This is a genomic window from Rothia sp. HMSC067H10 (assembly GCF_001810635.1).
Lineage (GTDB): Bacteria > Actinomycetota > Actinomycetes > Actinomycetales > Micrococcaceae > Rothia > Rothia dentocariosa.
In genome coordinates this window covers 1-57,671 of record NZ_KV802313.1, presented here as the reverse complement: position 1 = coordinate 57,671, position 57,671 = coordinate 1, and the positions used below count along the sequence as shown (strand labels likewise).

General features: G+C 55.7%; 41 protein-coding genes, 1 tRNA gene, 1 other RNA gene and 1 pseudogene (1 of these 44 running past the window's edge). 21 read left to right on the top strand and 23 right to left on the bottom strand.

What is annotated here, in order from left to right; all coding sequences use genetic code 11:
* Positions 1–194, top strand: partial view of a dihydroxy-acid dehydratase gene (ilvD, locus tag HMPREF2756_RS06080; protein ID WP_070619340.1) — the 3' end only. It extends 1,651 nt beyond the left edge of the window; the window shows 194 of its 1,845 coding nt (coding positions 1,652–1,845); its start codon lies beyond the left edge, outside the window; it ends in the stop codon at positions 192–194.
* Positions 195–303: 109 nt separating this feature from the next.
* On the opposite strand, the gene HMPREF2756_RS06075 is transcribed toward ilvD, so the two are convergent.
* Entirely contained in the window at positions 304–600 is a 297-nt protein-coding gene (locus tag HMPREF2756_RS06075) for a putative quinol monooxygenase (protein WP_070619337.1), read from the bottom strand.
* A gap of 269 nt (positions 601–869) precedes the next feature.
* Here HMPREF2756_RS06075 and HMPREF2756_RS06070 point away from each other — a divergent pair, with 269 nt between their 5' ends.
* The gene (locus HMPREF2756_RS06070) at positions 870–2,066 is read left to right on the top strand and encodes an RNase H family protein (RefSeq protein WP_070619334.1); all 1,197 of its coding nucleotides are present in this window, start codon (positions 870–872) and stop codon (positions 2,064–2,066) included.
* Between the two features lie 317 nt (positions 2,067–2,383).
* On the opposite strand, the gene cls is transcribed toward HMPREF2756_RS06070, so the two are convergent.
* Positions 2,384–3,862, bottom strand: coding sequence for a cardiolipin synthase (gene cls, locus HMPREF2756_RS06065; RefSeq protein WP_070619331.1), 1,479 nt, complete (start codon positions 3,860–3,862; stop codon positions 2,384–2,386).
* A gap of 109 nt (positions 3,863–3,971) precedes the next feature.
* On the opposite strand from cls, the gene HMPREF2756_RS06060 reads away from it, so the two are divergent.
* The 11 genes from HMPREF2756_RS06060 to HMPREF2756_RS06005 all read left to right on the top strand — a co-directional run bounded on the left by HMPREF2756_RS06060 (position 3,972) and on the right by HMPREF2756_RS06005 (position 22,427).
* Positions 3,972–4,643 carry a TetR/AcrR family transcriptional regulator gene (locus HMPREF2756_RS06060; protein WP_246822683.1) on the top strand — a complete coding sequence of 224 codons (672 nt, stop codon included), beginning with the start codon at positions 3,972–3,974 and terminating at the stop codon, positions 4,641–4,643.
* Positions 4,644–4,645: 2 nt separating this feature from the next.
* Positions 4,646–6,412: an MDR family MFS transporter gene (locus tag HMPREF2756_RS06055; protein WP_070619329.1), complete on the top strand. Its 1,767-nt coding sequence runs from the start codon at positions 4,646–4,648 to the stop codon at positions 6,410–6,412.
* Positions 6,413–6,551: 139 nt separating this feature from the next.
* On the top strand, positions 6,552–7,505 hold the full coding sequence (locus HMPREF2756_RS06050) for a phosphoglycerate dehydrogenase (RefSeq protein ID WP_070619327.1): 954 nt from the start codon (positions 6,552–6,554) through the stop codon (positions 7,503–7,505).
* A 528-nt stretch (positions 7,506–8,033) separates the two neighbouring features.
* Positions 8,034–9,029 (top strand): ABC transporter permease, encoded by a 996-nt coding sequence (locus tag HMPREF2756_RS06045; RefSeq protein WP_070536636.1) that lies wholly within the window; start codon positions 8,034–8,036, stop codon positions 9,027–9,029.
* The gene (locus tag HMPREF2756_RS06040; RefSeq protein WP_070619324.1) at positions 9,026–10,099 is read left to right on the top strand and encodes an ABC transporter permease; all 1,074 of its coding nucleotides are present in this window, start codon (positions 9,026–9,028) and stop codon (positions 10,097–10,099) included. The genes HMPREF2756_RS06045 and HMPREF2756_RS06040 overlap by 4 nt, the downstream gene beginning before the upstream one ends.
* Positions 10,100–10,104: 5 nt before the next feature.
* Positions 10,105–12,219, top strand: a complete 2,115-nt coding sequence (locus HMPREF2756_RS06035) for an ABC transporter ATP-binding protein (protein WP_070619321.1) — start codon at positions 10,105–10,107, stop codon at positions 12,217–12,219.
* 241 nt (positions 12,220–12,460) lie between these two features.
* Entirely contained in the window at positions 12,461–14,176 is a 1,716-nt protein-coding gene (locus HMPREF2756_RS06030) for an ABC transporter family substrate-binding protein (protein ID WP_070619318.1), read from the top strand.
* A gap of 383 nt (positions 14,177–14,559) precedes the next feature.
* Complete coding sequence (locus HMPREF2756_RS06025) at positions 14,560–16,278, top strand: ABC transporter family substrate-binding protein (RefSeq protein ID WP_070619315.1); 1,719 nt, start codon at positions 14,560–14,562, stop codon at positions 16,276–16,278.
* 360 nt (positions 16,279–16,638) lie between these two features.
* Entirely contained in the window at positions 16,639–18,357 is a 1,719-nt protein-coding gene (locus tag HMPREF2756_RS06020; protein ID WP_070619312.1) for an ABC transporter family substrate-binding protein, read from the top strand.
* A gap of 260 nt (positions 18,358–18,617) precedes the next feature.
* Positions 18,618–20,333: an ABC transporter family substrate-binding protein gene (locus tag HMPREF2756_RS06015; RefSeq protein WP_070619309.1), complete on the top strand. Its 1,716-nt coding sequence runs from the start codon at positions 18,618–18,620 to the stop codon at positions 20,331–20,333.
* Between the two features lie 387 nt (positions 20,334–20,720).
* On the top strand, positions 20,721–22,427 hold the full coding sequence (locus tag HMPREF2756_RS06005; RefSeq protein WP_070619304.1) for an ABC transporter family substrate-binding protein: 1,707 nt from the start codon (positions 20,721–20,723) through the stop codon (positions 22,425–22,427).
* Between the two features lie 109 nt (positions 22,428–22,536).
* Here the strand turns inward: HMPREF2756_RS06005 and HMPREF2756_RS06000 are convergent, their stop codons facing one another.
* From HMPREF2756_RS06000 to HMPREF2756_RS05975, 6 genes are all read right to left on the bottom strand, one after another.
* Entirely contained in the window at positions 22,537–24,618 is a 2,082-nt protein-coding gene (locus HMPREF2756_RS06000; RefSeq protein ID WP_070619300.1) for a glucose PTS transporter subunit IIA, read from the bottom strand.
* Between the two features lie 465 nt (positions 24,619–25,083).
* Entirely contained in the window at positions 25,084–27,642 is a 2,559-nt protein-coding gene (locus HMPREF2756_RS05995; protein ID WP_210393532.1) for an HAD-IC family P-type ATPase, read from the bottom strand.
* A gap of 246 nt (positions 27,643–27,888) precedes the next feature.
* On the bottom strand, positions 27,889–28,650 hold the full coding sequence (locus HMPREF2756_RS05990) for a heme ABC transporter ATP-binding protein (RefSeq protein ID WP_070619297.1): 762 nt from the start codon (positions 28,648–28,650) through the stop codon (positions 27,889–27,891).
* The gene (locus HMPREF2756_RS05985) at positions 28,650–29,735 is read right to left on the bottom strand and encodes a FecCD family ABC transporter permease (RefSeq protein WP_048754548.1); all 1,086 of its coding nucleotides are present in this window, start codon (positions 29,733–29,735) and stop codon (positions 28,650–28,652) included. The genes HMPREF2756_RS05990 and HMPREF2756_RS05985 overlap by 1 nt, the downstream gene beginning before the upstream one ends.
* Before the next feature lie 12 nt (positions 29,736–29,747).
* The gene (locus HMPREF2756_RS05980) at positions 29,748–30,932 is read right to left on the bottom strand and encodes a heme/hemin ABC transporter substrate-binding protein (RefSeq protein ID WP_083301678.1); all 1,185 of its coding nucleotides are present in this window, start codon (positions 30,930–30,932) and stop codon (positions 29,748–29,750) included.
* A 200-nt stretch (positions 30,933–31,132) separates the two neighbouring features.
* Positions 31,133–33,724: an HtaA domain-containing protein gene (locus tag HMPREF2756_RS05975; protein ID WP_070619294.1), complete on the bottom strand. Its 2,592-nt coding sequence runs from the start codon at positions 33,722–33,724 to the stop codon at positions 31,133–31,135.
* 232 nt (positions 33,725–33,956) lie between these two features.
* On the opposite strand from HMPREF2756_RS05975, the gene HMPREF2756_RS05970 reads away from it, so the two are divergent.
* The gene (locus HMPREF2756_RS05970) at positions 33,957–34,625 is read left to right on the top strand and encodes a biliverdin-producing heme oxygenase (protein WP_070619292.1); all 669 of its coding nucleotides are present in this window, start codon (positions 33,957–33,959) and stop codon (positions 34,623–34,625) included.
* Positions 34,626–34,879: 254 nt separating this feature from the next.
* Here HMPREF2756_RS05970 and HMPREF2756_RS11015 read toward each other — a convergent pair whose 3' ends face one another.
* The 10 genes from HMPREF2756_RS11015 to ffs form a co-directional block, all read right to left on the bottom strand.
* Positions 34,880–35,089, bottom strand: coding sequence for a helix-turn-helix domain-containing protein (locus HMPREF2756_RS11015; RefSeq protein ID WP_141747834.1), 210 nt, complete (start codon positions 35,087–35,089; stop codon positions 34,880–34,882).
* A 299-nt stretch (positions 35,090–35,388) separates the two neighbouring features.
* Positions 35,389–36,714 carry a glycosyltransferase 87 family protein gene (locus HMPREF2756_RS05960; protein ID WP_246825860.1) on the bottom strand — a complete coding sequence of 442 codons (1,326 nt, stop codon included), beginning with the start codon at positions 36,712–36,714 and terminating at the stop codon, positions 35,389–35,391.
* A gap of 215 nt (positions 36,715–36,929) precedes the next feature.
* Positions 36,930–39,248, bottom strand: a complete 2,319-nt coding sequence (purL, locus tag HMPREF2756_RS05955; RefSeq protein ID WP_070619284.1) for a phosphoribosylformylglycinamidine synthase subunit PurL — start codon at positions 39,246–39,248, stop codon at positions 36,930–36,932.
* Between the two features lie 29 nt (positions 39,249–39,277).
* Positions 39,278–40,090 carry a phosphoribosylformylglycinamidine synthase subunit PurQ gene (gene purQ, locus HMPREF2756_RS05950; RefSeq protein ID WP_070619280.1) on the bottom strand — a complete coding sequence of 271 codons (813 nt, stop codon included), beginning with the start codon at positions 40,088–40,090 and terminating at the stop codon, positions 39,278–39,280.
* Positions 40,091–40,094: 4 nt separating this feature from the next.
* On the bottom strand, positions 40,095–40,346 hold the full coding sequence (purS, locus tag HMPREF2756_RS05945; protein WP_004006543.1) for a phosphoribosylformylglycinamidine synthase subunit PurS: 252 nt from the start codon (positions 40,344–40,346) through the stop codon (positions 40,095–40,097).
* A gap of 1,013 nt (positions 40,347–41,359) precedes the next feature.
* Positions 41,360–42,313: a 3-methyladenine DNA glycosylase gene (locus HMPREF2756_RS05940; RefSeq protein ID WP_070619277.1), complete on the bottom strand. Its 954-nt coding sequence runs from the start codon at positions 42,311–42,313 to the stop codon at positions 41,360–41,362.
* Between the two features lie 9 nt (positions 42,314–42,322).
* Positions 42,323–43,618: an aspartate kinase gene (locus tag HMPREF2756_RS05935; RefSeq protein WP_048780259.1), complete on the bottom strand. Its 1,296-nt coding sequence runs from the start codon at positions 43,616–43,618 to the stop codon at positions 42,323–42,325.
* A 189-nt stretch (positions 43,619–43,807) separates the two neighbouring features.
* A complete protein-coding gene (gene recR / locus HMPREF2756_RS05930; protein WP_070619273.1) occupies positions 43,808–44,944 on the bottom strand; it encodes a recombination mediator RecR in 1,137 nt (378 codons plus the stop codon).
* 42 nt (positions 44,945–44,986) lie between these two features.
* Positions 44,987–47,893 (bottom strand): DNA polymerase III subunit gamma and tau, encoded by a 2,907-nt coding sequence (locus tag HMPREF2756_RS05925; protein WP_070619270.1) that lies wholly within the window; start codon positions 47,891–47,893, stop codon positions 44,987–44,989.
* A gap of 624 nt (positions 47,894–48,517) precedes the next feature.
* Positions 48,518–48,612, bottom strand: an RNA gene (gene ffs, locus HMPREF2756_RS05920) — signal recognition particle sRNA small type.
* Between the two features lie 150 nt (positions 48,613–48,762).
* Between ffs and HMPREF2756_RS05915 the strand changes: the two genes are divergently transcribed.
* Together HMPREF2756_RS05915 and HMPREF2756_RS05910 are read left to right on the top strand one after the other, a co-directional pair.
* Positions 48,763–48,847: transfer RNA gene (locus tag HMPREF2756_RS05915), tRNA-Ser, on the top strand.
* A gap of 136 nt (positions 48,848–48,983) precedes the next feature.
* Positions 48,984–49,292, top strand: coding sequence for a type II toxin-antitoxin system VapB family antitoxin (locus HMPREF2756_RS05910; RefSeq protein ID WP_004006550.1), 309 nt, complete (start codon positions 48,984–48,986; stop codon positions 49,290–49,292).
* Between the two features lie 121 nt (positions 49,293–49,413).
* Here HMPREF2756_RS05910 and HMPREF2756_RS05905 read toward each other — a convergent pair whose 3' ends face one another.
* Positions 49,414–50,100 (bottom strand): TetR/AcrR family transcriptional regulator, encoded by a 687-nt coding sequence (locus tag HMPREF2756_RS05905; protein WP_070619266.1) that lies wholly within the window; start codon positions 50,098–50,100, stop codon positions 49,414–49,416.
* 142 nt (positions 50,101–50,242) lie between these two features.
* Positions 50,243–51,136 (bottom strand): alpha/beta hydrolase, encoded by an 894-nt coding sequence (locus HMPREF2756_RS05900; RefSeq protein ID WP_070619263.1) that lies wholly within the window; start codon positions 51,134–51,136, stop codon positions 50,243–50,245.
* A 148-nt stretch (positions 51,137–51,284) separates the two neighbouring features.
* Here HMPREF2756_RS05900 and HMPREF2756_RS05895 point away from each other — a divergent pair, with 148 nt between their 5' ends.
* From HMPREF2756_RS05895 to HMPREF2756_RS11010, 5 genes and pseudogenes are all read left to right on the top strand, one after another.
* Positions 51,285–51,599 carry a DNA polymerase family A protein gene (locus HMPREF2756_RS05895; protein ID WP_179291551.1) on the top strand — a complete coding sequence of 105 codons (315 nt, stop codon included), beginning with the start codon at positions 51,285–51,287 and terminating at the stop codon, positions 51,597–51,599.
* Between the two features lie 176 nt (positions 51,600–51,775).
* Positions 51,776–52,429, top strand: coding sequence for a flavodoxin (locus HMPREF2756_RS05890; RefSeq protein ID WP_141747833.1), 654 nt, complete (start codon positions 51,776–51,778; stop codon positions 52,427–52,429).
* Between the two features lie 188 nt (positions 52,430–52,617).
* Positions 52,618–52,728 (top strand): annotated as a pseudogene (locus HMPREF2756_RS11605) (helix-turn-helix domain-containing protein); the annotation flags it as partial.
* 228 nt (positions 52,729–52,956) lie between these two features.
* Positions 52,957–53,829 carry an alpha/beta hydrolase gene (locus HMPREF2756_RS05885; protein WP_168163750.1) on the top strand — a complete coding sequence of 291 codons (873 nt, stop codon included), beginning with the start codon at positions 52,957–52,959 and terminating at the stop codon, positions 53,827–53,829.
* Between the two features lie 356 nt (positions 53,830–54,185).
* Positions 54,186–54,422 carry a MerR family DNA-binding protein gene (locus HMPREF2756_RS11010; protein WP_204372780.1) on the top strand — a complete coding sequence of 79 codons (237 nt, stop codon included), beginning with the start codon at positions 54,186–54,188 and terminating at the stop codon, positions 54,420–54,422.
* Positions 54,423–55,002: 580 nt separating this feature from the next.
* Here the strand turns inward: HMPREF2756_RS11010 and HMPREF2756_RS05875 are convergent.
* The 3 genes from HMPREF2756_RS05875 to HMPREF2756_RS05865 form a co-directional block, all read right to left on the bottom strand.
* On the bottom strand, positions 55,003–55,449 hold the full coding sequence (locus HMPREF2756_RS05875) for a flavodoxin family protein (protein ID WP_048780124.1): 447 nt from the start codon (positions 55,447–55,449) through the stop codon (positions 55,003–55,005).
* Positions 55,450–55,461: 12 nt separating this feature from the next.
* A complete protein-coding gene (locus HMPREF2756_RS05870) occupies positions 55,462–56,484 on the bottom strand; it encodes an alpha/beta hydrolase (RefSeq protein ID WP_070619256.1) in 1,023 nt (340 codons plus the stop codon).
* A 176-nt stretch (positions 56,485–56,660) separates the two neighbouring features.
* Positions 56,661–57,581, bottom strand: a complete 921-nt coding sequence (locus HMPREF2756_RS05865; RefSeq protein ID WP_204372779.1) for an alpha/beta hydrolase — start codon at positions 57,579–57,581, stop codon at positions 56,661–56,663.
* Positions 57,582–57,671: the final 90 nt, after the last annotated feature.

The window sequence follows — 57,671 nt, the reverse complement described above, 5'->3', positions numbered from 1 at the left end:
ACGTACACAACCGCATCCTGCGGGCGAATGTGCCGGACGAGGTTTTGGAGGCGCGGCGCAAGGCGAAGGGCGCCCTCCCATGGAAGCCCACTAAGCCGCGCGAACGTCAGGTCTCGAAGGCGCTGAAGGTTTACGGGATGCTGGCCGCCTCTGCCGATAAGGGCGGGGTGCGCATCCTCCCAGAGGGAATCTAGTCGCCTACTGACCGAGCATAAAAAGAGCCTTTATTTGAATAAAGCGGCGAAAAACCCTCTTTATTCAAATAAAGGCTCTTTTTAGCAGAGGAGAACAGGGGGAGTAGAGTTACATCTCGAAGATGCGCACATCCAGCTCTGCGGCGAGCAGCGGCTCCCAGGTTTTCACAGCGGTGCCGAAATGCTCGGTCGCCATATGCGCTTCGAGTGCCTGTTGTGACTCCCAACGCTCAATGAATGCGAAAGCGCGCGGTTCACCCGCAGAGGTCTCACCGGTGGCGGGGCCGAAATCGTAGCTGATATTGCCCGCATCCTTGCGCGATGCCTCGACGAGGGCGGGGACGGATGCCAGGAATTCTTCAACGTGCTCGGGCTTGACCGAAACACCTGCATAAACACCGATCATGGTGTGCTCCTTCTCAAGGTTAGATATACCGGATAACTCCAACCCTACACCGTCGCACAGATGCGCGCCAGAGCGGGGCAGAACCTCTCATTCACCGCGCATAATTCCCGCCAAGAAACGGTTTTAGCTTCCCTTTTTAAGGTTCTTCGCTGACTGTAAAATAACCTGTTCAACGTTTGCGCACAGACACCGGCGGGCATATAAAAGATAGTGGAACAATTCCTCACTACACGAAAGAAGGAGACTATGCGGCAAGGGGGTGTACACACGTGGGATTCTCACCGGCTCATATTAAACGGTGCACCCTAACCTGGGAGGCGCCCGACTACAGCACCTCATACCCGGCGGGCTATACAACTCGGGGCGTGGCTGTGATTGCAGTTGCCGAATACACCCGTAAGACCAAGGGATACTGTTACAGCACCCTCACGGCTCTTGTCTATATTTCGCGTGAAAACGGTGAGCGCATCGTTATTAACCAGGAGCCGGTGGTTGAATCGTGTATGCATTCGCTTCTTGACCCGTGCGATGTGGTGCACCCGAAGACTTTGGGGCGTATTGTGCTTAATGCCTGGGATGTTATTCCTTCGGATTATACGCACCACCTGGTGACGGTTGCCGCCGACCGGCACGATTTGAAGCTTCTTTTTCGTGATTGTGAGCAGCTTAAGAAGGCGATGGAGTACCGGGCGTTTGAGAAGGTGCTTGACCCGTACGATAACCATTCGCTGGGTGAGGTTCATGTGCGCCTTGCCGGTACGGATGCCGCCGAGACGATGCGCTATTTTCAGGATCGTGCCGAGCAGCTGACCGAACAGATGATCGCTGATACGCTGGCAGAGGTTCCCGAAAATCAGCTCGTGGACTATAACGTGTTCACCGATTGTTCCTTTCGCGCCACCCACAATAAGAAGTATTTGCGCGGTGGGCGCATGGGCATTGCCGGGGTGAGCGAGGACGGCTTTTATTTTCACACCCATTATGATGCCGTGAATATTATGACCGGTGAGCTTTCGGCGATGCTCGCGGCGTTTCACGTGTTTTATCATGGCGGTCGCCGCCTGATTATTAACACCGATTCCTTGGGCGCGCTGACCTTTCTTCTGCGGCTGGCGCACAGTCGTTGGGCTTTCGATTATTGGGTGCGTGAGGGTGTGCAGGATGCCCGGGTTATCGCCGAGATGGAGCAGCTGACCGCGGCTATTCGGGCGCATCGGGTGATTGTGAAGCACGTGCCGGGCCATACCGGGCACGGTCTGCAGGAGAGCAGCGATTCGGTGTCGAAGATGCACCGCCATTTTCCGGGGCAGATCGTGGATAAGCGGCATACGGTTGAGTTCAACCGCCGGTGCGAGTCGATTATCACGGCTCTGTCGGGGTGCAAGAAGGCCGTGCGGCTGCCCAGTCCGGAGTGGCTGCAGATTAAACCTTCGGCGATACATACGGGAAATCGCATGTGGCGATAGGCTATATACTATATTTTTGGGTAGAAATGGACGACGCGCGATGCGTCCGCGACGGGTGCGGGCGATCGTGCGTTTTCTGCATTCGCGGGGAAAACATCGCGGATATGGCGAATCGGTATAAAACCCCATGTCAGCTGGTCTTTCAGAGGCGGCAGAAGGTGCACTTGCACACGGTCATCACCACAGCCGCAGGTACCGCTTCGAGAGTGCGGTCATGCCGAACTCCCTCATGTTACGGGCGTTTCCCGCTGATGATGCCTACTCGTTCGCGTGCTGCGGCGAACTCCCTCATATTACGGGCGTTTCCAGACCACGTTTTACAGGAGCGATGACCAGAGTCGGCAGATATTTTCGGTGACCTTAATGCGCTGAGGGCGTGAGGACCACGGGCCGTAACGCAGTTCCGTGCAGATACTTTCGTAGGTTCGCGCAACGTCGGCGAGCGCATCCACCATAGCGGCGTCTGCGATAAAGGTTGATACTTCGAGGTTGAGCGAGAATGAGCGGGGGTCCATATTTGATGAGCCGATAAACGCCATTTCGTCATCTACGTACATGAACTTGGAATGCAGCACTGTGGGGCTGGGGTATTGCAGAATGCGTACCCCGGATTGCAGCAGCGTCTCGTAGTAGGAGCGCTGCGCCATATTGGGGAGGAACTGGTCGCCTTTTTCGCAGACGATCACGGTGGTTTCGATGCCCGAGAATGCTGCGTTGGTGAGTGCCTGCAGCAGGGTTTCGTCGGGTACAAAGTAGGGTGAGCAGATGGTGATGCGTTTTTCTGCGTTGTAGATCATGTAGTTGATTAGGCGCAGGTTGTTTTCCGTCTCGAACCCGGGGCCGGAGGGGACGACTTGGGCGCGCATCGATCCTGGAACGTAGGGGATTTTCGCCTCAATTTCTTCGAGGATCAGCTGGTTTGTTTCGGAGTACCAGTCGGAGACGAATACCGCGTTGAGCTCTTCGACGATGGGACCGGTGCATGAGAAGGTGAGGTCTTTCCACTCCAGACCTTTACGCACGTTTTCTTTGAGGTCGTAGGAGCGGTGGATGGCGTTTTGCGAGCCTGAGAATGCCACTGCGCCGTCTATCACGAGGACTTTGCGGTGGTTGCGCAGGTCGGGGCGCTGCCATTGTAGTCGCCAGGGTTTGATGGGCAGCATCAGGCGCCATTCGATACCCGATTCGTTGAGCATTTTTGTCAGCTGCCGGTATGAGGGGTATTTGCGCGAGCCGATATGGTCGATGAGCACGCGCACCCGCACGCCACGTTTTTGGGCGGCGAAGAGGGCATCCCAGAGTACTTTGGAGGCTTCGTCGTAGGCGGTGATGTAGAACTCGAAGTGAACGTACCGCTGGGCTTTGTTGACTTCCTGAGCCATGATACGCATGGCTTCGTGGTTGTCGTTGTGCAGGGTGAAGGAGTTTCCGCCGACGAGGGGGAGCGAACCGAGCTTGTAGTTGAGTTGGCTGGCGACCAGGGTTGCCTCGTTGAGTCCGTCGGAGTCGGTGAGCTGCGGGGTGCCGCCGGTGGTCTCGCGGATCAGGTCGTTCATGGCGTGCTGCCGGGCACGCCGGTATTGCGGAAGGTGAGAGGACCCGAAAATCAGGAAGGCTAGGAACCCGATGAACGGGATGAAGAAGATAGCCATGAGCCAGCCGAGTGCGACCACGGGCTTGCGGTTGTAGGGCAGCCAGAATAGTGACAGCACACGGATGCTCAGGTCTGCGAAGAACAGAATAATCCTGAGCCAATCGGGTAGGAAGTTGAGATATGCGGGTGAAAAAAAGTTCATCCTATTATTATGCCTAGCATCTTGTCTTCTGTGGGGGAGAGGCAGGACACGCCGCGTCGCCCACATAATGCAGTTGTGCAAAAAATGCAGAAATGCAATAATTGCAGTTATGCAAAAATCTGAGCCGAGTCGCACCGAGACAAGCCTGCGTGAACGCCGCCGTGAACGCACCTGGGTGAACATTCACGAAACCGCCCTGCGCTTAGCCCGCCAGCACGGTATGCGCGGCAGCACCGTCGAAGACATCGCGGCGGAAGCCGGAATCTCGCCCCGCACCTTCTTCAATTACTTCGGAACCAAAGAGGATGCGGTGCTCGGCCTGCGCGCCCCCGCCATCACCGACGACCTGCTCGCCAGCGACCGGGCGCACGAGAACGACAACCTCATCGTGCGTATCACCCATCTGCTGCTGTACATCGTGCGGCACAGCTTCAACTTTGCCAATCACGCAAAATTCCGGGAGCGCATCGACGAATTCCCCGAATTTAGGCACCGGCTGAAGGTACACCATATCAACTGCGAACAGGTGCTCATTGACTATCTCAATACCGTCGATTGGGATGCCTTTAACGCCGCAGGAAGGCGCGGCCCTTTGATAACCCGCCCCGAAAATATGCCGCTGACAGAAACTGCCGAAGAACGCACCCGTGCCACGGTCCAGCTCGCATCCGCGGTGCTGCGGCAACTGCACTTCGCCAAGGATATTGCCGACGAAGACGAGGTCGAGCGGCGCATCCACAACACCGTCAAAACTTTTCAAGCCCTGCTGAAGGAAAACTAGGAATGACGTCGCACTCAGACAAAACCGCTGAAGCCACCACGGCTGAAGCTAAAAAACATCAAATAGCGCTCATGTTCTCCGGCTTGGTCATCGTGATGCTCATGTCGGCACTGAACCAAACCATCCTCGCACCCTCACTGCCGACCATTGTGGGCGAACTGCATGGCGTGGAGCATATGAGCTGGGTGATTGCCACCTTCATCTTGCTCTCCACCATCACCATGCCGGTGTATGGCAAACTCTCCGACCAGTTCGGGCGTAAACCCTTCCTGATTTTTGCCATCCTCTCCTTCATGACGGGATCTATCATCGGCGCGCTCGCTCCCGATATGACCTGGCTGATCGTCGCCCGCGCGCTCCAGGGAGTCGGCGGTGGCGGTCTCATGATTCTCTCCCAATCCGTGGTCGCAGATGTGATCCCCGCCCGCGAACGCGGTAAATATATGGGTATTATCGGCGGTGTCTTCGCCTTCTCCTCGGTCGCCGGGCCGCTCATCGGCGGGTGGATCACTGAGGGTCCCGGCTGGCGTTGGGCATTCTGGCTCAACCTGCCGCTTGCCGTACTGGCAATCTTTGCCGTCATTTTCCTGCTCCCACACACCGCGCTCAAAGACCGCGAAAAGCGGCAGATCGACTATCTGGGCAGTATTATTCTCATGGCTGGAACCAGCGCGCTCGTGCTCGCCACCATCTGGGGCGGCAATCAGTACGCCTGGAACTCTCCGCAGATTATTGGGCTTCTCATCGCATCCGCCGTCGCGGCCCTGATCTTCATTCCGGTTGAAAACCGCGCCGCAGAGCCGATCATGCCCATGTACCTCTTCACCAACCGCAACTTCCTGCTCACCCTGGGCGCCTCTCTCGCCCTCGGTGTTGCCATGTTCGGTGCCGTCGAGTACATCCCCACCTACCTGCAAATGTCTCTGGGCGTGAGCGCAACCGTGGCGGGTCTGCTCATGATTCCCCTCATGGGTGCCCTGCTTGTGGTCTCCATTATTACCGGACGGCTGGTTTCCGCACGCGGCAAATACAAGGCATATGTGGTCACCGGTACCGCACTCGTGGCGCTTGGGCTCTACCTGATCTCCACCATCACCCCGAGCACCCCCACCTGGATCTTCTGCAGCTATATGGCGGTCATGGGCGCGGGCCTGGGCATGTCGATGCAGTTCCTCACCCTCATCGTGCAAAACGCCTTCCCCGTCACCGTCGTAGGAACCGCCACCGCGGCAAACAACTTCTTCCGCCAAGTCGGCTCAACCGTGGGTGCATCGCTCGTGGGTGGTCTGTTTACCTCACGCCTGAGCAGCCTGCTCAGTGAACGCATGCCCGCGCAAGCGGCAGCTTCGGCGGGGGAACACGGAACCTCCTCCCTGACTCCCGAGCTCGTCAGCCGGATTCCCGAGCCGATTCACGGTATTATCGTGAACGCCTACAATGATGCCCTGATCCCGCTTTTCCTCTACCTGGCACCACTCGGGCTAATCTCCGCGCTTCTGCTTCTCTTCATCCGTGAGGATGCGCTCGCCACCACCATCGAAACGCACACTACTACCGATGTGGCGCGTTCGGCAACCGGTGCCATTGAGGTAATCACGCCCGAAATGGCAGCGAAAGATGCCGAATGCCTGAAGAAAATGCAGGGTGAAGCGTATACCGTGATCGACCCGGAACTTGCCGGTAGTGCATCCGATGCACCGGCGAAAACCGAGCCTCGTGCCGAGGGTCGAGAGGACACCGGCAAGCCTTCGCACGGCACCAAGCCCTAACGGCTTCTTAGGTAACCCTATACAGTTATTCCCCTCGCACGCTATGCTGGAGGGGAATAACTGTTAACCCCCTCACACGGGACGCGGGTCGCCTTCGTTGCTGAACGCCAACCCGCATGCACCATCCACAGGAGGACCCATGAAGATTCTGATCCCTACTTCAATTACGCTCGACGAAGAGAAACTAGGGCTTGAACCCGGCGATACCGTGCGGCATTACAACCCCACAGAACCTATTGCCGAGGAAGATACCGATGCCGAAGTTCTGATTGCTTGGGCGAATACCGCCGATCAGCTCGCGGATTCCGCTCGCCGTATGAATAATGTGGGGCTTATTCAGGCGCTTCTTGCGGGGCCGGATGCGGTGCGCGCGGCGGGCTTCACCCCAGATGCCGCCATCTGTGCGGGTGTGGGTCTGCACTCGAAAACCGTTGCGGAACATGCGCTCGCGCTGACCCTGAACTTTGTACGCTTCCTGCCGACGCTGGCGCAGGCAACGGCCGAGCATCGTTGGGCTGAGGAGCTCGGCGGCGCGCAGGAACTTCACCCGAAAGACCAGATCACCACCTTGCTTGATGCCAATGTGCTTGTGTGGGGCTTCGGCTCGATTGGCCAAGAGACCGCGCGGCTCTTCAAGGCTTTCGGCGCGAACGTAACCGGCGTTGCGCAGAGCGCGGGGGAGCGCTCCGGTTTCCCGGTGATTGCTACCGAACAGATCGACGAATACCTGCCAACTACGGATATTCTCGTGATGGTGCTTCCCACCAGCGATTCGACCTTCAAGGCGCTCGATGCCCATAAGCTGCAGCTGCTGCCCAAGCGCGCCTACCTGATTAACGTGGGGCGCGGTACCACTGTCGATGAGGATGCACTCGTCGCCGCCCTAAACTCCGGCTCGATTGCGGGTGCGGCACTGGATGTGACGGCAACCGAACCGCTCCCCTCCGATTCGCCCCTGTGGGATGCGAAGAATATCGTGATTACCCCGCATGCCGCCGGTGGGCGCCCCGTAAATCCGGAGGAACTGATCGCCCACAATATTCGTGCCTTCCGCACCGGTGCTGCTGCGAGCGAGTACCGTAACCGGTTCTAGAATTTTCACGAACGTAGAAAGTCACGTGTAAAAGAGATACATTCTCACCCCGCATCCTGTGATGTCATTCATAAATCACAGGATACGGGGTGCTTTTGGTATGAAATTCATAAAATTTTTTTTGCCGTAAATCCCGAAAATATAAGTTAGGACCTACTTATTTTAGATGTTGGTTTTGCTCCTGCTTACATGGTTTTTCGTGGATTTTTTGGGGTCTGGAGAGGGTTTGAGGCGTTGTGAAAAAATATGACGCCACAAATCTTCGGTGTGTGTAAATCTTTCGTAACTTTTTGCCGAACCTTATTTTGACAGCGATACCGGGGATACCGCCTCTAAACTCCTCGCAGCACCCCGCAAAATGGTGCTTGTCGGCTGATCTTAAGGCGATGTGGGTTTGGTGGATACCCGAATGTAAATATAAGATAAAGGAACTACGCTTCTAGTGACTATAGTCACTGGATTATCCGATGACGGAAGCTATTACACACATGCCTACGAAACCAAAATATCTAGGAGGGGAACCGCCCCATGTTTAGGTACATCCTCCGGAGGTCGCTCACTTACCTCGTGATGGTTTTCTTAACCACGACTATGGGTTATTTTGCGGCTGTTACCACTCTAAAACCTGCCCTTTTGGAGCAGGAAAAGGTACCGCGCCCCTCGCCTGAGCAGGTGAACCGCACCCTCGCATCCCTTGGGTTAGACCCCGAAATGAGTGCGTGGGACCGATACATTCAATGGCTGACGAATGTTGTCACCAAATTTGATTGGGGACGCAGCCCAAACAGCGCATATATCAATCAGGAATTCGGTCAGCGTCTGTGGGTTTCTACCCGATTGATGCTCGCGGCGACTATTTTGACCATTATCATCGGTGTGGCGCTGGGCGTTTACTCGGCAGCGCGTCAGTACAAGTTTTCCGACCGGGTTATTACCGGTTATTCCTATCTCGTCTACATTATTCCCGCCCCCGTGGCATACTTCGTGGTGCAGCAGGGAGCAACCGCCATTAACAACATTGTGGTTGAAAACGGCGGTGAAAAGATTTTCTATGTGACCGGTATTTCGACGCCCGGTGTAACAGGCTTCTGGGATACCACCATAGACATGGCGGCGCACTATGTGGTGCCGACCTTCTGTATGACGATTTTCGGATGGGCCAGCTATCAGATTGCTCAGCGGCAATACCTGCTCGATAACGTGAACGCAGACTTCGTGCGTACCGCTCGCGCGAAAGGACTCACCCGTAACCAGGCGATTACCCGCCACGCCCTGCGTGTGTCCTTCATCCCGGTGGCACAGTCGATTGCATACACCATTCCCACCATCTTTGCGGGTGCATTCTTCGCGGAGTCCGTGTTTGCATGGCCCGGCATCGGTAAATGGTCTATTGATGCGATTGGTCAGCAGGATGTGAACGCTGCGACCGCTACTCTCGCCTACGGTTCCGTGCTGTTCGCCATCGGTGCCATTATCGCCGATATCGCGACCACGATCGTCGACCCCCGAGTGAGGATCTCATGAGCCAGGTAACTGAAACAAGCACGGTACCTGTCGTGCAGAATGGTGATTTTAAAGTTCTCAACAAGAACGTGATTATCCTCCGCCGCTTCTTGCGCAACAAGGCTGCGGTGGTCGGGCTTATCGTCTTTATCTGTGTGGGGATCTTCGGGTATTTCGGTAAATATGTTTCCAAGTATTCCGCAACCGAATCTGACTTTATGACCCTTGGCGGTGAAGGCCCCTCCGCAGAGCACTGGTTTGGCACCACCGTGGGCGGTAACGATCTTTTCGCCATGATGAGCGAAGCCGTGTGGACCTCAATGGAAATCGGCCTGGTCGTGGGTATCGCCACCGTCATTATCTCCGCGATCTACGGTTGCGTGATGGCGTACTTTGGTGGCTGGATCGACAGGGTTATGCTCTTCCTCTTGGAAACCATGATTATGGTTCCCTCGCTGCTAATTTTGGCGATTTTCATCAACGGTCAGATCGGTAAGCAGATTCAGAAGACCGTTCCCACGTGGATTGTGCTCTCCTCTGTGCTGATTGTATTCGGCTGGATGGGTCCTGCCCGTGTGATTCGTGCGATGGCGCAATCCCTGATTGGGCGCGATTACGTGAAAGCAGCACGCTATATGGGCGTACATCCCTTCAAGATCGTGCTGCGGCACCTCGTTCCGAATATCGGCTCGATGCTCGTGCTGAACTTCACGACCGGCATCATGATCGCTGTGCTCTCTGAGGTTGCGTACTCCTTTATCGGCATCGGTATTACCTATCCGAACTACTCACTGGGGTCGTTGATTTCCGATGCCGCGCAGCAGCTTAATACCCTGCCGCATATGTTCTGGTTCCCCGTGATCTTCTTCTTCCTGCTGGTGGGGCCGCTCTCGCTCATGAATGATGGCCTGCGCGATGCCTTCGACCCGACTTCCATGTCGGTCGGTAAGATCAAGAAGTCAAAGAAACCTAAGAGCCAGAAATCGGCATCTAAGATCGAAGACGCGCAGGCTCAGGAAGCCGACGCTGCAGCACTATCAACCGCCCCCAAGACCGATGCTCAGGCATCCGCCCAGAATGAGGAGGCATAAAACTCATGAGCACTTCTCCCGTTCTGAGTGTTAAAGACCTGCACGTTAGCTTCAATACCGAAAACGGTGTTGTACATGCGGTGCGCGGCGTTGATTTTGACCTTTACGCCGGTAAAACCCTGGGTATCGTTGGCGAATCCGGTTCGGGTAAATCCGTGGCATCTATGGCGATTATGGGGCTTCACCCCACGACCGCCGATATTACCGGATCTATCCAATATAACGGCACCGAACTGCTGGGTCTGAGCGATAAGGAAATGTGCCAGTACCGCGGCAAGCACATCTCCATGATCTTCCAGGATCCGCTGTCTTCGCTGACTCCGGTGTACACTATCGGGGATCAGATTGCCGAAGTCCTCAAAATCCACAATAAAGGTATGAGCAAGCAAGCGATTAAAGATCGCTCTATCGAACTCATGCGCTTAGTGGGTATTCCTTCCCCAGCCGACCGTCTGCGCTCTTTCCCACATGAGTTCTCCGGCGGTATGCGCCAGCGCATCATGATCGCAATGGCAATTGCCAACGATCCGCGCGTGCTTATTGCGGATGAGCCTACCACCGCGCTTGACGTCACCATTCAGGCGCAGGTGCTTGAGGTTATGGATAAAGCGCAGGATGAAACCGGCGCGGCAACTATCATGATTACTCACGACTTGGGTGTTGTCGCCGGTATGGCCGATGACATTCTGGTGATGTACGCGGGTAAACCGGTAGAAATTGCTAAGGCTGAAGACCTTTATAAGTACCCCAGCCACCCCTACACCATCGGTTTGTTGGGCGCGGTTCCCCGCGTGGATCGCTCGCAGAAGACCTCCCTGGTGCCCATCGAAGGTACTCCACCGAATCTGCTGTACCCGGTGGATCACTGCTCGTTCCGTGAGCGTTGCCCCGTCGCCAAAAACGGCGGTAAGTGCTGCAAGGACGATGCCGGTGAGCCCGAGCTCGCTCCGCTTAAGGGCGCTGGTGAAGGGCACTACTCCTCATGCACTATCTCGCAGGATATCATCAGTAAGACGGCCGAAGAACTCTATACCGTTCCTGAAACTCCCGTCTCGAAATTCGACAGCACTCCGCGCGAAGATCGCGCGCCGGTGCTTGAAGTGCGCAACGTGAAGAAGCATTTCCCGCTCATGAAGGGTTCCCTCATGAAGCGCCGCGTGGGTACCGTGAAGGCCGTGGATGGCGTATCTTTCGATATTCGTGAGGGTGAGTGCTTCTCGATCGTGGGTGAATCCGGGTGTGGTAAAACCACCACGCTGCTGGAAATTATGGAGTTCAGCAAGAAGACCGATGGCGAGATTCTGATTAACGGCGTCTCTACGCAGGATCATAAATCTGTCAGCGAGCTTCTTGAACTGCGCAAGAACCAGCAGATGGTTTTCCAAGACCCCACGGGTGCCCTCGACCCGCGCTTTACCGTCTATGAGATTCTTGCTGAGCCCCTGGAAAACCAGGGCATGAAGCGTCCGGACATTAAAAAGCGTGTGGTTGAGCTGATGAAGATCGTGGGTCTGCAGCCCGATCACGTGAACCGCTTCCCGAACCAGTTCTCGGGCGGTCAGCGCCAGCGTATTGGTATTGCCCGCGCGCTTGCCGTGAACCCGAAACTTGTGGTGCTGGACGAACCTGTCTCGGCATTGGACGTTTCCGTTCAGGCGGGTGTGATTAACCTGCTTGAAGAACTCCGGGCGAGCCTGGGCCTGAGTTACCTGATGGTGGCGCACGACCTCGCCGTGATTCGCCACGCCTCTGACCGGGTTGCGGTTATGTATCTGGGGCGCATCGTTGAGATTGGTCACGTGGATCAGGTCTTTGATAACCCGATTCACCCGTACACCAAGGCTTTGCTTTCGGCTATTCCCGTGCCAGACCCAGAGGTTGAGGCTAAGCGCCAGCGCATCATGCTGGATGGCGACCTGCCCACTCCGGTTAATGCACCGGTAGGATGCGGTTTCTCCAGCAGGTGCCCCATCTTTAAGCTGCTTCCTGAGGATAAGCAGAAGCGGTGCCTGGAGGAAAAGCCCGAGGTTATCACGCTTGACGGCGAAGACCACGGTTATGCTTGCTACTACCCGGATGGTGCAGACCTTCCCGATGTAGCGCTAGAGTCGGTTTCGTAGAACCGCATGTGTGTTGCGGGGATGATTCTCATAGGAGAATCATCCCCGCAACGTTTTAAAGAGCTAAAAATTTATATTATGCGATAAAGCGAAATAGTGATATGAATTACCAGTATTTGAGATTGCAGGAAATAAATTCTCGCTCTGTAATTCCATGAATACAATTAAGGTGTATCAAACGCCGCTACCACGGGCGGTAGCGCTAGACTGTGCGTTTGTCGGTGATAGAAAGAATACGCTCGTGAAAGCTCACTCCACTCTGAACCGCCGCACCCTGTTCGCAGGCGGTGCTGCGCTGGGAACCGTTGGCATGCTTGCGGCTTGTTCCGGTAAAAACGGTGGTTCCGGCTCTACTCAGGCTGCAGCAACGGCAGGCGCGAATATCGCAGACCTCGTGAAAATTAATAAGCAGGATGTTTCTGCCCTCAAATCCGGCGGAAAGCTGCGTCTGGCGGTCACCAGTTTGGGACCAAATTTCAATCCTTTGCATACTCAGGGCGCCGTTGGCGATAATGCTCGTGCTATCTCTTCGTATAATTCTTTGCTCACGAGTGGTCTGTGGCAGCAAGATTACGAAGGTAAAACTTCGCCTAACCCCGACTTCTGTACCGAGTTCACCTCCGCAATGGAGAACGGCAAACAGGTTTTGCATATCACGTTGAATGAAAAGGCAAAATTCAACGATGGTACCCCGCTCGATATTGAAGCTCTGAGAGCGACTCATAAAGTTCTTTCAGACAACAAGACTTATCAGATTCAGAGCACGGGTCTGTACCCGAATATTGAGTCTATTGAAGAAGACGGCAGCGCAACCCGCGTGAAGGTCACGATGTCGAAGCCTTCATACCCGATTGCCAGCCTCTTCAGCTATGTGGTGCATCCGAAAATGACGGATACCGATTTCTTTGCCAATGGTCTAGTGGATAAGCCGAATTCCGATTATGCGGCAGGGCCGTTTAAGGTTGCCGAAGGCGGCTGGAACTCAACCGAGAAAACGCTGACCGTCACACGAAATGACAAGTGGTGGGGCGAAAAACCGGTTCTCGAATCCATTACGTTCCGTCTGCTCGATACCCCTGCGCAGCGTTCTGCCTTTGCCAATGGCGAGCTTGACGCTGTAAACGCTAATGTCGTGAGCGTATACAAGGAACTCGAAAATGTTAAGAATGCCGAGTTCCGCCAGGGCCAACGCCTCTTTGCAGGCGGTGTGGTGATGAACCCCGTCAAAGTCGATACTCCGCTTCGCCGCGCCATTATGGTGGGCTTGGATCGTAAGGCGCTTTCCGATACTCGCTTTAAGGGTTTGCCGTTCAACGAGGCCCTGCCCGGATCGAGGATCCATATGCCGTTCTCGGAGTACTATGCCGATAGTATGCCGCAGGCAGCCGATCGGAAGGCTGCGGCCGCTAAGATTCTTGAAGAGGCTGGATACGCTAAAAACGGCGATTTCTATGAAAAGGATGGAAAACGCGCGAAAGTAGTGGTGAACAACTTTAGCGAGGATAACACCATAAAATCTCTGGCGCGTTTCCTCTCTCAGCAGCTTCGTGATCTGGGCATTGAGAGTGATGTTGATCAGCAGCCTGCTAGTAACTTGGGCAAAGTGATGTCTGCCAAGGAGCACGAACTGAGCTTCATTGGGTACAGCGTAAACAGCGACGATGGTACTGAGGGCACCAAGCAGTTCTACTCCCGCGAAGACAACGATGGGGCCGGTTCCGAAGAGATTGATGCCATGATTGAAGAGCTCTTCTCCATTGAGGATGCTAAAGAACGTAACCTCAAGTGCAACGAGATCGAGAAGAAGCATATGGAGGAATTTGCTACGAGCAGCGTCTTCTACAACGGTCCGCAGATCGTGTGCTGCCAGAAGAACCTGGCGAACTACGGTGCGTTTCTCTTTGATGATCCGCAGTACAACCCTTCGGCGTGGTCGCGCATCGGATTCACAAACTAGTCGGTTGAGTTATAGCCCCTAGAAATTAGGGGAACGTTCTACAAATATGTATAAGGCGCATCCTGCATTCCCTCGTGGGGGAGTAGGGATGCGCCTTGTCTGTGCCCTCATAGCCACACATGATATTCAGTAAATATTCTGGATTATCGTAAGTTATACTCATTATTTCCTGAAAAATAAGAAAATATACACTCAAATCCTGTGTAAATATGCATAAAAATATGTAATTTACAACACATTATTACTGTTTTCCTTACCCTTTGCGTGAGGTTTGGTGTATGGTTCTGGGTATAGATACTTTATGCATTACACTGCATAAGTTATCTCAAAGCCTCTGAAACACCAAGCCCATCGCAGGGCGCATACACGTAAGGAAACACATCATGAGCATCAGCAAAACCCCAGCAGCGTTCATTCCTCATGCACTGACTCGCCGGTCTCTGCTGGGTGTAGCTGCGGCAGCTGGAACCGTCGGTGTGCTTTCCGCATGTGGCGGCGGTGCGAAGGACGGAAAAACTACCGCTCCCGGGCAGGGTGCAAACCTTAAAGACCTCTACGACATCAATGCTCACGAGGTTTCTGAGTTGAAACAGGGCGGAACCCTGCGGCTGCCGGTCGGGTCGATGGGGCCAGATTTCAACCCCCGGACTACGTCGGGCAATATGACCGATACCCAGACCATCATGAGCACTATTCATGATGCAGGCTTGTGGACCCTAGACTTTGATGGTACTAAGACCCTCAGGAAAGAATACGCCCAGTCTTTTACCCCCGGCAAAGAGGGGGAGAATGTTATCGTCAAGATCGTGCTGAATCCTCAGGCGAAGTTTAACGATGGAACCCCGATCGATGTGAAAGCCCTGCAAGCCACCTGGAAAACTCAGCAAAAGGCTGACGGGGAATACAATATTGTGTCCTCGGATATTTATGGATACGTTGAAAGCGTGGAAGCCGAAGAAGATAACTTTCACGTGAAGGTGACATTCTCGAAGCCTTTCTACCCCTTGAACGCCCTATTCACCTTTATTCTGCATCCGGCGCTGGAAGATCCTAAGGTCTTCAATGAGGGCTTTGTGGATAATCTGCATCCCGAGTGGGGCTGTGGACCCTTCACGATCAAAGACGGCGGTTTTAACTCCTCCGAGAAGACCGTTACGGTGGTGCCGAACGATAAATGGTGGGGCGATAAGCCCGTGCTGGAGAAGATTATTTTCCGGCAGATGGATGAACCAGCGAAGAAAGCGGCTTTCAAGAATGATGAAATCGATGCTGCGGCTGCAGGGACTGCCTCTGCCTACTCCGAGTTTAAGGCGGTGGCAGGCACGGAACTCCACAAGGGAGTGCGCCTGCATGTTTCCGGTATCGATGTGAACCCCCGGCGGGTCAAGGATGCCGCCGTGCGGAAGGCTATTTTCTATGGGCTTGATCGGGAGGCCCTTGCCAAGATTCGGTACCAGGGCTTGCCCTATGAAGAAGAGATACCTGGATCGATGCTCCACATGCCTTTCTCGGAGTACTATCAAGATGCATTCCCCAAGGTAGAGGGCAGTCCCAAAGATGCCATCAAGAAGGTGCTTGAGGACGCCGGATACACCAAAGACGGCGAGTTCTACGCGAAAGATGGGCAGCAGATTCACTATAAGATCGTGATCTTTGGCGACGATCCTGTTGATAAGGGTATGGCTCAGACCTTTACGCGGAATATGAAAGAAGCCGGGCTCAATATTGAGGTCGATCAGCATCCTGAAGGCGATTTCGGTAGGGTCTTGGGCAACTGGGAGTACGACATCACGTTCGCGGGATACGAGGCGAATAACCCCGATGCTACGGTCGCCACCCAACAGTTCTTCCACTCGTCCAATAGCGACGGTATCGGCAGCCCTGAGATCGACGCCATGATTGATGAAATGCTTCTGATTGAGGACGATAAGGAGCGGAACCTCAAATGCGACGAGATCGAGAAGAAGCATACCGCCGAACTTGCCTTCTTAGGATGCGCCGCTAACGGTCCTCACTACGTCTTCACGAAGAAGGGTCTCGCTAACTATGGTGCGTTCCTGTTCAAGACCATCGACTGGACTAAGGTTGGTTGGGTGAAGTAGTTTTGCTCGCTCTCTGACGGGTGGGGTGGGTGTTATGCATATTTGCACTCACCCTAACCCGGCGAGCAGATAATATTTTGTCGAGCAGATAACAACCCGCTATCTGCTCGACAAAATATTATCTGCTCGCGCCTTATCGCATTTGCGGATAAAAATTAGTTTTATTCTAAAAAAGCGAATATATGACGGGGGAGAATCTACAGGTTTACACGGTAGAAATTCCGTAGATTGGTAAGGCGCGAAAACTATTTGCGGTGGGGTAGGGGGTTCTGTACTATAAAAGCAACATTGTTGTATGTGCCTTGAATCATAGGTGATGTGTCACATCGTATAGACTCGAGGCAGTAAAGGAGAATCCTCATGAACGTTCAGAGAACCTTCAACCGCCGCACCCTGCTGACGGGCACTGTCGCCCTGGGAAGTGTTGGCTTACTGGCTGCGTGTGGCGGTTCAAAAGATGACAAGCTAAGCGGCAAAGCAGCTTCTAGCGCGGAAGAAGTTGTCAAGAATCTGCAGATTAACAAGCAAGACTACTCTTCACTGAAGAAGGGTGGCGAACTGAAACTTTCCGTAAGTGCTTTGGGCCCGGACTTCAACACCATGACTCAGAGCGGCTATACCACAGAGAACCTAGCAGCTTTTGGAGGCCCTTGTAACATACCAGCCGTTGTTGGTTTTTATAATACGGACCCTGCAGGCGAACGCTCTATCAACAAAGATTTCTGTTTGGAACACAAGATGGAGACTAAAGATGGGGTTCAGACCGTAGAATTCAAGATTAACCCCAAGGCTGTCTTTAATGACGGTACTCCTATTGACGTTGAAGCAGTCAAAGCATACTGGGAGATCTATAAGGGTGGCGGAGACTCAGGCTACAACATTATCCCCAACCCTTCATGGGAGCAGATGGAAAGTATTGAAGCTGTCGATGGTGACAAGTTCCATGTGAAGATTACTCTCTCAACTCCATACTATCTATCGGATGACCTGGGTACGTTTGCTACACATCCCGCTCTTGTCGATAAGAAGCTGTTCAACGATGGTTTTGTCGATAAGCCTATGGATCAATACTGGGCCGGTCCTTTTAAGGTAAGCAACTGGAACTCTTCTGAGAAGGTTATTACCTTGGCTCCGAACGATAAGTGGTGGGGCGAGAAGAAGCCATTGCTGGAGAAGATTATCTGGCGTCAGATGGGTATCGATTCTCTTCGGGCTGCGTTTAAGAACGGTGAACTGGATGCCGCAGGATTTACCGATGCTGCAACCTATAGCGCGGTTAAGGGGCAGAACGGTACTGAAATTCGTTCAGGCCAGAGTACTGGCGTGCAGAATTTGCAGTTTAACGCTACTCGCGTCACGGATTCGGCGCTTCGCCGTGCTGCTTTTGCGGCGGTTGATCGTTCTCAACTGGCAGATGTTGCCTTTAAGCAGGTTGGCTGGGAAGAACCAATGCCCGGGTCTATGCTCGCTATGCCTTTCCAGAAGGGATATGAGGATAACGTTCCGAAGGATTCGGGTGCAGATGCTGCCAAGAAGATTCTGGAAGAAGCAGGATACACCAAGAGCGGTGACTTTTACCAGAAGGACGGTAAGACTGCAGGATTCTCGATTACTACTTTCGGCAGTGATACCGTCACCCAAGCAAAATTCCAGCGAATAGAGCAACAGCTTAAACAAGCCGGTATTAAAGTAACCAACGATAATCAGCCAGAGTCGAATTTTAACTCTGTCGTGGGTACGAAGAGTTACGATTGTACGCTTTCTGGTTGGGCTGTAGGCGCGAATATGGCAGATAGCCCCCAGTACTTCTACACCAAGGATATTAACAACGGTGTGGGTGACGACGAAATCGATAAGCTGATTGCTAAGATTTCGGCAACTGAATCTAAAGATGAGCAGATTAAGCTTGCCAACCAGGTAGAAAAGCTCCACATGGAAAAGGTTGCTATTTACTTGCCCTTCGCTAATGGTCCGAGCTACTCGGCTGTGAAGAGTAAGCTGGCAAACTACGGTCCTCGCTTGTTCCAGACAAGTTATACAGATGCTAATCTATGGGTCAATGTAGGCTGGCAGGAGTAATCTTTAGCAGCTTATCAATGCGGGCACTTATTTCACGTATATATCGTGAGGTAAGCGCCCGCATTATGTTTATCGCAGGTGTTTATTTTCTAAAACTTTCCTTAAAGACTTCATAATATGTTTTATATCATAGATATGTCTCACAATAGGTTATACTAAAAGCATCTTTCACCCCTGGGATACCTCTAAATCCCCAGTGGGTGACCATTTCTGGAAGGTAGCAGCGGCGCTTCTTCCTAACCCCTCTTAAGGAGAAAATCATGAAAACACCTGTGTCGAGACGCAACCTGCTTATGGGAACAGCTGCCCTGGGAACTACAGGCTTGCTGGCTGCGTGCGGAGGCGGTAAATCCAATAAACCGGGTGGCGCTGCCGCTACCGACTCTGCAGATGTTCTCTCGCGTGTGAACGTGAATAAACAAGAGTACTCTTCGCTGAAGAAGGGAGGCGAGCTACGCCTCGTTGTTACATCATTAGGACCAAACTTCAATACCCTAACTCAGACCGGGTACACAAGCTCAAACCTGGATGCCATCAACGCCTGTAATATCCCCTCGGGTGCTGGCTTCTTCAACGTCGACTATAACGGAGACCTAAGCCTCAACTCGGATCTGTGCCTGGAACATAAGGCGGAAACCAAAGACGGTAAACAGATTATCCGCATGAAACTTAACCCCAAAGCAAAGTTTAACGACGGCACCCCAATGGATATTGAGGCAGTGCGCGCATGCTGGACTCTCTACGGAAAGACCACCGAAGAAACCGGGTACGAACTCCTCGAATCTGAAGCGTGGAAACTCGTTGAATCCATCGAAGAAGATGGTGATAAGTTCTCAGTCAAAATCACGACTAAGAGCCCGTACTATCCGGCAGAAAGCCTGTTTGCTACCGCAGTGCATCCGGCGCTGACCGATAAGGAACTCTTTAACCAGGGCTTTGTGGATAAGCCTCTCGACCAGTACTGGGCAGGCCCGTACAAGGTCGCAGAAAATGGCTGGAATTCCGCTGAGAAGACTCTAACCCTTGTGCCAAACCCGAATTGGTGGGGCGAAAAGAAAGCCCTTCTGGACCGTATTGTGTGGCGTGAAATGACAACCGATGCTATTCGGGCGGCCTTCAAAAATGGTGATGTGGACGCTACTCAATTTGTCGAAAACAATACCTATACCGAGCTCAAGGGGCAGGCGGGTACCGATATCCGCGAGGGTCAGCGTACAGGAGTGCGCGGTGTGCACCTGAACCCCAAGCGTATTACTGACTTGGCTTTGCGCCGTGCGATCGCCGCAGCTTTAGACCGCGCTCAACTGGTGAACGTTATGTTTTCTCAGCTTGGCTGGAGCGAGCCGATGCCCGGCTCTATTGTTTTTATGCCTTTCCAAAGAGGGTACGAAGATAACTATCCCAAAGAAACCGGCGCCGATGCCGCCAAGAAGATTCTGGAAGAAGCCGGGTACAAGCTCAACGGCGATATTTATGAGAAGGACGGCAAAAAAGCAGAATTCTCTATCACCTACTTCGGTGGTGAGGCCACGACTCAGGCCCTGGCACGTAGTTTTGCCGAGCAAATGTCGCGGGCTGGAATCAAAGTGAATACTGATAATCAGCCAGGTTCAAATTACACCTCGGTCATCGGCTCAAAATCTTACGAGGCGATGCTGGGCGGTTTCGGCACCAGTCTTGATCCGGCAGAGTCGGCTGTTTCCCTCTACCATTCCGCCAATAACAACGGCGTGGGTGATCCCGAGATCGATAAGTTCTGTGAAGAGCTTCTGACCGTCGAATCGCGTGAAGAACAGCTCAAAATGACCAATAAACTTGAGAAGATGCACCTTGAAAAGGTCGTGATGTACCTTCCATACGCTAATGGTCCGGAATATTATGCCGTCAAGTCTAAGCTGGCTAACTATGGGCCGAGCCTTTTCAAAACGAGTTACACGAGCGCCGATTACTGGATGAACGTAGGCTGGCAGGAGTAATCAATCTTGCAGCGCTGTTGAGCCGAAGTGCCCCTGACCGATATGCGGTTGGGGGCACTTGCTTTTGCTGGGCTGTTTTCTGAAAGATACTAGTAGTCGCCGAGATGAAGCCCTTGAGGGTCTGTGCTGGTCCTATGCAATTCCAACCAGTGAAGGCGGTATATACCTCCGCCGCCGACAGCCGCCGGCAAGATCAGCGTGGCGAAGATCAAAAGATGAAGGGTGTTGCGAAAGCTCATGAAACCACGTGAAATAAGCTCAAAAGGCAGGATAGCCGGGATATAATTAAACAGAGATGTTTCACTGTTGTGCATCCGGTATGTTTTACCCATCCACGGCGAACTAGCTCACCCGGCACAGATTCTCCCCGGAACCTCAGGAGCTTCGATGAAGAACGTATCTGTCACCCGCAGAACCCTGCTCACCGGTACTCTCGCGCTCTCAGGAATCGGCGTGCTCACCGCCTGCCAATCCGGAACCAACGCTTCAGAACTGCCCGGCTCGGGCTGGGGAACAGACTCTCAAGAAGCAACAGCAACCAATCCGCGCGATAGAGCCGAGTTGCGCGAAGGCGGCAGCCTCAACCTGTCATATCCCGCTATTGGACCAAACTTCAACATTACCTCTGAATCCGGGTACGGAATCTCAATGCTCACTATTCACACGGCCGTGAACTCGGCGGCCGCCACCGGAGGATGGATAAGCGACTACGCCGGGAACCTCACCACCAACCCCGACTACGTTACCGAGTTCAAAGCCGAAACCGCGCACGGTACACAAAGCATCAGCATCAAGCTCAACCCAAAAGCCACGTTCAACGATGGAACCCCTATCGACATTGAGGCACTGCGCACCACCTGGGAAATCCTGCGCGGCAAAGACGGCGGCGGCAATGACTACCGAATACACGACGGGGGAGCCTGGAAACAGATAGCCTCCATCGAAGAAGCAGGCGACAAACACACCATCAGCATCACCATGAAAACCCCGTGGTACCCAGCCGATGGAAGCCTCTGCATCTTCCTGCACCCGGCGCTGAAAGACCCCGAGCTCTTCAACAACGGCTTTGATAAACCCCTTGATAAATACTGGGCGGGACCCTACAAAGTTCAAGAGTGGAATACCGCCGAAAGATACCTGAGAGTCGAACGAAACCCAGCGTGGTGGGGCACACAGCCTCTTCTTGATAGCATCACCTGGTACGAGATAGAAGACAGCGCCGAGGAACGCGCATCCTTCAAAACCGGAGAACTTGATGTTGTTAACGTGAGCACCGTGAGCGCCTACAACGACATCACGAGTGTTGCAGACATCGAAATTCGCCGCGGAATGGCGCTCTACGCGGGCGTTTTACAGCTCAACCCCCGCAAAGTTCCGCTGCCCATACGCCAGGCCGTGGTCGCCGGAATCGACCGCAAACAGATTCAGCACATACGTTTCGGGCAGCTCGGCTGGAAAGAAACCCTGCCCGGCTCGCTCTGCTTCCTACCGCCCCAAAACGGGTACCGCAACAACTATCCCAGCAGATCAAGCATCGAAAACGCCGTCAAAATCCTTGAGAAAGCCGGATACACCCGCGCAGGTATCTACACTAAAGGCGAAGAAAAAGCAGCCCTGACCATCACCAACTTCACGACCGAGCCAACGGTGGCTTCCATGAGCAACTTCATGATGGAACAACTCAAGCGCATGGGGATCGATGCCAAGGTTGAAAACCGCCCAGCCAACGAATACAGCACTGCGCTCGCCGCTGGCGACTACGATGCGGTTTTCACCGGGTACAGCATCACCCCAACCCCCGTGGAGGCGGTTAACTACCTGTACGCTTCCGTCACGGATGGCTGGAGCACCGAAGAAATCCGCAGCATGGCGGCGCAGATGCTGGGAACCGAGGATACGCACCAGCAGCTGGAACGCGCCAACGCCATTGAACAGAAGCATCAGCAGGATGTTGCCACCTATATTCCGCTGTACAACGGGCCCAACTATCTTGCGGTGCGCAAAAAACTCGCCAACTATGGCCCCGCGCTCTTCGCAGCACCCTACTACGACCCCAATGTGTGGATTAACGTGGGGTGGGAGAAAAAATCGTAGTATGAACCGGGGGCTTAAGAGGCTCCGCCGCCATGACTAAACAACGGAATATCACAAAAGCCCCACGTGCAGCTCAACTGCACACGGGGCTTTTGCCTCACCGGAAAACCTACTTAGTAGTCACCTTCAAAACGGTGGATGCATTATTTGCATTACCCACAACGCCCTCAACCGAGGCGAACTTGCGGGTATTGGTCACAATCACCGGAGTGATGAGCGGGTAACCAGCCTTCTTAATGACCGCAGGATCGAACTCGATCAGCGTATCGCCAGCGGCAACCTGCTCGCCCTTCTTCACCTTGACGGTAAAGCCTTCACCATCGAGGTTCACGGTATCCAAACCGACGTGCACCAAAAGTTCCACGCCGTTATCCAACTTGAGGCCCACCGCGTGACCGGAGGGGTAAGTAGCTGCGACTTTACCCGCCGCGGGTGCAACCACGGTGGTGCCGGTCGGCTCAACCGCAACACCCTCGCCGAGCTTACCGGCAGCGAAAATCGGGTCTGGAACCTCGGAAAGCGCCACGGCCTTACCCTCTAGAGGAGAAGCCACCTCAAGAACCGTACCTGCCTCTAGTGCGGGCGCTGCAGCGGTTGCAGCTGCGGATGCTGACCCGGCCTGCTCGGCGGAATCTTTCTTCGCCGATGCGCTTGCCGCCGCATCCCGTGCGGAATCTGCAGGAGCCTCGGCAGCCTTTGCAGCGTTCCTGGACTCATACCCGAAGAGCAGAACACCCGTCATTGCACCACCGAACGCAATTGCCAAGCCCAGAGCATACAGGGCGGAAGGCTGCATTGCGGGAATCGACAGGAGCGAGGTGAAGGCGAAAGCGTGCGACTTGACCCCTAGCAGTGAGATGGTGGCACCACCGGCCACAGCCGGTATCAGGATGAGGGGAATAACCCGCTTGTAGCGTAGAACCACACCGTAGAGGGAAGGCTCGGAAATACCACCGAGCAGGCCGGACATGGAAGCACCCACCGCAGTCTGGCGAAGCTCCTTATTCCGTGAAGCCCTAATAGCAACACCGGTGACCGCGCCGAAGACGGCGAAGTTGTAAGCACCCATGGGGGACTGGATGAAGTCGGTGCCCAGGGTCTGCAGGTTGTTAATCATCACGGCGTTCAGCGGCCAGTGCAGGCCCAACGGAACCATGAACAGGTACAGACCTGCGATTAGCGCACCCACAGCTCCCGGAGCTACATCGTTGACATTCTTCAGGAAGTCGGAGATACCCATAGCCACGCCAATACCGATGGGACCCACCACGAAAGCGGTTACGGGCACCAGAATAATAACGGACAGCATGGGGACGAAGACCATCTGCAGCATATTCGGAATGATCTTCTTCAACAGACGCTCCAGAGGCGCCAAGAGGGCAACCGCCAGCAGGGGCGGGAACACCTGACCGGTGTAATCGTAGGCGTACAGCGGCAGGTGCAGACCCATAATGGATACGTCAAGCATCTTAGTAGCCGGGTCAGCAAGTTTGGTGAGGCTCTGGAAGGTGCTGGTCATCAGCGCCGCCGGAATAGCCGCACCAACCCACATATTTGCGCCCAAACGCTTTGCGGCGGTTGCGCCAAGCATAATGGGCATGAAGTTCAGCACCGACAGAGCGGCAGCCTTAAGGATGTACCAGAAAGCGAACTGCTTCATCCATTCGGCTTCGAGCGCCTTACCGGCGGCTTCATCGGAAAGTCGCGGACCGTTCACAATATCGATGTTCACGCTCTGACCGGTCAGGTCGGTGTATTGACCGAAGAAACCGAACTGCTGCAAGAACACGATCAGGGTCAGAATCATGGAGGTGCCCAACAGTGCCCACAGCAGGGGACGGAAGGAATCGGAGAGCACATCGAAGATATTGGTGAGCCAGCCAGCCTTCTTGCCTTCGCCTCCGGAGGATTTCTTGGACCCAGAATTATCTTCGCCAAGGTTCGCCATGCCGGGCAGGGTCTGCATCTCGTTGTAGACCCCCTCAACACGGTCGCCGAGCACGACCTGAGTCTGACCGGACTGCTCAATGACCGAGAGCACCCCGGGGATGCTCTTAATCTGGTCCGTATTGACCTTGCTCCTGTCGGCGGGAGTTACGCGCAAACGGGTTGCGCAGTGCGTAAAGTGGGCGATATTCTCGGAACCGCCAAGTCCCGTCAGAATCTTCTCGCCAAGTTCGTGGTTTTTCACGTTGTTATCCTTGCACGGTGAATAGTGTGTTAGGGATGTTACCGGCGGCATCCTCAGAGCAAAACGCCCCGAGGGAAACAAAAAAAGACCCGAGCTGCATGCCGCCGTACCGTGATGCATTAAAGCATCGTGGGTATAACGATGAACCCTAAGGAATCTATTCCCTCAAGGGATTCAGCAACTCAGGTCTTGCCTGCCTTACCAGTAACAACCCTGTGTTCTATGGTTGTGTGATTCTAAGAATCACAATGTCTGCATGTAACTTTAGGCTTAAACCTGCGCGAGTGCAAGATGAGGTTTTGAAAGTTCAGAAAGTGTAAAATGTGCCGTTCAGGTCTGCGGTGGGTATCGTCTTCCGGTGGGGCAGAGCATCCGAAGAGATTAAACGCCGAACCGGTGCCGTTCATGAGATGTTACGGCACCGGTTCTTAGACGAGATTACTGAGGGGAAGATGCGATCTTGAGCTATTTCGTCGCGGAAGGGAAGAGGCTCAGTGAAGCCACCTCAAGCTCGGGGTAGCTGCGTTTCTGCCAGCGGCGACTACGATGCGCGTTCACCTCAATCAGCACCGCCCCTAAAACACCAGCTCCCACCGACAGCCACAACAATAGCGCCGACGGAGCCTCAAACTGGTGGTACCGCACCAAAACCGGAACCAATAACGCCGCAAAGAATACGGCAAGCAGCGCCCCAAACAGCAGGATACGTGCCTTGTTAAACGGCCTAGCCACTGCCGCAAGGTTCCACAATCCCATAATCACCAGGGTGATGAAAGAAGCAGTCTGCACCTGCCGCATATCGGTTCCCGGGAACACCAGAAGCGCCGCCAAATTCACGGTCAGAAGCATCGCCACCACGATAATAGAGTTCGGAATCGTGTAATTCAGCACGCGGCGCAAGAACCCGGGCACGTACCGGCGCGAGTTCGGCAGCAGTGCCAGCGCGAAGGAGGATGCGCCAACAATCAGGAAATCTGCGGTCGAGTATTGGCGGGGCAGGAACGGGAAGATCAGCCCCATCAGACCGAAGACCACACCCAGCAGGATCGCAAAGCCGGTCTTTGTTAGGAACAGGTTCGCTACCATTTCGATATTCGCAATCACCTGGCGGCCCTGTTCCAAGGCAGCGGGAAGCGAAGAGAACTTGCCGTCCAGAAGCACCAAGCGCGAGACGGCTTTCGTTGCGGGTGCAGCGTTGCCCATCGCAATGCCGAGGTTGGCGTGTTTGAGGGCGAGCGCATCGTTAATACCGTCGCCGGTCATTGCTACGACGTGCCCTTGCTCTTTGAGCGAGATCACCATGTTCTTCTTCTGTTCGGGCGAAACGCGACCGAAAATATTGTGGGTTGCGGCGGCCTCGGCGAGTTCGGGGCCGTCTTCCGGCAGGGTAGAGGCATCGATCGCGCCCGCAGAAATATCCATACCGGCGGTCTTCGCAGCTGCCTGTACCGTGTACGGGTTATCGCCTGAGAACACCTTGAGGGTTACGCCCTGGCGATTGAAGTAGTCCACGATTTCGGGGGCATCGGAACGCACATTTTCGCGGAAAATCACGAAGAGCACGGGGGTATGGTCAGTGGGGATGTGCTGCACCGGGTCTCCGTCATCGTTGCGCACCACGGCGGATGCATGCGCGAGTACCATCGTGCGCAGACCCAATGATGCGAGTTCACGGGCCCGCTCACGTTCCTCGGTGCCCTGGTTCAGCAGAGCCTCGGGAGCGCCGAGAAGCCAGGCTCCCGAAGACTTAAACTCGATAGCACTAAAGCGTAACGCCGACGAGAACGGCACAATGCCACTGACCTGCTCGGTGGGTGCCTGCTCGAACCCGCCGGTGAGTGCTGCTGCGGTCGGGTTCGCGTTTTCATCATGACCGAACCATGCCAACGCCTGGTCCCAGCCCTGCGGCAGGGATGCGCGCCACGCCTGATTTTCATCGGGTGCTTTTGCTTCGGCCGGAGTCGTCAGCGAGCGTACCGAATCGAAAATTACGCCGCCCTCGGTCAGGGTGCCCGTCTTGTCGAAGCACACCGTATCTACGCGGGCGAGTACCTCAACGGCGGGCTGTTCCTGCACCAAAATATTGTGTTTACGTCCCAGCGCCACAGCCGCTGCCGCGAACGCCAAGGTTGTCATAAGCGCCAAACCCTGCGGAATCATTGATGCTACTGACGAAACTACCGCGATAGCGACGTTCTCCCAGAGACCATCACGATTGACGACCTCAAGGCCGCCCGCCGCGCGCACCTGACCCCACAGCACGATCGGGATAATGATGGCAAGGCCGAAGGTAATCCACCGCACCACGCGGTCGAGCGCATCGCGAAGCTCAGACTGGATGCGCGAGAACTGCCGGGCCTCATCGGAAATTTTGCTTGCACGGGACTCGGAGCCCACCGCCGAGAGCAGTACGCGCCCGGTGCCGCCGAGCACGCTCGATGCCGAAAGCACCATATCGCCCGGACGTTTCGGAATCGGGTCATTCTCGCCGGTCAATAGGGATTCATCCAGCTCTAGCGAGTCGGAGGTTAGGACCACCGCATCCGCAGGAACCTGGTCGCCGCGTTTGAGCACTACCACATCGCCCTCAACCAGGGACTCCATAGGAACCTCGATCATAGCGCCATCGCGCACCGCCGTGATCGGGGATCGGTCAAGCAGAGAGATACGGTCGAGCTCAAGTTTAGCCTTGTACTCCTGCACAAAACCGATAATCACATTCGCCACCACGGCGAACAGAAAGAGCAAATCAGCCCAACGCTGGTATAGAATCACAACCAGACCGCACAGCCCAAGCACCAGGTTAAATACCGTAAATAGGTGTGCCCGCATAATGCTCCACAAGGTGCGGGAAGACTTATTATTCTGAGCATTGACCTTACCGGCGGCGGTGAGCTTAGCAACCTCATCGCTGCTGAGCCCGTGAACAGCAAGCTCTTGAGAACCGCTGTGTGCCTGAGCAGAATATTCGGGAACATAACCGGAGGCTTCAGACAGCATTGTCTTGTGCTGGTCAGAACTCATGGATGGGGTACTCTCCTTCGTGGGGTAGGGGAAGAGTAATACATACGGTTTGGGCTGCACCCGGGCGAGTTCAGACTTCTTATCACAAGAAATAACCCTACGCCGGGCATTACTTTATTCTAACAAGTAACCATGGTGCAGGGCTTATATGCCGAACTGGGAATATACTGAGAATCCGTCGGATACTGGCATGGAATATCCGGGGTAGCAGCCCAGAAAAAGGACGACTCAAAGCACAGTGCCGCTCTATCGCCGCGGCAGAACCAGAGGACGCTTCGTCACCGGATGCTCCAAAACCTCAATCGGATGCTGATACACACGGCTCAGCCGCTCCTCGGTACACACCTGAGCGGGGGTACCGTTGGCAGCCACACGACCCCTATCCAGCAGCACGATCCTATCCGAATACGCCGCCGCCACATCTAAATCATGCAGAACCGCTAACACCGCCGTGCCCTCAGCGGCAAGCTCCCGGCTCATCTGCAGAGTTTGTTCCTGATGTTTAATATCCAGCGCCGCCGTAGGCTCATCCAAGAGCACTAGGGGAGTCTGCTGCGCAAAAATACGAGCCAAATGCACACGCCCGCTTTCGCCACCCGAAAGGGTTGTCACATCGCGATTTGCCATCATCTCTGTATGCGTACGCGCCATCATCTGCTCGATCACGGCGTCGTCCTCATGCGCACGCTCGGTACCGCGCCACGGGGTGCGCCCCATCGCCACTACCTCGTGCACAAGGTACGAAAACGCCACCTGAGTTTTCTGCAGCAGCAGGGCACGCAGACGCGCAAGCTCAAGATACGAATACTCACCCACTCGCTTATTCTTGAGCAGTACCGAACCGGAATCGGGCTTAGTATCGCCCGCAATAACCCCCAAAATCGTGGACTTACCGGCACCATTGGGACCGATGAGCGACACAACCTCGCCCGCCTGAACCTCAAAAGAGACATCCTCTAAGATGCGCCGCCTACCCACCGACAGCGACACCCCATCAACAATAAGCATTAAAGACCTCCCTTCCCCATCGAACGGCGCAACAGGAAGAAGAACGTAGGGCCACCCACGAGCGCCGTAAAAATACCGATCGGCAGGTCAGAGACCGGAATGAGCGTGCGCGCCCCCAAATCGGAAAGCGCAATTAACAGCGCCCCGCCCAGTGCCGAAGCGGGCAGCAGCAAACGGTTAGACGGCCCCACAATAAGCCGAAGCAGATGCGGAATAATCAGCCCCACAAAGGCGATAATGCCCGCATGAGCCACCGCCGCACCCGTCAAAAGCGCCGTAGCAGCAATCGCAACACCGCGCAGACGCTCAACATTCACCCCGGAATGCTGTGCCGCGCGCTCGCCCAGCGCCAACAGATCAAGTTTGCGTGAAATCATCAAGCACATGATTAGCCCCGCTACGATCACGAACCACACGCTGGCAAGAGCCTTCCACGTAGACCCGTTGAGCGATCCCATCTGCCAGAAGACGATGCGGTCGCGGCTGACATTATCGGCCAGGTACAGGCAGAACGCGATTGCGGCGTTTGCCACCGCAGTTACCGCAATACCCGTCAAAATCATGGAGAGAACTTTCGCTCGACCTGAGGAACGCGAGAGAAAATAAACCAGTGCTGTTGCCGCGAGGGCACCGCCGAAGGCGAAAGCTGGAACCGTGTAAATATCGAAGAATTCGAGATTGAAAACGACCGCTACACATGCTCCCACCGCGGCGCCCGAAGACACACCGATAACCCCGGGCTCGGCCAGCGGGTTACCGAAAACCGCCTGCATGACCGCGCCCGAGCATCCCAGGGCAGCGCCCACGAGCAGCCCCAAAAGCACACGCGGAAAACGAATATTCCACAGGGTGCTGTCTTCAAGATAGGCGGTCGGATCCTTGGGAATCATACCCAAGCGGCGCCCCAGCGAAGCCACCACATGATCGGTCGGAATATTGTACTGACCCAACCCCGCAGACACCACGGTTATGACGATCAGGGCAATACTCAGAAAGCCAAAAGTTGCGAGAATACGGATGCGGCGTTTGCTGCGATAATCCGCGCTGCCGGGAGTCGCCGCATCAGTGCGGTTGGAGGAATTCACAGGTGGAGCCTCTTAATGCTGGGGTGCGTAGATAGCGCGGGCTAGGGAAAGCAGAACGGCGGGGGTGTTCGGACCGTAGGATAGAATCTGCCCGTCGTTCATATCAACCACGCGCCTGCTCTTTCCCGCGTTCGTTTCGGCAACGCCAGGGCGTGCCAAGAATCCATCCAAGCCGCCGGTGGATTCCACGCCGTGAGTCATGGTCAAAATGACATCCGGGTTCACCTTGACCAGCGCCTCGCTATTCGCAGGAACAATGTTGCGCGCTCCCTGCTCGGAAGCCACATCTCTGCCCTCAAGCGCGGCAATCAGATCATCCGCGCCGGAACCCTTGCCGAGAATGAAGAATACCCCGGCATTACCGCGCACGTACAGGAATGCCATTGACAGTTTCTTATCGCCTTCAGGGGCAACTTCTTTGATGGTATTCAGGGCATAATCAAGGTCTTTCTGCACGCGCTCGGCAACCTTATCGCCCGCCTCCTGCACACCTAAAGCCTGTGCCACAGCCTTGAGCTGGGGAATGATCTTATCCATGCGCCTCTCATGGTCGAACACCACCACAGTCACGCCCGCATCGCGCAGTTGTTCAACAACTTCTTCGGGACCATTGCTCTTATCCCAGAGCACAAGATCGGGGTTCGTCGCGAGAATCGCATCCGCGTTCAGGTCGTGGCCGTTCTGAGTGACGAGCGGCAGCTTCGCTAGCGAAGACTCGGTTGAAGACGTCACACGACCGACCAGACGATCACCCAAACCCAGCGAGATAACCTCTTGCGCGAGAGTGCCATACAGATCAAGAGCCAGGATGCGGTTCGCCGACTTAACAGTCACCTCATCGCCCTTGAAATCCTTGAAAGTCACAGGAAGCTGCGGGGTGGGAGTCTCAACCATCGGCTGAACTTCGGGGGTGTTCTTCGCGCTGCTGGGACCCGTCAGCGATTTCGGATCGGAAGAAACATTGCTCTTGAGCTCCTGCGCAAGGTTCTCAAGCTCAGACTTGGTGGTCTGTTCATCAACCACGGAATGCGAGGATGCGCTCGTGCTGCCCGGATTTTGGGTGCCGATGCCGCATCCGGAGATAAAAAATATGGATGCCGCTAATAGCGCGGCGGTAACCTTCTGCGATGCGCTCGCTCTGCCGTGCCGGTGTCTGGGGCGTGTTGTTGCGCCGGGGTGTGAGAGACGAAAAGCCATATGAAGAGTTCCTATCGGCTAAAACTGTGAGTGTATGTATTCGTGATGAGAGCGTGTGCTTAGGGTGAGGGTGCGGGTAGTCGATACTACCCGCACCCTGGCGCATCCGGTGAGCTATGAGGTGCGGATGCTGCACCGAGGAATAAACCCGAGCCTAAGAACCGCCGCATATGCCGGTGGTTGATAGGCCGATCTTAGGTTTATTCGGAGCGCTCAGACATCCTGGAGGACTTGCGACGGCGGGTGTACAGCACTGCACCAATGCCGGCGGCCAGAGAGGCCAGACCACTAGCAACCCCAGCCTCTACACCGCTGGCACCGGTATGCGCCAGACGACCATGAGAGCCGCGTGCGTTGAGAGATTCGCATCCCTGACCCTGATATACGGTTTCGGTCACAGTTTGGGTGGTCTGGGTTTTGGCGGTGTTGCCCGCGGGCTGTGTACCCGAAAGCGAAGCTGAGAAGCTCAGCGGAGCCATATCCTTACCCGCCTCGTAGAAACCTGCAAACGCTTTAGCACCCTCAGCGGTAATGGTAGTGCCCGCACCGCTGATGGAAATTTTATCGCCAGAGACCTGCAAACCGCTCACATCAACGTTGAGCAGAGCAACTTCACCGTAATTCTGCGATTTGCCGTCCATATCGTTGCCGACCACCGTTGCGTAGAGAACCGCGGTCTTGCCGTTGATCTCCAGACGCGGGTTTGAGATGGTGGTGTCCAGAATTCCGTGGTGTCCGGTGAAATGCACCGAACCGGTGAAGGAAACCGAGCCCTTACCATCCTTGAAGGAACCCGTACCCTTCGCCCACTGGAAGGCATTATTGGAATAGGTGGTACCGTTCAGATCCCAGCTGCCGTTAGCGATGCCGCCGCGAATGTAGTTGCGGAAGGAATCGCGCACGCCCCATCCAAGATCTGCGCTGGCGACCTTACCGTCTGCGGATGCGGCCGGTGCTTTGTTCGCTGCCTTAACGGGAACCTGCTTGGTCACGGTCACCGGGGTGCAGACGGGCTGGGCGGGGTTCTTTGAGACGCTGCTGAAGGAACCGCTCTTACCGCCATTCGGGTGTGCAGCCGGGGTGGAGCCGTTACGGGAAGGGGAGGCACTGCCGCCGCCATTGTTCACGGAACCGCCAAAGTTCGTGCCGCCAATACCCGCATTCGCGTTATTACCTAGGTTCGTCGAACCGCTGCCGATGTTAGAACCCTTAACCGTGGTGTCGGTAACCTTGTTTTCCACCAGCTGAGAACCGAGTTTTGCGCTGAAGGAGAGCGGAGCCATAGCGCGCTTGTCGGCGTCATTGTACTGCCCGGCGAAGATTGCCTCGGACCCCTCGACGGTAACGGTAACGGCTGCATTCTTAGCCGAGAGCACGTTATTTTCTAAGGTTGCACCGCTCAAATCGACCTCGGCGAGTACAAGATCTTTGAAGGTGCGGTTTTCGCCCTGCATGTTGAGCGCTTCGGCGTCGACAACCAGGTAGCCCTTGCCCTCTTTGATGACTAGGCGAGTGTTCTCGAAGCTGCTGTTGAGCTGGCCGTGATGCCCGCTAATGTGCACCTTGCCCGCGAAGTTGATCTGACCGGTCTTCGTGGACTCATCGTACGAGCCGGATGCGCTGGTAAAGTCCAGCCCGCCCGCCGCATTCTTCGACAGACCCTCGACGGTGATGTTACCGCGCGCAATGGTGTTGAGGTAGTGCAGGAAGGAATCACGAATATTCCAGGTCAGGTTGCCGGATTCAATAATGTGCCCTTGACCTTTCGGCACGTCGGTTCTCGGCGCTGCATCGGTAGCCGGAGGCTGAGCCGGTGCGGGCTTAGCGGCTTCCGAGCTTTGTGAGGGCTGCGGTGCCGGTTGAGAGCTGGGTGCTTCGCTGGGCTTTGAAGGGGTTGAGGCAGGTGTCTCAGAAGTCTGAGAGGGCTGTGGTGCCGGAGCTTCGGAACTCTGTGAGGGCTGCGGTGCCGGTGTTTCAGCAGGTTTACTTTGCTCTGGCGCAGGCTGGGCTGGCTCAGGAGCTGGATCGGCAGGCTTGCTCGGTTCTGGTGCAGGCTGCGCAGGCTGAGATGGCTCAGGAGTAGGATCGGCAGGCTTCTCCGGTGCCGGGGCCTGCTTGGTAACGAGCTTTGCGGAGAATGCCAGCGCATCCAGCTCTTGACCTGCCTGGTAGAACCCGGCAAACACCGAAGTTGCTTCTGTGCTGAGTTTTACCTTGGTTGCATCAGATGCTGCCAAGGTCAGCTGCCCGCCCTCGTTTTTCAGGGAGGAAGCATCGAAAGTACCAATCAGCGTGTGATCGTGCTGTACGGGCGGGTTCGGGGTGGTGTTGCCGTTATAGGGGCGTTCGCTGATATTTGCGTATAGGCTGCCTTGCCCGTCTTTGATGACAAGTTCCAAGTCGCTGATAGTTACTTCGAGCACGCCGTGGTGCCCGGTGTACTTCACGCTGGAGCCGGTGAATTTAACGTGGTATGAACCGTCTGCCTCGACGGTACCTTCAGCGGCGGTGAAGCGATAAGAACCATCCGCGTTGGAGGTAGCACCGGTTAGTTCCTGCGAACCACCGGCGACAGGACCGGTGATGTATCTGCGGAATGAGGATTTGACGCCCCAATCTACGGATGCATCCTGCAGGCTTTGTGATGCGGCAGCTGGCGCCTGCTCAGAGACGATCTGCGCGGTCGGTGCGGGTTGGTTCGCTAGGGCGGGAGTGGCGGCGATGCCACTGAGGCCAACGGCGGCAGACGCTAGAAACGCCCATGAGCGCTTCGCGTTATGCGACATAGACATGTGTTCCTCTATTCGTGGTTTTAGTAATGAGCAGTCTTAGTCTAGACCTATTAGCTAAGACTTGTGTAGCTTAATTGTAGTACTTTGCTTCATGATGAGGTTACCCTTAATAAAATTTTTTGGCATCGGTGTTGCAAAACCAAAAATTTAGTGACACTATGTCATTTATTGATTTGGTGACACAGTGTCATCAAAAATATTCATGACTCTCAACTCAATCAGGAGGCGTTCCATGACCGCCATTATTACCCCCGAAACCACCTCACCCGATGCTGTCGAACAGCGGTTTTCGGCCCGGCTAAAAGCTAGCACCAAGCGCGTGCATGATAATGCCGAGCACTCTACCTTTATGGAAGATTTGATGGGCGGGAAACTCGATACTTCCGCATATTTACGCCTCATCAACCAGTACACCTATATCTATGAGGCGCTGGAGGAAATCTCTCGGAATCTGCGTGTATCCGGTAACTCACTGACCGATCCTTTCACTCTGGAAGGGCTGGATCGTGCCGCCGCGATTCACCACGATATTCGTACTCTAGGGCAGACCGAGATTGACGCCCCGTTGCCAGCGACTATCGAATACGTGGCGCGTATCAAGGCGACCGCGCAGGCTCCCGAGCGGTTCTTGGCGCATCATTATTTGCGCTATCTGGGGGACCTCTCGGGCGGGCAGGCGGTGGCGGCTCTGGTGGCGCGCCATTACGGCATTGCGCGGGATGCTCTGACCATGTACTCGTTCCCGCAGCTTCCCAAGCCGAAGGTCTTCAAGGATGGATACCGGGAGCTTCTTGATCGCGCTCCTTTGAGCGAAGAGCAGCGTGAAGCCCTGATTGACGAGGCTATGGAAGGGTTTCGTATTAATGCCGCGCTCTTTGCCCAGCTAAGCGAGCAGAGCTAGCCATCGATAAACATCTCGATAGATGTTCAAAGTTCGTGTTTGAGCCATATCAGGACCATTTGTGACAGATTGTTACACCTGTGTAGACAGTACCTCAGAGTGTTTATTATCACTGAAAAATATACGTAAATAACCGTTATATGACGTTTGTATGACAGGTTCACATGTGTGCCTGGAAAATCTCCGTGTGACGCAGAAATACAAGGATGCGGTGGTTCCCCAGAGGGGCAAACCACCGCATCCTTTATAAAAAGTTAGCGCTCCCGAGGGATGAGATCGATGCCGAGGGTGTCGAGTACGGCGGTTACTTTGTCAAAGGCGATAGACTCGCGCCCTTTTTCGAGATCGCGGATCGTGCGCTCCGAGACTCCGGCAAGAAGCCCCAAATACTCCTGCGTAATCCGAAGTTCGCGGCGATGCTCGCGAACGATCTGGGCGAGCGAGCCCCTTAAGTCCCGTGGCACGAGCGCATCCTTTCCATGAGTCTGAAACCCTATAAATCGGCAAAATAATTCCGAATTCATGACATTATGGCATGAAAATTGGTGAAAACACTATATTTCGGCAATATTTTGCCGATATATATAGTTTTAGGGGGTTAGAGGGAGGAAAACCACGCTTTTCGGCAGAATATTTCCGATTTTTAGGCTTCCTGATAGCCGTCATGCGGATGCGGCGGCTCCCCCAGAGAGGGCAAACCACCGCATCCTTTGTTACCGCCGTATGCGCGTTGTAACTCAACTGCACATGACACTACCTGCTGCTACGCAGCCTGAGGCTCGGGTTTGGGTCCCGCAGTGACCGCGCGATCGCGATTCTGCGCTATGCGCACGGTCGGAGTGAGCGCCGAACCTACCCAAAGAGCCATGACCGCATAGAGACACAGGATCGGCACGGTCGAAAACAACAAGGCATACTGTGCAAGATGGTTGAGGCTGTTGAATCCGCCACCGATGGCGGCACCCAGCCACATAGGTGAAATATATAGACCGATAAACGCCACCCACGTCAAAACATGTGCGGTACCGGATAACCAGGCGGGCAGGTGCGTGAAAAACAGGGGGAAAGCATCAAGAACAAGCGTCATGATAATCAGCGGGAACATGACGTTATGATGCGACCAGCTGATGGGGGAGATGCTCACCATCAAAAACCCGCCGACCGCCACCTGAGATAGCACAAGATTACGGCGAATAAGCTGGCGCAGAAGCACCGCACAGAGCCCGATCGTAGCAAGAACAAGGGCGTAATATACGGGCCTCAGGGTAGGTTCACGCAGACCCAGGTGCATCAGCCAGCCTTGAATCGAAATATTATCGGCGAAGTTAATACCCCCAACGCGACCGGAATCCGAAACGGCGCTCGTCCAGAACGTAACAGCCTGCTGCGGGAGGAAGATAAACCCAAGAAGAATGGTCGTGCCGAAAGAGAGACCCAGGGTAAAGATTCCGCGCCAGTCTTTGCGCATGAGCAGAATAAGGCCGAAGGCAAGCGGGGTGAGCTTAATACCGCCTGCGATGCCGATAAGTGCACCCCGGGGAATGCGGGTTGCCGGTCGTATAAAATCGGCAAGCACCAGCGTAAGAATGATGGGGTTAATTTGTATCAGCGAGAGCCCGCGCCGCCACGGCCCGGTCATAATAATGATGAACGTGAGGGCAGCAATGACGCCGTATGTGCCGAGTCTTTCCTGGAAAGGGATGCTGTAGCCGCGGTCGGTGGCGTAGTTATAGATAAGGGTTGCCAGCCACCATGCAACACCGATGCTGATCGCATACATGATGGCGATACCCACCCATGCGGGCAGAAAAGCGAACGGTAAGAACACGAGCGCGGCAAAGGGCGGGTAGGTGAAGGGCAACCTAAAGTTGCCGTACTCCAGGAGATTGCGGGCGTAGAGATCTTTGTGCATGCCGTCGTTATCGAAGATGGTCATGGCACCGAAACGGTAGACATTGAAGTCTAGTCCGCCCGTGAACTCGATATAGATAAGCCAACCGATAACAAAGAGAGCGAATGCCGTGAGCGTTATTCTGCCCGCTTTAGGTATGTCTGGCGTAAAGACCTGCACGGATGGTGCTGCGGTCATGGTGATCTTTCTGTTGTGTCTGTGCATTTTTTGGATGCGGTTCGGGGGGCGAATGTGTTATCGGTGTGAACGGTTTATGTAACCTATCCTCCAGTCTAGCGTGTGAAAGCGCAGGTGGGGAGTGCCTTGAGGCAGAAAAAGGCTCTTGATGTGAAGAAAGCGTTGGAAACTCCGCTTTATTCACATCAAGAGCCTAGCTGTGCCGATAGAGGGATCTAGCCCTGCGCCACCTCACCAAAGTGAGCTGCCATGGTGCCTTCGTGAGCGGCACGCAGCTCATCAAGGTTGATGGAGACCTCGTTTTGGAAGTCCAGCGCGTTCGAGAGCGCATCCACTACGCCGATGCGCGCGAACGGGAACTGCCGGGCGGTGCACATATCCTTGAAACGTACCTCCTCAGAACGCGGGACGGAAACCACCACGCGACCTAAGGACTCCGAGAACAGCAGGGTGAACAGGTCGAGCCCGTCGCGTTCGGCAACTTCGCCTAGCCCGATGCGCGCCCCGGTGTTGAAACGCAGGCAGGCTTCCGCGAGTGCTGCGGCAAGGCCACCGGCCGCAACGTCGTGTGCCGCATCGATCATGCCGTCACGCGACATATTTACGAGCATATCGCCAAGCTGACGTTCAACCGCCAGATCAACCTTCGGGGGCAGACCCCCCAGGTGACCTTTGAAACGCGCCCATTCTGAGCCGTCCAGCTCGTCACGGGTAGTACCCAGCAGGTAGATGGCCTGACCGTCGTGTTCCGGGGCCCAACCCGAGGGGGTGCGCCGGGTAATGTCGTCCATTACGCCCATCATCGCGACCACAGGGGTCGGGTTAATGGCCTTACCTCCGGTCTGGTTATACAGCGAAACATTGCCGCCGGTGACCGGAACACCTAGCTCCATGCAGCCGTCGGCAAGACCGCGTACGGCTTCGGCAAACTGCCACATGACGTCCGGATCTTCGGGGGAGCCGAAATTCAAGCAGTCCGAAACCGCGACCGGGCGGGCACCCACGGTTGCCACATTACGGTAGGCCTCCGCCAAGGATGCGCGCGCGCCCTCATACGGGTCAAGGTAGGCAAAACGCGGTGATGCGTCAGTCGCCAGCGCGACCCCCAGGTTGGTGTTCTCATCCACACGCACCACGCCCGAATCGTCCGGCATAGAGAGGGCTGTGTTGCCCTGCACGTAGCGATCGTACTGGTTGGTAATCCAGGACTTGGAGCACATATTCGGAGACGCCATGAACGCCTTGATAGCCTCGCCCAGCTGTTCGCCGCGCGGGCGTGCATCGTCGGCAGCGGAGCCTGTGAAATGGTCTGCCTGGAGTGCATCCTGACCAGCCGGGCGCGCATAGGGGCGCTCATAGGTGGGACCATCGTGCGCCACGGTACGCGGGTCTACATCAACGATTACCTGGCCGTCCCATTCAATGGTTAGGCGACCGGTATCGGTCACCTCGCCCAAGAAGGAGTACTCCACGCCCCATTTCTTCATAATCGCCTCAAAACGCTCGACGTTCTCGGGCGAAACGACCGCCATCATGCGTTCCTGCGATTCCGACATCAGAATTTCGCCGGGGGTTAAGGTGGGGTCGCGCAAGAGTACTTTGGTGAGGTCCACGTGCATGCCGCCCTCGCCGTTGGATGCGAGCTCACTGGTTGCACAGGAAATACCGGCAGCGCCGAGATCCTGAATACCCTCGACCACGGAACCCTTGAAGAGTTCCAAGCAGCATTCGATCAGAACCTTCTCGGCGAAGGGATCGCCTACCTGCACGGCGGGTCGCTTGGAGGGCTTGGTATCGTCAAATGATTCTGAAGCCAGTACGGATGCGCCGCCAATACCGTCGCCGCCGGTGCGTGCCCCGAAGAGCACTACCTGATTGCCCACGCCGGATGCGTTTGCCAGGCGAATATCTTCGTGGCGCATAATACCGACTGCCAGGGCATTGACGAGGGGGTTTGCCTGGTAGCAGGCGTCAAATTCGGTCTCACCGCCAATATTGGGCAGCCCCAGAGAGTTGCCGTAGCCGCCGATGCCCGCGACCACACCGCCGACCACGCGGGCGGTATCCGGGTGGTCGATAGCGCCGAAACGCAGCGGATCCATAACCGCGATCGGGCGTGCACCCATCGAAATAATGTCACGCACAATACCGCCCACGCCGGTTGCCGCACCTTGATAAGGCTCAACATAGGAGGGGTGGTTATGTGACTCAATCTTGAAGGTTACCGCCCAGCCGTCGCCAATATCGGTTACGCCAGCGTTCTCGCCGATGCCGACCATCAGGTCTTTCTTCATCTCGTCGGTGACTTTGGCGCCGAATTGCTTCAGGTGTACTTTCGAGGATTTGTAGGAGCAATGCTCGGACCACATGACCGAGTACATGGCCAGCTCGGCCGCGGTCGGGCGGCGGCCCAGAATCTTCTTGATGTCTTCGAACTCATTTTCCTTTAACCCCAGCTCTGCCCAGGGGAGTTCGGTATCGGGGGTTTCCGCCGCGTGCTCGACGGTATCGAGGTTAAACTGCTTCTCGCTCATCGCTTGTGTCTATCCTTGTCGTCGTGCGTCTAGCGGGCGTTGATCAGGTTGGAAAGAACGGAGGTGAAGACGCCCAAGCCGTCGGCACCGCCTCGTAGTGAAACATCGCCGAATCCGGAGGATGAGGGGCCAAAACCGGGTTCAACCGCGTGTTCTGGGTGGGGCATCAGACCGACGACATTTCCGCGTTTGTTGCTGATACCGGCAATATCGTGGCGTGAACCGTTCGGGTTGAAACCCACATACCGGAACACCACGCGATTCTCGGCTTCGAGCGCCTCTAAAGTTTTGGCGTCCGCCACGTATTGACCGTCCTGGTTTTTAAGCGGAACCACAATCTCTTGCCCGGGTTCATAGGATCCGGTCCACGAGGTAGCGTTATTTTCGATGCGCAGGGTTTGGTCACGGCAAATGAACTTGCGGTGATCGTTCTTAATCATGGATCCGGGGAGCAGATGCGACTCAGTGAGAATCTGAAAACCATTGCAGATACCCAGCACCGGCAGGGGAGCAGAGCCCGATGTTCCCGCTGCATTTGCTGCTGCGATGACCGAATGCATGACGGGTGCTTTTGCCGCGATAGCGCCTGCACGCAGATAGTCGCCGTAGGAGAAACCGCCGGGAATGATGACGGCATCAACGTTTTTGAGATCTTCGTCGTCATGCCAAAGTTCGACGACGGTTCCGCCCGCTAACCGTACGGCACGCGCCGCATCGCGGTCATCGAGGGTGCCGGGGAAAGTAATAACGCCGATGCGCGCATAAGCAAAGTCGGGGTTGGGTGCCGAGACGCTGAAGTCGCCAACAAGGGGAACTTCGTGTGCTGCTAGTGATTCTGCCATGCTCTTAGTCCTCCAGAACCGAGACGTTCACAACGTCTTCGATGACGGGGTTTGAGAGTAGCTCTTCTGCCGCTTGGCGTGCCTGCGCAAGATGCTCTTCGGTAGCTTCGCCTTCGACGGTCAGCTCAAAACGCTTGCCTTGGCGAACGTCGGTGAAGGAATTTAGACCGATACGGGGCAGCTCGTGAGCGATAGCTTTACCCTGCGGGTCAAGAATTTCGGGCTTGAGCATAACATCAACAACAATACGGGCCATGTGCGGGCACTCCTTGGGTGCATGAGTTCTGATTGAGCCGTCTTAATGTTACCGCAAGCACGCTTCTTGACGCCCGCTCGGCGAGCGAATTTTGACCGCAGTATCGGTCAAAGAGCGGCGGGTACGGGAACGTGAAACTAAGCGCGCGTAAATATGAAGATACCCATAGTGAGCTATGCCTTACCAAGAAGAAAGTGTGGAATCAAAACTCCTTGTAGAAAAGCGTAATAATTCTTCTCAAAAATCGTTCTCTGTGAGCGAACATCGGAATTTTGAAGTCTTTAGCAGGTGATGTTTCAAAACTGCGGATTAAAGAATAATTTTGGAGATTACGCATATCAGGATGCGCGCCTCAGCTAGTTCTCAAGCGTCGTGTCAATGTTTAAAGTATGTTTGAGTGGTAAACTAATTTCAAAGTTGCTGATTTCACATAAATTATTTACATGTAAATTATAAAAACCAATCTCGCATGCTGTATAGTATATTTCCGTTGTAAACTTTTGCTCCAGAAAAGTGACATCAACGATTCATTTTGCTCACATTTTGTTTAAAGTGATTATGTTCACAGGGAATGCATGATTACAAATTCTCTAAGAGCGTGTATGATGTCGCGCCAGTTTTCCAATGGCGCCTCATCGCACTCCTGCCATCACCACTGGCAGAAAACAAAACGGGCAAACCCTGAGCTGCATCAACCGCATAACCACCGTGGCTTGAAGAGGCATAGCGCGCGGCTATGTTAATTCACTCCGTTCCACCGAGCGGAATGAGCCATCATTTCCGGGGTGGGCGGTGATGCACCGCGCTGAGTCACCGCACAAGCCGTGCAGGACAATCACCACTAAGTAAATAACGATCGCTGAAAATATTCACCGAATACATGCGAGCTTGAAAAGTTTGGCACTTCAGAAAAGCTCGAAGATGCTCCTCGGGACGAAAAAGACAGGCTATCGCGATAGATAAACTCAACCACAAGTATTTCTCCCTCGTTTTCCGGCGGGGGAGAAATTAGTTTAAGCCACGGCGGCGCGATCGAGAGCGCCCTCAATCTGGCTCAAGACGCGACGGCGCAGCGTCACCGAACGCTCCGAAAGCTCGCGTTGATACCGCACATACTCGGCTTTACCCTCGGGAGTCTCTACCTTAATAGGCTCATAGCCCCAATCGAGAAGGTCGTACGGTGCGGCGCGCATATCGAGTTCGCGCGCATCCCAGGCAAGCTCAAAGCAGTCCATCACGAGCGCCGAATCGATGAGAGGGATCAGCTTGTATGCCCACTTATAGACGTCCATATTGGCGTGCAGACAAGCGGGCTGTTCTAGTGTGCGCTGTGCTTCACGGGTGGGCTGCAGCTCGTTCATGGGCGCCGCCTGAGGCATGAAAAACCGGAACGCATCGAAATGCGAACAGCGGATGCGGTGCGACTCAACCACCCGGTCGGTGCCCTCAGCACCCAAACGCAAATCCAGGTAGTCGTGACGAATATTATTCTGAACTGATTTATACGCCATCGCCCATTCGTGCATACCAAAGCATCCAAAAAACGCTTTTTTATCGGCTGTATTTGACAGAATTTCGCGAGTGAACGTGAGGGCGGTGCCGCGTTTGTCCACGAATTGGGGTATATCCACGAGAACCGCATCGCCACGTTCGGCATGGGTGTGTGCATCGTCGGGGGAGAGCCCAGCTGAAAGGAGCTCGTCCTCGGTTGCTGCACGGTAGAATTTCCAGCTGACACGTTCGGCGGCATCCAGCAGAATGACACCAGCCCCAGGGTGCCAGCGTTTGAACTGACCGGGCTTGAGCGTGTAGTACGTAAACAGGAAATCCTCGACCGGATGCGCCTGCCCCCGCTCGCGCCGCCGCACAAACGGGTCAGCAAAGCGCCCTGCCCGGCGCTCATGCTCCTTCGCATAAGCACGCCAGAGCGAGCCGTCAAGTACTGTCACAGAGTGACTTATCTGCATTCTCCGAAACTAGCGGCCTGTTCCGCCGTATACGGTGGCTTCGCCTTCGGCATCAAGCTCAAAAGCGGTGTGTACCGCGCGGACCGCCTCATCAAGCTTTGAAAGCTCGGTGATAACCGAGATACGAATCTCGGAGGTCGAAATCATCTCGACGTTCACGCCCGCATTGCTCAGCGCCTCAAAGAAGGTAAACGAAACACCCGGGTTGGTCTTCATGCCCGCGCCCACAAGCGAAAGCTTACCCACTGCCTCGTTATAAATAACCTCTTCAAAACCGATCTCGGCCTGGGTCTTCTCAAGTACCTGTAACGCCTGCGGACCCTGCGCCTGGTTGAGCGTAAAGGAAATATCGGTCACGTTCGGTCGGTCGGTCGAGACGTTCTGCACGATCATATCGATGTTAATCTTGGCCTCATTGAGCAGACCGAAAACCTTAGCGGCAGATCCGGGGATATCGGGCACGCCCACCACGGTAATTTTTGCCTGTCCACGGTCGTGCGCAACGCCAGAAATCAGGGGCTGTTCCAAGGGAATCTCCTTCACATGGGTGGGGGTTAGTTCTGCGGAATTTTCCGGGATAACAAGGGTGCCTTCAAGATTCGAGAATGACGAACGCACATGCAGTTTCAGATTGAAACGGCGGGCGTACTCCACGCTGCGCAGATGCAGAATCTTTGCGCCATTCGCCGCCATCTCAAGCATTTCTTCACTTGTGACAGTATTGAGCTTATGCGCGGCTGATACGATGCGCGGGTCGGCCGTGAACACGCCGTCCACATCCGAATAAATCTCGCACACATCCGCATGAAGCGCCGCCGCAAGAGCGACCGCCGTAGTATCTGAACCGCCGCGACCGAGGGTCGTAATGTCACCGCTCTGGCGGTTAACACCCTGGAACCCCGCCACAATCGCAATGTTTCCGGCCTCAACAGAGCGGCGAATACGGCCTGGATTGACCTCCACAAGCCGCGCCGAACCATGCACGCCGTCGGTAATCATGCCCGCCTGAGAACCTGTGAAAGACTGCGCCTTCGCGCCTAGATCATTGACCGCCATCGATAGAATAGCCGTCGAGATGCGCTCGCCCGCAGTCAGGAGCATATCGAGCTCGCGCGAGGGGGTAACGGTAGCGGTTACTTCAGCGGCAAGGTCGAGTAGTTCATCGGTGGTGTCGCCCATCGCGGAGACGACCACGACCACATCATTGCCCGCTTTTTGGGTGTCCACGATGCGCTGGGCGACGCGTTTGATACCCTCGGCATCCGCGACGGAAGAACCGCCGAACTTTTGGACGATCAGGCTCATTGAATTCTCCAGGTCAGTATTGAGTATGCCACCGGCTAGTTTACCGGCTCTTTACATAGTAGGCAGATGCGGCGCGCGGTGGGAATTGTGCACGTATGTGTATTAGAACGTGAAATATGAAGAACTGTTACGGATGACTCTGCGGAACCGGGCGCTGCACATCCCATTTTTACAGAACGGCAGAGCTTATTAGCTCCACGGGTTAACGTATTTGGTGCCGGGCAGGGGTGGAACCTCCGGGGTGGGTGTGCGTAAGGGCCCCTCCTGTATTTTGCGGATGCGCGCCTCATAATCCTCCGACCGGTGCGCGTGGATGCGGTAGGCATCAGCGCGCGTAATATCCACCGGAATCTGCTCAGCCTGAGCCGTAGATTTATGGGGTTCGGGCTGGCTCTCTTGAGGGGAATCTGTCGAGTCTTCGGAACTCGGGGCTTCTGCATGGGCAGAATCATCGAGTGCCTGCTCGATAAGTGCCTCATCCACAGTGGTCTGCGTGCCAGGTGAGGGGGAACTATCCGCACGAGAATTATCGTTCTCCGCGTCGCGGGGGTTGTCAGAGGAAGAGTCCTCGGGCTCACCCTGGGAATTGTCAAGGTCGTCGAACATGCTCCCGCTCCAGCGTTTACGCGGAGCCTTTGGTTCGGCATCCGCGCGCTCACGTTCTGTCTGCTCTTCTTCAACAACCTGCTCAAAATCTTCGGCGGCATTCCCCTGAGCGATACCCGCGCCTTCGCTGATCACGCGGCGCCCCTCAAGCGCGCGCCCGAGCGTAATCTCGTCCGCATATTCCAGGTCGCCGCCGACGGGCAGACCGGAAGCCAGCCGTGAGAGGCGAATGCCCAGTGGAACCAGCATTCGCGAAAGGTAGGTTGCGGTAGCTTCGCCCTCAAGGTTAGGGTCCATCGCCAGAATAATCTCTTGAATACGCTCATCTGCCAGGCGCGAAACCAGCTCACGAATGCGCAGCTGCTCGGGGCCAAGTCCCGCCAGCGGGTTAATAGCCCCGCCCAGCACATGGTAACGCCCAGTGAAGGAACGGGTGCGCTCAATCGCCACCACATCCTTGGATTCCTCAACCACGCAAATCAGGCCCGGGTCACGCCGATCATCACGGCAGATAACGCACTGCTTCGTCTCCGAAACGTTGCCGCATATTTCGCAAAAGCTCACACTCGATTTGACCTTCGAAATCGCGTTGGTCAGGCGTGCCATGTCTGAGGCGTCAGAGTTGAGAATATAGAAGGCGATGCGCTGCGCCGACTTGGGACCCACCCCCGGCAGGCGACCAAGTTCATCAATGAGATTTTGGACTGCGCCCTCGTACATGCTTCTCCTCGTCTGTGTGTGCTGTGAGCGCGTTGTGCCGCGCTAAATCTGATGGAGCGGACGTTCGTCGATCACCTTGCCGCCAATAACCTTTTCGATGGCGCGCAAACCGATATGAACGCTATTCTCAATTCTCTCGTCGTCATCAGAAACGACATCTTCTTCATCGCTCTGCTCCTGCTGCGCGCGTTGTCCGCGTGCCGGGGCAGTCTCCTGCTCGGATTCGGCGGGCGGCTCTTCGGGTTTTGCGTCCGCTGAATCCGGCCGCTGAGCCAGGGGTGGTAAAGGTGAGACCGGGGCGGATGCGGCAGCCTCCCGAGCCGGCTTATTCCCCGCAGCCAGCGGTGCAGATGCGCTCGGCACCGGAATATTGCTGAACTCGGCATTCTCGGCGGTATCTACAGACTCAAGGGAAACTGAGGGGGAAGAGCCCTCACCCTGCGTCTGACCCGGATCCTGCGCGGAATCGTCCACCGGTTCATTGCGGCTACCGGCATCCTGAGGATCTTTATTACCGCTATCCTCACCCTGTTCGTGCGGACTCGGAGAATCCTGCTGCGGAATCCCGCTGCCCGAGGCCGCGAAGGAATCGCGCTCGCCAAAACCGCCCTCGGGAACCCTCGTATTCCCGCTATCTTCGGGTATTTCAGGGGGTACAGGCTCGGTTTCGGGAGGCAAGTTCGCTTGCGCCTCCGAGGATGTACCGGGTTGAGACGGGGAATCTTGAGGCGCTGTATCTTGCGGGGAAGAACCGGGCTGTGATGCTGCGGCGGGTTGGCGCTCAGCCGCATCGTTTGGGTGCAGCTCGGCGGGGGAATCCTCGGAATCTTGCGGGATAGGCGCGACCTCCCAGGCCGTAATGGGCGCATCCACGCTGGTTGTACCCTGTGATGTAGCCTCTTGCTCGGACGGGACGGGCTGCCCGTGACGGTTCCACGCATCCACGCCGCCACGCGGGCCGTCAGCAATCGGTGCGGGATCAGAAGATTCCTGGTCCGCGGCGGGTGCCTGGGCAGGTCGCGCATCTGGCTGGGCTTGGGGACGCGCAACCTCGGCACGCACACGCACCTGCTTGCGCAGAAAATCGCTCACGCGCGCGCTCAACTCCGGCACAAAAGAAGCAACCGCCTTGAGTGTAGGCATATCTGCCCGCACATACAGTTCGCCGCTAATCAGACGCACGGGCTCAACCTGCAACAGTTTTTCGGATGCGCCCGGCGCACTCACCCGCGCGATCACGGCACGCCAGTTGGCACGCACCGAGGCAAGCGGGTCTTCTGCATCCGCGACGGTAACGCGCTTGACGGGAGTTTCCTGCGCGGCGGCCGATGGTTCTGAGGGAACCGGTCGGGATGGTGTGGTCTCCGAAGGCGCACCTTCGGAAGATCCTGTACTCCCTGCGGCAGAGGCCAATGGCGCGGAGTTCTGAGGCGCGGAACCCTGAGACTGTTGATTCTGGTGCTTCTCTTTTTGCTCGCCTTCCGTTTCAGACTTAGGCACCCGCTGATTCGTGTTCTGCCCTAAAACGGGGCCGCCTAAAACGGAGCCGCGATGCTGCGCCGATGCGTTCGTAGCCTCGGCACCAGCCACCTTCTTTGTTGATGCTCCGCCGCCTGCCGCCAATGGGGGATCGGCATGCTGCGCGGGAGCTTGACGTTCGGCAGAACCGCCAGCGCTGGGCGATACGTTATTCTGCGCGGCGGAAGGCGTACTCTGACTCACTGCGGGATTTCCCGAGCGTCCCCCGCGTTGAGGCGCACCCGCACCACCGGCGGCAAGACGACGTTCGAGCGCATCCAGTCGAGAGGTCAGGGCGGTAATATCGCCGCCAGCACCGCCCGAATTGCCCGCAGGAACTAGCAGCCGCGCGCATAGCAGTTCAAGCTGCAGCTGCGGATTGGTGGCACCGGTCATAGAGTTAAGCACTTCGTTAACGGTGCTCGCCGCGCCGGTCAGCTGGGCCGTGGTGAAGGCTTGCGCCTGCGTTTTGAGGCGTTCTATCTGGTCGGCGGGAACGCCTTGCAGAATTTGCGCGGCATTTTGCGGTACCGCCTGCACCACAATCAAATCGCGCAGGCGTTCGAGCAGGTCTTCGACGAAACGGCGGGGGTCTTGCCCGGTCGCCACCACCCGCGAGACCGCCTCGAAGAGGGAGGGCGCATCTTGGGCGGAAAACGCATCAATCACGTTGTCGAGAAGCTGGGCGTGCGTATACCCAAGCAGGGCGACCGCGCGGTCGTAGCTAATGCCGGATTCGGTGTTGGCACCGGCGATAAGCTGGTCAAGAATGGAGAGCGAGTCGCGCACGGAGCCGCCGCCAGCACGGATGACGAGTTGAAGCACACCGGATTCGACGGGTACGTTCTCTTCGCTGCAGAGCTTTTCGAGATAAGGCAGAAGAACTTCGGGCGGTACCAGCCGGAACGGGTAATGGTGGGTACGCGAGCGGATGGTTCCGAGAACCTTATTTGGTTCTGTGGTGGCGAAGATGAATTTGATGTGCTCGGGCGGTTCTTCCACGATTTTGAGCAGGGCGTTGAACCCCTCGCGGGTGACCATATGCGCTTCGTCAATGATGAAGATTTTGTAGCGGTCGCGCACGGGTGCGAGGGTTGCACGTTCACGCAGGTCACGGGCGTGGTCTACACCGCCGTGGGATGCCGCATCCATTTCGATGACGTCGAGGGAGCCGCCGCCGTCGCGGGAGAGTTCGCGGCAGGAGTCGCATACACCGCAGGGGGTGGGGGTTGGTCCTTGGGCACAGTTGAGGCAGCGTGCCAGGATTCGTGCGGAGGTGGTTTTGCCGCATCCGCGCGGGCCTGAGAAGAGGTAGGCGTGATTGACGCGGTTGTTGGTGAGCGCGGTAATGAGCGGTTCGGTGACGTGTTCTTGCCCGATGACTTCGGCGAAGGTCTCGGGGCGGTAACGGCGGTAGAGTGCTGTGCTCACGGGTGACCTTCTGGTTGATGATGCGGGGTTCTACACTATTTTAGTTCACGGATGCACGCTTGGGGCTTGGTTTCGTCATCGGCGTGGGATGGTTTATACCTAAATTCTCGCCTGTGAGAAATGGCAGGCAGGTTATCTCAGATAAGTCTCTTGAAAGCATAAAGCGGGAGCGTTTTCTTCATTCGGGAGCAATTAAAGTGCTCCCGAATGAAGAAAACGCTCCCGAAGTCTAGAAGAACCTAGAATCCACCTTCGACGCTGAAACGGAAAACATCATTTTGCCAAAAAACACTAGAAACCCAGAAACACTTGCCCCTCCCGCCCCAAGGGAAACGAGATGATGGGCTTTTATATATACATTCCTCACGAACGCCTAAGGGTGTCATGGCTGCGAGGAACGAGTCGGCCATGACGGGTTCCCTTGTTAAAGTGAGGAGGAATGTATACATAAAAGCTGTGTAACAGCATGCGAAGTTTAAGGTAAAAACCCCTTACGCAACCGCTGAAGCCTCAGATTCCGAGCGCGCGAGGAAATAAATCTGAGGTTGAAGCCGCGAAGCGTGAGCGGAGCGGGCGCGTGAGCGCACTATGACGGTGTGTTTCTGTTGCGAATGTTTTTGGATATAAAAAACCTCTTACGCACCCGTCATAGCTCGAATACCCTTGCTACCTTCCGGTCCTGGGGGAGTTTTCCAAGATAACGCCACGTAAGAGGCACGTACCAGTCTACCTGATTTTGTGGTGGTTGTGAACTTGGTGTCGGGGCCTTGGGGTGCCTAGTGGCATTGGGCACTTTCGTTGGGGCAGAATTGCCTTAGTGTTGGGTTCCCTGTATAGTTTTATCCGTTCGCCCTTTTGGGTGTTTTGTTGGAGGATTCGCCTAGCGGCCTATGGCGCACGCCTGGAACGCGTGTTGGGTTCACGCCCTCGGGGGTTCAAATCCCCCATCCTCCGCTCTTTCCCCGGCTTCGAGTTTTCGAGGTCGGGGATTTTTGTTTTTGGTGTGCTGACCGGGTTTTATTGTGGCGTTGTGCCGTGTGTTGTGGGCGTGGCTTTTCGGCCTGGGGGAGCGGCATTTTAGAATGTAGATATGATTTTCAAGAAGGTTGGTTCTTCGCGCCCGTATCCTGAGCATCATTTGTCGCATGCTGATTGGGGTAATGTGCCTCCACAGCAGGTGCGTCTTGATGCGCTGATTACGACGCAGAAGACGCTTGACCTTGAGACGCTGCTTGCGGAGGATTCCACGTTTTATGGGGATTTGTTTCCGCATGTGGTGAAGTGGCGTGATGATTTGTACCTGGAGGATGGGGTGCATCGGGCGTTGCGTAATGCTTTGCATCGGCGTGCGGTGATGTATGCGCGGGTGCTTGATTTGGATCAGGTTCCGGGTTTTTAGCCGGATGCGCGTTCGCTCCCCGCAGCCAACTTGTTGAGATGAAGAAAACCCCTGACGTAGCGGTCGGGGGCTTTCGCGTTTAACGCTGGTTCGTTTTCTGTCGGACGGGGGGCGAGTGTCTTTAGGATGCGACGGTCAGCTCGGTCGTTTTCTCGCTTTTGTTTGCTTGAGTTTCTTCGATTTTGAGGGGGTTTCCGTCCGCATCAAACCGGGCGCCCAGTCCCATCTGAATGAACCTGATGGTACTTTGAATCTGGCGTTCGCGGGTTTGTGCGTCGGGGGCGTCTTCGGCGCGTCCGGCGCTTGAGGAGAGCGAACCGTGCACGAGCATCGCGAGTTCGCGAATGTCGTTTTCGGGTATGTATTTTTCGGTGATGGCGTCGGAGAGGATGTTTGCCAAAACCATTTGCAGTTCGCTCACGTGTTTGCCTAGGCGCGCGTATGATTCGGGTGAGAGCATGGAGCGCATGGCGGGTCCGGGGGGAAGGTGCCTGCGGGCGAGGTCTTCGATCTGCAGGCGAATATAGACGGCGAGCTGATCGATGGGGTTGGTGACTCCGGTGATCCCTTCATCAAGTTCGTGCAGGAACCGTTCGGTTTCGTCAAGGGCGTAGGCAACCAGGAGTTCGCCCATGTCAGCGAAGTAATTGTAGACTGCTGTGCGACCAATACCGGCGTTTTTGGCGACGTCGGTCATGGTGAGTCCGGGGAGTCCTCGGGAGTAGAGGAGCTGACCGAAAGATTCGAGGATAGCGCGTTTAGTGTTTTCGCGCTGAGCGGCGTTTGTTGCGGCAGAAATACGAGGCATAGTGACACTTTACCGCAGAACGTCAATAAATTGCGACTGTGGCACAAAAAATTACCGAAAAACTTGAGATATTTCTCAACGAGCGCATCACGCCCTGACTAGGAATGAAAATACTGTGCTCGGAAAATTTAGAAACCCCGGCTTAGAGGTAGCCCAGCCGTGTGGCGGCACGCAAATCGTCCCGAATCAAAGAGGTCAGCGGATACCCACGATGCCCCTGCTTTGGCAGAATACGCAGCATAGTGCGTGCCTGCCGTCCCCGGTAAAACTCTTCACCCTCATGAGCTGCACGCTGCGCTGACCAGATCTGGCCCGCAGAAGCCGGTGCTTTGCCGTCACGGTCTCCCACATGCCAGCTGAGCAGCATCCCGTTTAGGGAGCGGCTGGGCCCACGGAAACGCTGCGGAATACCGTCGGAACCGCCTCCACCGATCATGGAAGCACCCCCGCCCAGCAGCCAATCGTTGGAATGCGACAGCAGTTCGTAGGTAATAAATTCCGCCCCGCCCGAATACCCGGCAAGCCAAATGCGCGTGCGATCGTATCCGTATCGTTCGGCGAGGTCGGCGGCAAGGGCACGAAAAACACGACCGTTCCTGCGGGCACGCACCCACCAGGTGGTTGTGGGGTCATTGAAAACAGGTGCTTCAAGGGTCCCTGGTGCCAGCACGGGCACGCACAGCATACGATGTTCGCGGGCAATATCGGCGAGGTCGCGGCGCAAACTGGAGGTGCGGCTGAGCAGCCTGCTATTGGAACGAAGCAGGTAATCGCCGTCGAAGAAGAAAAGAATTCCGGGCGGCTCGGCCTGGGCAGCCTCAAGATAGTGTGCGTTATCGACCCGATAATGCAGGGTTCGTCCGTAGGCACGATAGGGGAGGTACCCCATGAGTTCGCTGGAGGAAACGAGCAGGGGCTCCAGAACCGAACCGGCGCGGCGGGCACCACGCATCGCCGCCGAAATGCTTCGGGGCAAACGCGGGATGTGCGCGGTTGTGCGGCGCACGGATGAGCGAGCAGGTTCTCGGTGACCCATATTTCTAGTTTAAGAGGCGACAGCCTGCACCGTAAAAAGGCTCGGACGCATCCACCTGTCCTACCGCTCCGGGTGCCTGTTCATTGCTCTGCCGTCTGGGCGGGAGCTGTGCTACCCGCGACCCAGGCTCGGTGAGAACCGCTTCGGTATGACCAGCATCCTCTTCGACGGGGTGGATGGCACCACCCGAAAATGGGGTCCGATCGAAACCTACGGTGGCAAGCTTACCGAGAACCTCGTCCAAGCAACCGCCCGGGACCTTCTCACCCACGCCATGCACCACGTCGATGCGGCAGGGCATCGGATCGTCATGCACATTCACGACGAGATCGTCGTCGACGAACCCACAGACGGTGCGAGCGTCGAAGACATCGTCGCGCTCATGACGAGACTCCCCACCTGGGCAAACGGCCTACCGCTCGACGCAGACGGGTACGAGTGCGGCTTCTACAAGAAGGACTAGGAGTGGATCTTCGACGTTAAGTGGCAATGTCCGAAGGAAACTAACGACCTTGACCGCCTCCCGGAGGGTCGTGCGGTCTTGCACAGGAGTCGCTCCCAACCTCTACTGTCGACAGTATGAAGATAAACACTTTCAAAAGTCGGTTGCGTGTTGCCATTACAGTAGCAGTTCTATGCATGCTGACCGCATGTAGTGCGATCTCGGGACAAAGCAGCAGCTCGGCTGGTGCCGATAACGCAACGACGCCGTCTGCGGGCTCGAATACAAACGTTAAATCGTTGGTTGTCTATTTTTCCCGAGCGGGAGAGAATTACTGGCACGGGAATCGGAAGAACCTAAAGAAGGGCAATACTGCCGTACTTGCCGAGGAAATAGTAAAGCAGACTGGTGCTGACGTGTATGAGATTGTCGCGGCTGATCCCTACTCAGATGACTACGGCGCAACGGTTGCCCGGAATGTGCGCGAGGAAGACGAGGATTCTCGTCCCGCAATTGCTCATGCCCTGCCGGATCTGTCTCGCTATCAGGTGGTCTACCTTGGCTCTCCGGTGTGGAACTCGACCATGCCGATGATTATGAAGACATTCGTTGAGCAAGCCAAGTGGCTAGGTCAGCAAGTTCGCCCCTTTGTCACCTACGCGGTCAGCGGCATGGCAGGTATCGATGAAGAGTATCAGCGTCTCCTGCCTGACCTTAGCGTCACTCAGGGGCTTGCGGTGCGTGGCGAAGATGTAGCGATTGACCCGGACGCGGCCGAACCTGAAGTAACCCCCGAAACAAGCCAAATTGTTAACCAGTGGGTGAATACCTTGAGTGTTCAACCTAGGTGAATGCGGCGTCACATCTTACGAAGCAAGCAATATTAGTGGCTCTTCAGAGTTGAGTGTGGGTGGAGGCATCTAGGCCTCCTGCGATGAGGAGCATTCGGAGTTGGTAGTTGGGGGGGCAGAGTCATAGGGTGTAAGCAATTTGTGTGGTAGCAGTGCTGTTGGAGGGGCTGGTCGTGAGCTGTCGTCGGATGTTGAGTGTTGAGGATTGTGCGGCGATTATGGTGGGGTTGGAGGCTGGCTTGTCCCAGGTGTGTATCGCTCGCTCGATTGGGCGTAGTCCCTCGGTGGTGTGCCGTGAGATCGCCCGCCACCGGGGTCCTGGCGACGTGTACCAGGCCCAGGACGCCGGGAGAGCGGCGCAGGCGGCCAGGCGCCGCCCCAAGAAGCGGCTCCTGGACCGCGATGAGGTTCTTCGCCGCCGCGTGATCTCCGATTTGTCCCAGGGGCGCACGCCCCGCCAGATCAGCGGGCGCCTGAGCGAAGCGTCCCTTATACCTGACACAGAGAAGGAAACAGAGGAACAATCTATGACAGAACACTATACAACGAATACAAAAATTGAAGATGTGATAAACGATCCCGTTTTTGGTGATTACGGCAGACTGATTTTTCCGGTGGACTCCGGCTATTATGGCGGTAGCACACTCGGCAATCTGTCGCTTACCTGGTACAACTACATAGATTCCGATAAGACAGTGGAGATCTGCAATTACATGAGAAATCAGGCGGAAAACGGGGACACCATCTTTTATGACATTTATACGGAAGAGGAAAAGGCTGCAGATCCGGCGAAAAGAGATACGGGTTTGTTCTTCTTTAAGGGAAATCCCGGCACAAAGTTCGCTATCGTAAACGCTGGCGGCGGTTTTGCCTACGTTGGTGCGATGCACGACAGCTTTCCCCACGCGTTGGAACTTTCCAAGATGGGATACAATGCCTTTGCACTGATTTATCGTCCCGGCGCACAGACGGCCTGCGAGGATCTTTCGAGAGCGATCGACTTTATATCCCGGCATACAGATGAACTTCAGGTTGATACGGATGGCTACTCTCTTTGGGGCGGATCGGCAGGCGGAAGAATGGCAGACTGGGTAGGAACATACGGTACGGAGTATTTCGGAGAGAAAGCCTATCCGCATCCTGCGGCTGTCATCGTAAATTACACCGGACTTTCGGAAGTGACAGGCTACGAGCCACCGACTTACAGCGCCGTAGGGACAAGCGACGGTATCGCAAGCTGGCGGACAATGAAATCAAGACTGGATACCATGTCTGAGATGGACATTCCCACGGAGTTCCATTCCTACGACAGGCTGCCACATGGATTCGGACTTGGAACAGGAACTGTTGCCGAGGGATGGATCGATGATGCCGTGGCATTTTGGGAAGACCAGATGTGACACAGAAGAAAGCGAGGAATTCTATATATGAAAAAGCAAACAGCAGGCAGAGAACATTTGGGAGAACTGGCTCCTAAATTCGCCGAATTAAATGACGACGTCCTTTTGGAGAGGTATGGTCGCGGGAATCACAGCTGTCGCTCCGTGACCGCAGTATGATCACGATCGCGGCACTCTTTTCCGCAGGGCTGTACCCGCAGCTGAAAAGCCATCTGATCCTTGGCAAGGACCATATTCCTGCAAATGTGAAGCATTGGCACGGTGCGGCAAAGGACAGCTGGTTCCAGCATATCGCACAGGAAATTTGGCTCTTCCGAGTTGAGTGTGGGTGACCGGGTGTTGAGCGGGCGTCCGGCATTCGCCGATTCGGCGATACGGAACTCGAGGCGCTTCGGGTCATCGAATGCCTAAAGAAGGCGGGGATGGAGATCAAGGACATCCGACTGTTCATGGAATGGTGCGCCGAGGGCCCATCAACATACCCCAAGCGCAAGGCAATGTTCGAGGAGCGGAAGGCCCACATGGAGTCGGAGATCGCCAACATGAACCGCGCGCTGGACATGTTGAAGTTCAAATGCTGTTACTACGAGTAAGCGATTCAAGATGGCAGCGAGGACAGGCTGGAGGCGCTGATTCCCGACGATTTGCCAGAAGAAATCAAGGACGCCTACGAAAACGCACACGCTCGATAAAGCCGTTCGCTACCCATGGTACTCCGGCAAGGAGCTCTTTCCGGGCAGAACGAAAAAGAAAGCCTCCGAACCAGAAGGTCCGGAGGCTTTCTTTTTCGTTATTTCGCTGGTGGCTTTGCTCTATAGCGATGCCGGAACAGCGCCAGGCGGTACTCGGCGGCACCAAAACGCGAGTTCAGAAGCCAGTTCCCGCTATTCCCACTCCTGTTATTCACAGGATTTATGGTGTCAAATACGTCCCTTCTCGTCCGCATCGTACCACCGTTTTCGCTCGTATCTTCCCAGTACAACAATAGAACAGCATTGCTTTGTACTCACGCGAAACCGACCTCTACTTACAGAAATCCCGGGAGTCTAGCATTGAGGTCGAAACGACCTCCGCAATCAACTGTGACAAATTGTCACAGTAGCTCTGCGCTGGGAACACTTTTCAAAAAAATGAGAAATTATCACGTGCATGCCGAGTACGAAGACACTCTGACTAGATCTTACTAGCCAGATCGGCAGCCTCTCTCGCATTGGTTGCCATGCCCATGTACTCCATGCCGTAGAGCCCGGCGAAGCGGCTCACGGTGGACTCGGCGCGTTCCAGCATCGCGGGTGTTGGAGCTGCTCCCTGGAAGATGAAGAAGAGCCGCTTCCCCGCCATGCTGCCCTCGGCCACGGGGCCGTAGAAGCGGTCGAGCAGGTTGCGGATCATGCCCGAGAGGTCATGCCAGTAGACGGGCGAGCCGAGCACGATGGTGTCGGTCTGCTTGAAGCGGGCCAGCACCTGATCGAACTCGTCGTCGTCGAAGTGCTGCCCGTGGTCGTAGACCTTGTGGTCTGCGAGATCTATCTGGTCGAAATCAAGACCGGCGAGGAGCCTTTGCCCAAGGGCGGAGGTGTTCCCGCCCTTCTCGCCGCCGTTGATGAAAAGGATGCTCATGTCACTCACTCCTTAGAGGTTGCTTCCGAAGAACTCGACGAGCTTGCCCACAGCCTGGGAAACATAATCCGGCTTCCAATAGGTCTGGATGTGGGTCGCGCCCGGGATCTCGAAGATCTCGCGCACGGGAGCGTTCACGGCCGCCTCGTAGCAGTCGATGGTCATGTACCCCGTATCGGCATGGCTTCCCATCATCATGAGCAGCGGCACGTTGATGAGCTCGGCCCCTTGGCGCGCATCCCATGCGGCGAGTTTCATGAGGCTCGACACCGTGTAGCTGAAGGTGCTGCCCTCATGCGCCGCGTCGCGACCGTAATAGTAGTAGCCCTCGCGGTAGAGGTCGTAGGGCATGGCGTCTGCCTGCTCGGGTGTTGCGGTCTCGCACATGTTGGGAGTGAGCGCGGCGTCCTTACCGTCGGCCTCGTCCTGGCGAGCCTTGCATGCGGCGGCCAGACGCTCCTGGATGGAGTCGACCTGGCTTCCACGAAAGCCCTCGCGGCGCACCTCGCCGGAATTGAACAGCGACAACGTCGCCACGGCCTTGAGGCGCTTGTCGGTCTGCGCTGCCTTGAAGGTGTATCCGCCGCCTCCGCAGATGCCGAGCGCCGCCACGCGCTCGCGGTCGACTCCCGGGAACTGCATGATGATGTCGGTGGCGCGGAGGATGTCCTCCACGCGGTTCTCGGGCCAGTCGGTGCTCCTCGGCTCGCCTCCGCTCTCGCCCTGGTAGGCCGCGTCGAAAGCGAGCGCGATATAACCGTTCTCGGCCAGCTTCTGGGCGTAGTTGCCCGCCACCTGGTCCTTCATGCCGCCGTTGGGATGCGCCACCACCACTGCCGGATAGCTCCCGTTCGGGTCGTAGCCAGCCGGGGTGTAGACGTTGGCCACCGCGAAGAAGTCGCGGTAGGGGTACTTGATGGCGTGGATGTTAACCTCGCCCTCGACGTTCTCGGTAATGGCGCCGCTGTAGACGAGCCCGAAGGGGTTGCCCACCACGGGAATGAACTCGCGCTCCGTGAATGCCTTGTCTGACATGATTAGTCCTTTCACTTGAATAAATTCACTTAAGATATATAGACCTGCTTGCCCTGGCGCGGAATTGTCGACGTAGACGTGCCGTTCGCAAGAAGTCATGAGTTGTGCCAGAGGAGCGCCATCGCGTTATACAAGTAGCGCCTCACCGTTTGCCCCAGCCGCATGCCTCAGCTCGATTAGAGGTTCTTCGCGAAGAACGGCGCGATGAACTTGAACGCCTCGTCGACGTAGGGATACAGGTCGTACATGTCGAAGTGCCCCGCCTCCGGGATGACGTGCATCTCCTTGTCGACTCCGGGCACGGCATCGAACACCTCGGTGGACGCCTCGCGGCTCCATGCGTTCTCTCCCGTGATGACGAGATAGGGCTTCTTCATGTCCTTCATGATGTCGACGACGTTGTACTTCACGAGCTCCAGCTGGCTCCAGGCGACAACCTGGTTCGTCCAGCCGCGCTTGTTCCCGCGGGAAGTGTAATAATACGCCGCGCCCTCGTCGAACGCGCGGGGCATGAAGTTCAGGTATTCGATGGGGCCGGTCCCGGCCTCATAGGCGGCCTTGGCTGCCTCTACCTCGTCCGCGGGCTTGAAGAATCCTGCCATGGCGGACTTGGAGATGTCAGCGATGGCGGGCACAATCGCCGCGACGGTCTTGAGGCGGGGCGCCTTCACTCCCGCCACGGACATGTAAGAGCCGGATCCGCAGATGCCGAGGCCGCCGATGCGGCTCTCGTCGACATAGGGAATGGAGGCCAGGAAGTCCGCAGCCCCCTCGATGTCCGTCTCCTTCACATCGGGAAGCTCCTGGTAGCGCGGCGTCCCCGCGCTCTCGCCGAAGTAAGACCCGTCGAACACGAGCGTCACGTACCCGAGCTCGGCGAGGCGCTTCGCGTACACGCTTTGAGCCTGCTCCTTGATCGACAGCATTGGGCCGGTCACCACGACGGCCGGGTACGACTTCGACACGTCGAGGTCGTCGGGGGTATAGAGGATGCCTGCCAGATTGAGGTCCAGCTCCTTGTTCTTGAAAGATACCTTCTGAAAGTCCATGCTCTCATTCCTTTCCTTGAGTGATGCAAAGATCGATGGTTTACTCATAGATCGTTCTTTGTAATTGCAATCATGATAGTCCCTATCCTTCAACTTGTCATGAACGCTGGCTTACTTCTGTGAATCGTAGTCGAGCTT

Bases quoted from the DNA above. Each gene is read 5' to 3' on its own strand.
- HMPREF2756_RS05895 (WP_179291551.1), top strand. From the start codon at position 51,285: ATGACCAGCATCCTCTTCGACGGGGTGGATGGCACCACCCGAAAATGG.
- HMPREF2756_RS05960 (WP_246825860.1), bottom strand. From the start codon at position 36,714: ATGACCGCAGCACCATCCGTGCAGGTCTTTACGCCAGACATACCTAAA.
- HMPREF2756_RS05940 (WP_070619277.1), bottom strand. From the start codon at position 42,313: ATGCAGATAAGTCACTCTGTGACAGTACTTGACGGCTCGCTCTGGCGT.
- purL (WP_070619284.1), bottom strand. From the start codon at position 39,248: ATGAGCGAGAAGCAGTTTAACCTCGATACCGTCGAGCACGCGGCGGAA.
- HMPREF2756_RS05875 (WP_048780124.1), bottom strand. From the start codon at position 55,449: ATGAGCATCCTTTTCATCAACGGCGGCGAGAAGGGCGGGAACACCTCC.
- HMPREF2756_RS06045 (WP_070536636.1), top strand. From the start codon at position 8,034: ATGTTTAGGTACATCCTCCGGAGGTCGCTCACTTACCTCGTGATGGTT.
- HMPREF2756_RS05870 (WP_070619256.1), bottom strand. From the start codon at position 56,484: ATGTCAGACAAGGCATTCACGGAGCGCGAGTTCATTCCCGTGGTGGGC.
- HMPREF2756_RS05900 (WP_070619263.1), bottom strand. From the start codon at position 51,136: ATGGGTCACCGAGAACCTGCTCGCTCATCCGTGCGCCGCACAACCGCG.
- HMPREF2756_RS06055 (WP_070619329.1), top strand. From the start codon at position 4,646: ATGACGTCGCACTCAGACAAAACCGCTGAAGCCACCACGGCTGAAGCT.
- HMPREF2756_RS05980 (WP_083301678.1), bottom strand. From the start codon at position 30,932: ATGGCTTTTCGTCTCTCACACCCCGGCGCAACAACACGCCCCAGACAC.
- HMPREF2756_RS05935 (WP_048780259.1), bottom strand. From the start codon at position 43,618: ATGAGCCTGATCGTCCAAAAGTTCGGCGGTTCTTCCGTCGCGGATGCC.
- cls (WP_070619331.1), bottom strand. From the start codon at position 3,862: ATGAACTTTTTTTCACCCGCATATCTCAACTTCCTACCCGATTGGCTC.
- HMPREF2756_RS05990 (WP_070619297.1), bottom strand. From the start codon at position 28,650: ATGCTTATTGTTGATGGGGTGTCGCTGTCGGTGGGTAGGCGGCGCATC.
- HMPREF2756_RS06015 (WP_070619309.1), top strand. From the start codon at position 18,618: ATGAAAACACCTGTGTCGAGACGCAACCTGCTTATGGGAACAGCTGCC.
- HMPREF2756_RS05995 (WP_210393532.1), bottom strand. From the start codon at position 27,642: ATGAGTTCTGACCAGCACAAGACAATGCTGTCTGAAGCCTCCGGTTAT.
- HMPREF2756_RS06035 (WP_070619321.1), top strand. From the start codon at position 10,105: ATGAGCACTTCTCCCGTTCTGAGTGTTAAAGACCTGCACGTTAGCTTC.
- HMPREF2756_RS06040 (WP_070619324.1), top strand. From the start codon at position 9,026: ATGAGCCAGGTAACTGAAACAAGCACGGTACCTGTCGTGCAGAATGGT.
- HMPREF2756_RS06020 (WP_070619312.1), top strand. From the start codon at position 16,639: ATGAACGTTCAGAGAACCTTCAACCGCCGCACCCTGCTGACGGGCACT.
- recR (WP_070619273.1), bottom strand. From the start codon at position 44,944: ATGTACGAGGGCGCAGTCCAAAATCTCATTGATGAACTTGGTCGCCTG.
- HMPREF2756_RS05975 (WP_070619294.1), bottom strand. From the start codon at position 33,724: ATGTCTATGTCGCATAACGCGAAGCGCTCATGGGCGTTTCTAGCGTCT.
- HMPREF2756_RS05905 (WP_070619266.1), bottom strand. From the start codon at position 50,100: ATGCCTCGTATTTCTGCCGCAACAAACGCCGCTCAGCGCGAAAACACT.
- HMPREF2756_RS05970 (WP_070619292.1), top strand. From the start codon at position 33,957: ATGACCGCCATTATTACCCCCGAAACCACCTCACCCGATGCTGTCGAA.
- HMPREF2756_RS06060 (WP_246822683.1), top strand. From the start codon at position 3,972: ATGCAAAAATCTGAGCCGAGTCGCACCGAGACAAGCCTGCGTGAACGC.
- HMPREF2756_RS06050 (WP_070619327.1), top strand. From the start codon at position 6,552: ATGAAGATTCTGATCCCTACTTCAATTACGCTCGACGAAGAGAAACTA.
- HMPREF2756_RS05910 (WP_004006550.1), top strand. From the start codon at position 48,984: ATGATTTTCAAGAAGGTTGGTTCTTCGCGCCCGTATCCTGAGCATCAT.
- HMPREF2756_RS05865 (WP_204372779.1), bottom strand. From the start codon at position 57,581: ATGAGTAAACCATCGATCTTTGCATCACTCAAGGAAAGGAATGAGAGC.
- purS (WP_004006543.1), bottom strand. From the start codon at position 40,346: ATGGCCCGTATTGTTGTTGATGTTATGCTCAAGCCCGAAATTCTTGAC.
- HMPREF2756_RS06005 (WP_070619304.1), top strand. From the start codon at position 20,721: ATGAAGAACGTATCTGTCACCCGCAGAACCCTGCTCACCGGTACTCTC.
- purQ (WP_070619280.1), bottom strand. From the start codon at position 40,090: ATGGCAGAATCACTAGCAGCACACGAAGTTCCCCTTGTTGGCGACTTC.
- HMPREF2756_RS06075 (WP_070619337.1), bottom strand. From the start codon at position 600: ATGATCGGTGTTTATGCAGGTGTTTCGGTCAAGCCCGAGCACGTTGAA.
- HMPREF2756_RS05885 (WP_168163750.1), top strand. From the start codon at position 52,957: ATGACAGAACACTATACAACGAATACAAAAATTGAAGATGTGATAAAC.
- HMPREF2756_RS06025 (WP_070619315.1), top strand. From the start codon at position 14,560: ATGAGCATCAGCAAAACCCCAGCAGCGTTCATTCCTCATGCACTGACT.
- HMPREF2756_RS05890 (WP_141747833.1), top strand. From the start codon at position 51,776: ATGCTGACCGCATGTAGTGCGATCTCGGGACAAAGCAGCAGCTCGGCT.